This window comes from Cellulomonas sp. NPDC055163 (assembly GCF_053607065.1).
Map to the genome: position 1 here is coordinate 120,375 of NZ_JBSGSU010000007.1, position 55,352 is coordinate 175,726.

The 55,352-nt window shown below is 73.5% G+C and carries 55 protein-coding genes, 4 tRNA genes and 1 riboswitch (1 of these 60 only partly in view); of the genes, 20 read left to right on the forward strand and 39 right to left on the reverse strand.

All coding sequences use genetic code 11. The features are described from left to right. Positions 1-187: 187 nt before the first annotated feature. The 4 genes from ettA to ACWFNE_RS15000 all read right to left on the reverse strand — a co-directional run bounded on the left by ettA (position 188) and on the right by ACWFNE_RS15000 (position 6,003). Positions 188-1,870, reverse strand: a complete 1,683-nt coding sequence (gene ettA / locus ACWFNE_RS14985) for an energy-dependent translational throttle protein EttA (protein WP_452123224.1) — start codon at positions 1,868-1,870, stop codon at positions 188-190. Between the two features lie 133 nt (positions 1,871-2,003). Continuing rightward, positions 2,004-2,627: a single-stranded DNA-binding protein gene (locus tag ACWFNE_RS14990; RefSeq protein WP_452123225.1), complete on the reverse strand. Its 624-nt coding sequence runs from the start codon at positions 2,625-2,627 to the stop codon at positions 2,004-2,006. Positions 2,628-2,767: 140 nt separating this feature from the next. After that, positions 2,768-4,300, reverse strand: coding sequence for a GTPase (locus tag ACWFNE_RS14995; protein WP_452123226.1), 1,533 nt, complete (start codon positions 4,298-4,300; stop codon positions 2,768-2,770). Beyond that, positions 4,297-6,003, reverse strand: a complete 1,707-nt coding sequence (locus tag ACWFNE_RS15000) for a dynamin family protein (RefSeq protein ID WP_452123227.1) — start codon at positions 6,001-6,003, stop codon at positions 4,297-4,299. Before ACWFNE_RS15000 ends, ACWFNE_RS14995 begins: the two co-directional genes overlap by 4 nt. Positions 6,004-6,222: 219 nt before the next feature. On the opposite strand from ACWFNE_RS15000, the gene ACWFNE_RS15005 reads away from it, so the two are divergent. Then, positions 6,223-6,295 (forward strand) — tRNA-Arg (locus ACWFNE_RS15005). A 54-nt stretch (positions 6,296-6,349) separates the two neighbouring features. Here the strand turns inward: ACWFNE_RS15005 and ACWFNE_RS15010 are convergent. The 12 genes from ACWFNE_RS15010 to ACWFNE_RS15065 form a co-directional block, all read right to left on the reverse strand. Beyond that, the gene (locus ACWFNE_RS15010) at positions 6,350-6,904 is read right to left on the reverse strand and encodes a hypothetical protein (protein ID WP_452123228.1); all 555 of its coding nucleotides are present in this window, start codon (positions 6,902-6,904) and stop codon (positions 6,350-6,352) included. A gap of 66 nt (positions 6,905-6,970) precedes the next feature. Continuing rightward, the gene (locus tag ACWFNE_RS15015; RefSeq protein WP_452123229.1) at positions 6,971-8,041 is read right to left on the reverse strand and encodes a tyrosine-type recombinase/integrase; all 1,071 of its coding nucleotides are present in this window, start codon (positions 8,039-8,041) and stop codon (positions 6,971-6,973) included. 281 nt (positions 8,042-8,322) lie between these two features. Then, a complete protein-coding gene (locus tag ACWFNE_RS15020) occupies positions 8,323-10,236 on the reverse strand; it encodes a DUF4365 domain-containing protein (protein ID WP_452123230.1) in 1,914 nt (637 codons plus the stop codon). 1,016 nt (positions 10,237-11,252) lie between these two features. After that, positions 11,253-11,543, reverse strand: coding sequence for a hypothetical protein (locus tag ACWFNE_RS15025; RefSeq protein ID WP_452123231.1), 291 nt, complete (start codon positions 11,541-11,543; stop codon positions 11,253-11,255). A 228-nt stretch (positions 11,544-11,771) separates the two neighbouring features. Next, positions 11,772-12,539 carry a hypothetical protein gene (locus ACWFNE_RS15030; protein ID WP_452123232.1) on the reverse strand — a complete coding sequence of 256 codons (768 nt, stop codon included), beginning with the start codon at positions 12,537-12,539 and terminating at the stop codon, positions 11,772-11,774. Next, positions 12,536-13,159 carry a hypothetical protein gene (locus tag ACWFNE_RS15035; RefSeq protein WP_452123233.1) on the reverse strand — a complete coding sequence of 208 codons (624 nt, stop codon included), beginning with the start codon at positions 13,157-13,159 and terminating at the stop codon, positions 12,536-12,538. The genes ACWFNE_RS15030 and ACWFNE_RS15035 overlap by 4 nt, the downstream gene beginning before the upstream one ends. A 472-nt stretch (positions 13,160-13,631) precedes the next feature. Further along, positions 13,632-14,030, reverse strand: coding sequence for a hypothetical protein (locus tag ACWFNE_RS15040; RefSeq protein ID WP_452123234.1), 399 nt, complete (start codon positions 14,028-14,030; stop codon positions 13,632-13,634). Next, positions 14,027-14,446, reverse strand: coding sequence for a hypothetical protein (locus tag ACWFNE_RS15045; protein ID WP_452123235.1), 420 nt, complete (start codon positions 14,444-14,446; stop codon positions 14,027-14,029). Before ACWFNE_RS15045 ends, ACWFNE_RS15040 begins: the two co-directional genes overlap by 4 nt. Before the next feature lie 420 nt (positions 14,447-14,866). Then, positions 14,867-15,076, reverse strand: a complete 210-nt coding sequence (locus tag ACWFNE_RS15050) for a helix-turn-helix transcriptional regulator (RefSeq protein ID WP_452123236.1) — start codon at positions 15,074-15,076, stop codon at positions 14,867-14,869. 256 nt (positions 15,077-15,332) lie between these two features. Beyond that, positions 15,333-16,208, reverse strand: a complete 876-nt coding sequence (locus ACWFNE_RS15055; RefSeq protein WP_452123237.1) for a sigma factor-like helix-turn-helix DNA-binding protein — start codon at positions 16,206-16,208, stop codon at positions 15,333-15,335. A 56-nt stretch (positions 16,209-16,264) separates the two neighbouring features. After that, a complete protein-coding gene (locus ACWFNE_RS15060; protein WP_452123238.1) occupies positions 16,265-16,609 on the reverse strand; it encodes a hypothetical protein in 345 nt (114 codons plus the stop codon). Positions 16,610-17,048: 439 nt separating this feature from the next. Continuing rightward, entirely contained in the window at positions 17,049-17,819 is a 771-nt protein-coding gene (locus tag ACWFNE_RS15065) for a phosphatase PAP2 family protein (protein WP_452123239.1), read from the reverse strand. 221 nt (positions 17,820-18,040) lie between these two features. Between ACWFNE_RS15065 and ACWFNE_RS15070 the strand changes: the two genes are divergently transcribed. The 4 genes from ACWFNE_RS15070 (at position 18,041) to ACWFNE_RS15085 (ending at position 19,656) form a co-directional block, all read left to right on the forward strand. Then, complete coding sequence (locus tag ACWFNE_RS15070) at positions 18,041-18,238, forward strand: hypothetical protein (protein ID WP_452123240.1); 198 nt, start codon at positions 18,041-18,043, stop codon at positions 18,236-18,238. Positions 18,239-18,430: 192 nt separating this feature from the next. Next, complete coding sequence (locus ACWFNE_RS15075; RefSeq protein WP_452123241.1) at positions 18,431-18,805, forward strand: hypothetical protein; 375 nt, start codon at positions 18,431-18,433, stop codon at positions 18,803-18,805. Between the two features lie 9 nt (positions 18,806-18,814). Then, positions 18,815-19,504 (forward strand): oligoribonuclease, encoded by a 690-nt coding sequence (gene orn / locus ACWFNE_RS15080; RefSeq protein WP_452123242.1) that lies wholly within the window; start codon positions 18,815-18,817, stop codon positions 19,502-19,504. Between the two features lie 76 nt (positions 19,505-19,580). Then, positions 19,581-19,656: transfer RNA gene (locus ACWFNE_RS15085), tRNA-His, on the forward strand. Positions 19,657-19,852: 196 nt separating this feature from the next. Here the strand turns inward: ACWFNE_RS15085 and ACWFNE_RS15090 are convergent. Then, positions 19,853-20,773 carry an ATP-grasp domain-containing protein gene (locus ACWFNE_RS15090; protein ID WP_452123243.1) on the reverse strand — a complete coding sequence of 307 codons (921 nt, stop codon included), beginning with the start codon at positions 20,771-20,773 and terminating at the stop codon, positions 19,853-19,855. Between the two features lie 56 nt (positions 20,774-20,829). Then, positions 20,830-21,861 (reverse strand): ABC transporter ATP-binding protein, encoded by a 1,032-nt coding sequence (locus tag ACWFNE_RS15095; protein WP_452123244.1) that lies wholly within the window; start codon positions 21,859-21,861, stop codon positions 20,830-20,832. Between the two features lie 99 nt (positions 21,862-21,960). Between ACWFNE_RS15095 and ACWFNE_RS15100 the strand changes: the two genes are divergently transcribed. From ACWFNE_RS15100 to ACWFNE_RS15110, 3 genes are all read left to right on the forward strand, one after another. Further along, the gene (locus ACWFNE_RS15100; protein WP_452123245.1) at positions 21,961-22,650 is read left to right on the forward strand and encodes an ABC transporter permease; all 690 of its coding nucleotides are present in this window, start codon (positions 21,961-21,963) and stop codon (positions 22,648-22,650) included. 175 nt (positions 22,651-22,825) lie between these two features. After that, a complete protein-coding gene (locus tag ACWFNE_RS15105) occupies positions 22,826-23,509 on the forward strand; it encodes an ABC transporter permease (protein WP_452123246.1) in 684 nt (227 codons plus the stop codon). Positions 23,510-23,666: 157 nt separating this feature from the next. Next, the gene (locus tag ACWFNE_RS15110; protein WP_452123247.1) at positions 23,667-24,665 is read left to right on the forward strand and encodes a glycine betaine ABC transporter substrate-binding protein; all 999 of its coding nucleotides are present in this window, start codon (positions 23,667-23,669) and stop codon (positions 24,663-24,665) included. 59 nt (positions 24,666-24,724) lie between these two features. On the opposite strand, the gene ACWFNE_RS15115 is transcribed toward ACWFNE_RS15110, so the two are convergent. The 4 genes from ACWFNE_RS15115 to ACWFNE_RS15130 form a co-directional block, all read right to left on the reverse strand. Beyond that, positions 24,725-26,176, reverse strand: a complete 1,452-nt coding sequence (locus ACWFNE_RS15115) for a dihydrolipoyl dehydrogenase family protein (protein WP_452123248.1) — start codon at positions 26,174-26,176, stop codon at positions 24,725-24,727. Positions 26,177-26,370: 194 nt separating this feature from the next. Next, positions 26,371-26,446, reverse strand: a tRNA-Lys gene (locus ACWFNE_RS15120). 76 nt (positions 26,447-26,522) lie between these two features. Beyond that, the gene (locus ACWFNE_RS15125) at positions 26,523-26,825 is read right to left on the reverse strand and encodes a hypothetical protein (RefSeq protein WP_452123249.1); all 303 of its coding nucleotides are present in this window, start codon (positions 26,823-26,825) and stop codon (positions 26,523-26,525) included. Between the two features lie 198 nt (positions 26,826-27,023). Further along, complete coding sequence (locus ACWFNE_RS15130; protein WP_452123447.1) at positions 27,024-27,320, reverse strand: GroES family chaperonin; 297 nt, start codon at positions 27,318-27,320, stop codon at positions 27,024-27,026. Between the two features lie 149 nt (positions 27,321-27,469). Between ACWFNE_RS15130 and bcp the strand changes: the two genes are divergently transcribed. After that, entirely contained in the window at positions 27,470-27,937 is a 468-nt protein-coding gene (gene bcp / locus ACWFNE_RS15135) for a thioredoxin-dependent thiol peroxidase (protein WP_452123250.1), read from the forward strand. A gap of 57 nt (positions 27,938-27,994) precedes the next feature. Then, positions 27,995-28,077 (forward strand) — tRNA-Leu (locus ACWFNE_RS15140). A 180-nt stretch (positions 28,078-28,257) separates the two neighbouring features. Here the strand turns inward: ACWFNE_RS15140 and ACWFNE_RS15145 are convergent. Together ACWFNE_RS15145 and trxA are read right to left on the reverse strand one after the other, a co-directional pair. Further along, a complete protein-coding gene (locus tag ACWFNE_RS15145) occupies positions 28,258-31,302 on the reverse strand; it encodes a glycosyl hydrolase (protein WP_452123251.1) in 3,045 nt (1,014 codons plus the stop codon). A gap of 264 nt (positions 31,303-31,566) precedes the next feature. Continuing rightward, positions 31,567-31,944, reverse strand: coding sequence for a thioredoxin (gene trxA, locus ACWFNE_RS15150; RefSeq protein ID WP_452123252.1), 378 nt, complete (start codon positions 31,942-31,944; stop codon positions 31,567-31,569). Positions 31,945-32,105: 161 nt separating this feature from the next. Here trxA and ACWFNE_RS15155 point away from each other — a divergent pair, with 161 nt between their 5' ends. Continuing rightward, positions 32,106-32,660 carry an NUDIX hydrolase family protein gene (locus tag ACWFNE_RS15155; protein WP_258726567.1) on the forward strand — a complete coding sequence of 185 codons (555 nt, stop codon included), beginning with the start codon at positions 32,106-32,108 and terminating at the stop codon, positions 32,658-32,660. Between the two features lie 66 nt (positions 32,661-32,726). Here ACWFNE_RS15155 and ACWFNE_RS15160 read toward each other — a convergent pair whose 3' ends face one another. The 7 genes from ACWFNE_RS15160 to clpS all read right to left on the reverse strand — a co-directional run bounded on the left by ACWFNE_RS15160 (position 32,727) and on the right by clpS (position 38,732). Continuing rightward, positions 32,727-34,415 carry an ABC-F family ATP-binding cassette domain-containing protein gene (locus ACWFNE_RS15160; RefSeq protein WP_452123448.1) on the reverse strand — a complete coding sequence of 563 codons (1,689 nt, stop codon included), beginning with the start codon at positions 34,413-34,415 and terminating at the stop codon, positions 32,727-32,729. An 80-nt stretch (positions 34,416-34,495) separates the two neighbouring features. Continuing rightward, the gene (gene rdgB, locus ACWFNE_RS15165) at positions 34,496-35,122 is read right to left on the reverse strand and encodes an RdgB/HAM1 family non-canonical purine NTP pyrophosphatase (RefSeq protein WP_452123253.1); all 627 of its coding nucleotides are present in this window, start codon (positions 35,120-35,122) and stop codon (positions 34,496-34,498) included. Beyond that, positions 35,119-35,988 carry a ribonuclease PH gene (gene rph, locus ACWFNE_RS15170; RefSeq protein WP_452123254.1) on the reverse strand — a complete coding sequence of 290 codons (870 nt, stop codon included), beginning with the start codon at positions 35,986-35,988 and terminating at the stop codon, positions 35,119-35,121. Before rph ends, rdgB begins: the two co-directional genes overlap by 4 nt. Positions 35,989-36,065: 77 nt before the next feature. Continuing rightward, the gene (locus tag ACWFNE_RS15175; protein WP_452123255.1) at positions 36,066-36,869 is read right to left on the reverse strand and encodes an MBL fold metallo-hydrolase; all 804 of its coding nucleotides are present in this window, start codon (positions 36,867-36,869) and stop codon (positions 36,066-36,068) included. A gap of 22 nt (positions 36,870-36,891) precedes the next feature. Beyond that, a complete protein-coding gene (gene murI, locus ACWFNE_RS15180) occupies positions 36,892-37,722 on the reverse strand; it encodes a glutamate racemase (RefSeq protein WP_452123256.1) in 831 nt (276 codons plus the stop codon). 102 nt (positions 37,723-37,824) lie between these two features. Further along, positions 37,825-38,439 carry a DUF2017 family protein gene (locus ACWFNE_RS15185; protein WP_452123257.1) on the reverse strand — a complete coding sequence of 205 codons (615 nt, stop codon included), beginning with the start codon at positions 38,437-38,439 and terminating at the stop codon, positions 37,825-37,827. Continuing rightward, positions 38,439-38,732: an ATP-dependent Clp protease adapter ClpS gene (clpS, locus tag ACWFNE_RS15190; protein WP_452123258.1), complete on the reverse strand. Its 294-nt coding sequence runs from the start codon at positions 38,730-38,732 to the stop codon at positions 38,439-38,441. Before clpS ends, ACWFNE_RS15185 begins: the two co-directional genes overlap by 1 nt. A 49-nt stretch (positions 38,733-38,781) precedes the next feature. Here clpS and ACWFNE_RS15195 point away from each other — a divergent pair, with 49 nt between their 5' ends. Next, entirely contained in the window at positions 38,782-40,215 is a 1,434-nt protein-coding gene (locus tag ACWFNE_RS15195; RefSeq protein ID WP_452123259.1) for a nicotinate phosphoribosyltransferase, read from the forward strand. Positions 40,216-40,218: 3 nt separating this feature from the next. Here ACWFNE_RS15195 and ACWFNE_RS15200 read toward each other — a convergent pair whose 3' ends face one another. The 3 genes from ACWFNE_RS15200 to ACWFNE_RS15210 all read right to left on the reverse strand — a co-directional run bounded on the left by ACWFNE_RS15200 (position 40,219) and on the right by ACWFNE_RS15210 (position 42,799). Beyond that, entirely contained in the window at positions 40,219-40,377 is a 159-nt protein-coding gene (locus tag ACWFNE_RS15200; RefSeq protein ID WP_258726559.1) for a hypothetical protein, read from the reverse strand. A 260-nt stretch (positions 40,378-40,637) separates the two neighbouring features. Continuing rightward, positions 40,638-42,470, reverse strand: coding sequence for a DEAD/DEAH box helicase (locus ACWFNE_RS15205; RefSeq protein ID WP_452123260.1), 1,833 nt, complete (start codon positions 42,468-42,470; stop codon positions 40,638-40,640). Continuing rightward, on the reverse strand, positions 42,467-42,799 hold the full coding sequence (locus tag ACWFNE_RS15210) for a DUF3039 domain-containing protein (protein WP_452123261.1): 333 nt from the start codon (positions 42,797-42,799) through the stop codon (positions 42,467-42,469). Before ACWFNE_RS15210 ends, ACWFNE_RS15205 begins: the two co-directional genes overlap by 4 nt. A gap of 117 nt (positions 42,800-42,916) precedes the next feature. Here ACWFNE_RS15210 and ACWFNE_RS15215 point away from each other — a divergent pair, with 117 nt between their 5' ends. The 4 genes from ACWFNE_RS15215 to ACWFNE_RS15230 all read left to right on the forward strand — a co-directional run bounded on the left by ACWFNE_RS15215 (position 42,917) and on the right by ACWFNE_RS15230 (position 46,910). Beyond that, on the forward strand, positions 42,917-43,348 hold the full coding sequence (locus ACWFNE_RS15215) for a PadR family transcriptional regulator (protein WP_452123262.1): 432 nt from the start codon (positions 42,917-42,919) through the stop codon (positions 43,346-43,348). A gap of 9 nt (positions 43,349-43,357) precedes the next feature. Beyond that, entirely contained in the window at positions 43,358-44,113 is a 756-nt protein-coding gene (locus ACWFNE_RS15220) for a hypothetical protein (protein WP_452123263.1), read from the forward strand. A 45-nt stretch (positions 44,114-44,158) separates the two neighbouring features. Next, the gene (locus ACWFNE_RS15225; RefSeq protein ID WP_452123264.1) at positions 44,159-45,208 is read left to right on the forward strand and encodes an LLM class flavin-dependent oxidoreductase; all 1,050 of its coding nucleotides are present in this window, start codon (positions 44,159-44,161) and stop codon (positions 45,206-45,208) included. Between the two features lie 331 nt (positions 45,209-45,539). Next, positions 45,540-46,910 (forward strand): pectate lyase, encoded by a 1,371-nt coding sequence (locus tag ACWFNE_RS15230; RefSeq protein WP_452123265.1) that lies wholly within the window; start codon positions 45,540-45,542, stop codon positions 46,908-46,910. Positions 46,911-47,033: 123 nt separating this feature from the next. On the opposite strand, the gene ACWFNE_RS15235 is transcribed toward ACWFNE_RS15230, so the two are convergent. The 3 genes from ACWFNE_RS15235 to ACWFNE_RS15245 form a co-directional block, all read right to left on the reverse strand. Then, a complete protein-coding gene (locus ACWFNE_RS15235) occupies positions 47,034-47,882 on the reverse strand; it encodes an oxygenase MpaB family protein (protein ID WP_452123266.1) in 849 nt (282 codons plus the stop codon). Positions 47,883-47,982: 100 nt separating this feature from the next. After that, positions 47,983-48,939, reverse strand: a complete 957-nt coding sequence (locus ACWFNE_RS15240) for a PfkB family carbohydrate kinase (RefSeq protein WP_452123267.1) — start codon at positions 48,937-48,939, stop codon at positions 47,983-47,985. A gap of 44 nt (positions 48,940-48,983) precedes the next feature. Further along, complete coding sequence (locus ACWFNE_RS15245) at positions 48,984-49,319, reverse strand: hypothetical protein (protein WP_452123268.1); 336 nt, start codon at positions 49,317-49,319, stop codon at positions 48,984-48,986. A 115-nt stretch (positions 49,320-49,434) separates the two neighbouring features. Between ACWFNE_RS15245 and pgi the strand changes: the two genes are divergently transcribed. Further along, positions 49,435-51,120, forward strand: coding sequence for a glucose-6-phosphate isomerase (pgi, locus tag ACWFNE_RS15250; protein WP_452123269.1), 1,686 nt, complete (start codon positions 49,435-49,437; stop codon positions 51,118-51,120). 158 nt (positions 51,121-51,278) lie between these two features. On the opposite strand, the gene ACWFNE_RS15255 is transcribed toward pgi, so the two are convergent. Then, on the reverse strand, positions 51,279-51,551 hold the full coding sequence (locus tag ACWFNE_RS15255; protein ID WP_452123270.1) for a DUF2277 domain-containing protein: 273 nt from the start codon (positions 51,549-51,551) through the stop codon (positions 51,279-51,281). A 376-nt stretch (positions 51,552-51,927) separates the two neighbouring features. Between ACWFNE_RS15255 and cspE the strand changes: the two genes are divergently transcribed. Continuing rightward, a complete protein-coding gene (cspE, locus tag ACWFNE_RS15260; RefSeq protein WP_452123271.1) occupies positions 51,928-52,131 on the forward strand; it encodes a transcription antiterminator/RNA stability regulator CspE in 204 nt (67 codons plus the stop codon). A gap of 220 nt (positions 52,132-52,351) precedes the next feature. Here cspE and ACWFNE_RS15265 read toward each other — a convergent pair whose 3' ends face one another. Then, entirely contained in the window at positions 52,352-53,467 is a 1,116-nt protein-coding gene (locus tag ACWFNE_RS15265; RefSeq protein WP_452123272.1) for a GDSL-type esterase/lipase family protein, read from the reverse strand. 195 nt (positions 53,468-53,662) lie between these two features. Beyond that, positions 53,663-53,727, forward strand: a riboswitch (guanidine-III (ykkC-III) riboswitch). Positions 53,728-53,736: 9 nt separating this feature from the next. Here ACWFNE_RS15265 and ACWFNE_RS15270 point away from each other — a divergent pair. Continuing rightward, the gene (locus ACWFNE_RS15270; protein ID WP_452123273.1) at positions 53,737-54,051 is read left to right on the forward strand and encodes a DMT family transporter; all 315 of its coding nucleotides are present in this window, start codon (positions 53,737-53,739) and stop codon (positions 54,049-54,051) included. Positions 54,052-54,248: 197 nt separating this feature from the next. Beyond that, positions 54,249-55,352: the 5' portion of a putative bifunctional diguanylate cyclase/phosphodiesterase gene (locus ACWFNE_RS15275; RefSeq protein WP_452123274.1), read on the forward strand. The gene runs 1,209 nt beyond the window's last position; only the first 1,104 of its 2,313 coding nucleotides appear in the window; the start codon lies at positions 54,249-54,251; the stop codon falls past the right edge of the window.

Genomic DNA, 55,352 nt, shown 5'->3' on the forward strand with positions numbered 1-55,352 from the left:
CTCGGCCGGGAGCGGGGGAGGGGGGGGGGGGGGGGGGGGGGAAAGCGCGGGCGGGAGCGAGAGGCACCCGGGACTGAGAGGGGCAACGCCAACCCCGAGCCGGGTCTCGGCGACGCGCGAACGCAGCACCGTGAGGGCGTCGACCAGCTCCGTGTGCACGCTCGATGCCACCGCGCCGCCCTCCGGCTCAGTCCCGCGTCAGCTTGCGGTACGTCACGCGGTGCGGCCGGGCCGCGTCGGCGCCCAGGCGGGCGACCTTGTTCTCCTCGTAGGACGCGAAGTTCCCCTCGAACCAGTACCAGTTCGACGGGTTCTCCGCGGTGCCCTCGTAGGCCAGGATGTGCGTCGCGACCCGGTCGAGGAACCACCGGTCGTGCGAGACCACCACGGCGCAGCCGGGGAACTCGAGCAGCGCGTTCTCGAGCGAGCCGAGCGTCTCGACGTCGAGGTCGTTGGTGGGCTCGTCGAGCAGGAGCAGGTTGCCGCCCTGCTTGAGCGTGAGCGCGAGGTTGAGACGGTTGCGCTCACCGCCCGAGAGCACGCCCGCCGGCTTCTGCTGGTCGGGGCCCTTGAACCCGAACGCCGCGACGTACGCCCGCGAGGGCATCTCGACGTTGCCGACCTTGAGGAAGTCGAGACCGTCGGAGACGACCTCGAACAGCGTCTTCTTGGGGTCGATGCCGCCGCGCGACTGGTCGACGTAGGAGATCTTGACGGTCTCGCCGACCTTGAGCTCGCCGCCGTCGAGCGGCTCCAGCCCCACGATCGTCTTGAACAACGTCGTCTTGCCGACGCCGTTCGGGCCGATGACACCCACGATGCCGTTGCGCGGGAGCGTGAAGCTCAGGCCGTCGATGAGGACGCGGCCGTCGAAGCCCTTCTCGAGCTTCTGCGCGTCGAGCACGAGGCTGCCGAGGCGCGGGCCCGGCGGGATCTGGATCTCCTCGAAGTCGAGCTTGCGCGTGCGGTCCGCCTCGGCGGCCATCTCCTCGTAGCGGGCGAGGCGCGACTTGGACTTGGTCTGGCGGCCCTTGGCGTTCTGCCGGACCCACGCGAGCTCCTCGGCGAGGCGCTTGGCGAGCTTGGCGTCCTTCTTGCCCTGCACCTCGAGGCGCTGCTGCTTCTTCTCGAGGTACGTCGAGTAGTTGCCCTCGTACGGGTAGAGGCGGCCGCGGTCGACCTCGCAGATCCACTCCGCGACGTGGTCGAGGAAGTACCGGTCGTGGGTGACCGCGAGGATGGCCCCGTGGTACTGGGACAGGTGCTGCTCGAGCCAGAGCACGCTCTCGGCGTCGAGGTGGTTGGTGGGCTCGTCGAGCAGCAGCAGGTCGGGCTTCTCGAGGAGGAGCTTGCACAGCGCGACGCGACGGCGCTCACCACCGGAGAGCACCGAGACGTCGGCGTCCGGCGGCGGGCAGCGCAGCGCGTCCATCGCCTGCTCGAGCTGCGCGTCGAGGTCCCACGCCTCCGCGGCGTCGATGGCCTCCTGGAGCTGGCCCATCTCGGCGAGCAGCGCGTCGAAGTCGGCGTCGGGCTCGGACATGAGGTTCGAGATCTCGTTGAACCGGTCGAGCTTGCCCTTGATCTCGGCGACGCCCTCCTCGACGTTGCCGAGCACCGTCTTGCTCTCGTTGAGCGACGGCTCCTGCATGAGGATGCCCACGGTGTAGCCGGGCGAGAGCCGCGCCTCGCCGTTCGACGGCTGCTCGAGGCCGGCCATGATCTTGAGGATCGTGGACTTGCCGGCACCGTTGGGGCCGACGACGCCGATCTTGGCGCCGGGCAGGAAGTTCAGGGTGACGTCGTCGAGGATGACCTTGTCGCCGTGCGCCTTGCGCGCCTTGTACATGGAGTAGATGAACTCAGCCACTGGCTCTTCGTCCGCCTCGGTGCTCGGGGGTGTGTCGAGGGAGTGCACGGAACGGGCCTCCCGGCCGCGCGCGGTGTCGCGTCGGCAGCCGGAAGGCCCGGGCCCTGCGGTCCGGTGGCCCCAGCCTAGGCGATCACCTCGTACCGGTCAGTGCGAGATCCTCGTCGGCGCGCACGTCCGCGAGCGCGTAGAGGGCCGCGTCGCTCCCTCGCGCGCCGTCGAGCGCGTCGAAGCCGTCGCCGTCGCCCGCCTCGCCGTCCGCGGCGTCGGCCGGGGCCGCGTCGCCCGGGCTCGAGCGGACCGTGCGCATGTAGCGGGCGGTACCGAACGCGAGGTCGGGGCCGATCGCGATCGCGTCGAGCACGAGCGACGTCCGGGGCTCGCCGTCGGCGGTGCTCCACTCGTCGGTCGAGAGCCGGCCGTGCACGAGCACCGGGTCCCCCTTGCGCAGCGACTCCGCGACGTTGCGCGCGGCCCCGCGCCACGCCTTGACCGTGAACCACTCGGTGCGCCCGTCGACCCAGGTGCCGCGCTCGCGGTCGAACCACCGACGGGTCGACGCCATACGGAACGTCGTGAACGGGGTCGACGTGCCGCCGGCGCCCGACGACGCGCCCGGCGCCGCACCGCCCGCGGTCCCCGCCGGGGTCGCGCCCGGACCCGGGGCGGGCGTGGTGCCGGTGCTCGTGCCGGGGTAGTGCTTCGGGTCGGTGCCCAGCCACCCGACCAGCGTCAGGGTCAGCTCGTTGGTGCTCATGCGTCCTCCTCGGTGAGGGGCCGGCGAGCGCCGACCCTGTGGAGGCAGCGTGGCTCGCGGACTCGACCGGGTCGGCGGGCGACGACGCGGACGGTGAGCGCGGCGACGCGGGAGCGGACTGTGGGTGGGTGACGCCGCGATCAGCGCACGGTCGCCAGGGCCACGAGCTCGCGCACCCGGCGGTGCTCCGCCACGACCTCGGCGGCGGGCTCCGCGAGCCGCGTCCGCGCGACGGCCTCGAGCTCGGCGCGCCCCTCACGCAGCACACGCTCAGAGCGGCGGCGCGCGAGGGTCCGGCGCAGCAACCACGTGGCGAGGGCGAGCCCGAGCGCCAGCACCGCGAGCCCGGCCGCGACGGGCAGCGCCCAGTCCTGCGGCCCCTGCCCCACGGACCCCAGCTCGAGGCCGAGCCCGATCGACGCCGCGGCGACGGCCCCGACGCCCGCGAGCACCGCGAGCACGAACCCCGCGACGGCGACCCGCGAGCGCCGCGCCGCGACCGTCACCCGTGCGAGCGCGTCGTCGATCTCGAGCCGCAGGCGCTCCGCGGGAGTCACGCGCGCGACGACGTCGTCGGCCCACCGGACGGGGACCGTGCGGGTCACGCCCGCGAGCCAGCCGGCCCGCGCGAGCACCACGGTGTCGGCCTGCACGGCGCCGAACGACGGCACGGTCCGCGAACCGCCGCGCACGACGGCGCCGACGGCGTCCGCGATCGCCGGGAGCCCCGCACCCTCGGCGAGGACGTCGACGAGCTCGACCACGCCCAGCCGGCTCGGCGCGGGCTCGCGGTCCGCGACCTGGCTCGCGAGCAGCGTCGCCGCGTCGTTGAGCTCGGCGCCCGCACGCTCGGCGGCGACGCTGCGACGCCGGACCACCGCGGCGAGCCCGTCCCGCAGCTCGGGGACGCCCTCGCCGGTGTGCGCCGACGCGGTGCGCACGTGCACGCCGGTCAGGCCGTCCTCGACGAGGAGCCCCTCGACGTCACGGACCAGCTCGTCGTGCATGTCGGCGGCGACCGTGTCGATCTGGTTCAGCACGACCGTCATGGCCGCCTCGTGACCCACGAGCCGGCGCAGGTACCCCGAGTGCAGCGCGTCGTCCGCGTACTTCTGCGGGTCCACGACCCACACGAGCAGGTCCGCCATGGGCAGCAGCAGGTCGACGACCGCACGGTGCGCCGGCTCGATCGAGTCGTGGTCCGGGAGGTCGAGCAGCACGAGCCCGCGCAGCGGCGCCTCCGTGTCGCCGTCGAGGAGGCTCTCGCGCTCGATGCGGCGTTCGCCCTCGACCCCGAGCCAGTCGAGCAGCGCACCGCCGCCCTCGCCCCACACGCACGCCGTGACCTTGGACGTCGTCGGACGCTTGACCCCGACGTCCGCGAAGTCGAGCCCGCAGATCGCGTTGAACAGGCTCGACTTGCCGGAGCCCGTGCCGCCGACGAGCGCGACGATCGTGTGGTCAACGCCGAGCGCGAGCCGCTCGCGCACGCGCCCGACCGACGCCGCGACACGCGCCGACACCTCGGGGTCCAGCCGGTCGGCCCCGACCTCGAGCGCCTCCTCGAGCTGCTCGACACGGAGCGTCAGCGCCTCCGTCTCGGCACCGTGCAGCGTCCCGTGCACGGTCGCCCACCCCGGCAGCGTGCGGACCGTCTCGGTCCTCTCGGTCATGTGAGCCCCTTCAGGACGGCGAGGCGCAGGCGCAAGAGCGACGACGCGTCCTCCGCGAGGTCGGGCTGGTCGAGCAGCGCGGCGGCGGCGGCACGCTCGAGCTCGACCTGCCCCGCGGCGCGGTCCGCGAGCTCGTCACGCAGCACGTCGCGCGCCCACGTGCCCGCGTCGCCCAGCAGGTCCTCGAGCAGGAAGCGCGCGGGCTCGAGCCCGGCGGCGGCGGCGAGCGCGACCGCCGCGATGCCCTGCTCCCCCAGGGCGCGCTCCGCGAGCTCGGCGCGCCGGGCCGCACGCGCGACCTCCTTGGCGCTGCGCGGGTCCGCCGGGTCCCGTCCCTCGCCGCGTGCACGTGCGAGCGCCGCGCGCACGACCACGGGCGCCTCGTCGACCCAGTCGCGCGCGGAGCGCTCCGCGGCGGCGACGCGGGCGTCCTTGCGCTCCTGGGCCGGCCACAGCGCCTCGATCGACGGTCCGCCCACCGGGGCACCGGCGCCGGTCAGGCGCGTGCGGACGAGCCGCTCGGCCTGCGCGCCGGCCGCCGTCAGGTTCGCGGCGGCCGACCGGGTCAGGTCGCGGCCGAGCGGGCCGACGGCCTCCTCCCGGCGCCGGCCCGCGCGCCGCGAGCGGTGCACGCGGCCGGACGAGCGCACGACGTCGGCCAGCGGGCCGCCCGCCGCGGTCAGCTCGGCCCACCGGGCGCGCACCGCACCGTCGGCGACGACCCCGCCGTGCACCGCGGCGCGCGCGGCGTCGGAGGGGCCTGCCGCGGCCAGGTCGAGCTCGGCGGCGATCGCCTCGGCGGCGTCGGCCTGGGCCTGCACGGCCTCGGCGAGCTCGTCGACCCACGGGCGCAGGGCCGCGAGCGAGCCGCGGAGCGTGCGCCCGATCACGGTGCGGGCGCGGTCGGGGCCGGCGAGCATCGTGAGCCAGCGGTTGATCGGCGCGACGACCGCAGAGCCCAGCAGGCCCTCGTGCGGCCCGACGTCCGGCACCACGAACAGCGGCGCGCCCTGCATGCCGTGCGCGCGCAGGCGCTCGAGCAGGTCACCGCGCACGGTGGGCAGGGACGCCGGGGTCACGCGGTTGAGCACCATCGCGATCGACGCGCCGCGCGCGACGGCACCCCGCAGCACCTGCCACGGCAGCGCGTCGCCGTAGCGCGCCGCCGTCGTGACGAACAACCAGAGGTCCGCGGCCTCGAGGAGCCGGTGCGCGGACGCCCGGTTCGACTCGAGCACCGAGTCGAGGTCCGGGGCGTCGAGCAGCGCGACCCCGCGCGGGACGTTCGCGTTCGCCACGACCTCGACGGCCTCGAGGACCGGGTGGTGCGCCAGGAGGTCCTCGTCGTCCGGGTGGTGCACCAGCACGGGGCGGCGCGTCGTCGGCCGCAGCACGCCGGCCGCGGTCACCTCGGCGCCGAGGAGGGAGTTCACGAGCGTCGACTTGCCCGCACCGGTCGAGCCGGCCACGACGACGACCGCGGGCGCGGAGAGCTCCTCGAGGCGCGGGACGAGGTGGTCGGCGAGCTGGTCGAGCAGACGGGCCCGGGACGCGCGTGCCTCGGGGACGCCGGGGATGTCGAGGGGGAACCCCGTCCGCTCGACGTCCCGGTGCAGCACGCGCACGGCGTCGAGCAGCGACATCTGCGCCAGGGGCCGGACGAGCAGCTCCTCAGCGACTGCGGTCCCCGCGTGCGCACTCACGTCCCTATAGTCGCGTGCCGACGTGAACAGGCCAAACGCACGCGCCGCAGCGACGGCGGCAGCTCCGCCGGGGCGCGTGTCGACCGTCACAGGACCGAGCGCGTGCTGCGGACCCGGCCCGGACGCACCGGTCGCGGGCGGGCGCGGGCCGAGCCGATACGGTAGGCGCGAGAGGCCCGGCGGCCCGACGTTCCGCGTGAGCACCGACGGCCGGGCCCCGCCCTCATAGCTCAATGGATAGAGCAACGGCCTTCTAATCCGTAGGTTGCAGGTTCGAGTCCTGCTGGGGGCACCTGACCTGGACTAACGCTCTGCGTGCTCCCCTCGACAGTCGTCGAACCCCCGGTTACCCCCCTGATTGCTCGGCGACCCGGTACCACGGCGCTTCTCCGCGCGAGGCTTGACTCTCCGCCAAGCGTCGCTTCGCCAAGTGCACGACCTCCGGGCTGGGCTGACCGCCGTATCCGGAAGCCGTGATGTCGATACCGCCGTCCGAGCGTCGCGTGAACTTCACGATCCCGCCAGCAACGGGCACCTCGTAGCGCTTGATCGACTGCGCGGCAGCCCTGTGCGGCGCCGTGGACCGCGACGATAGAGGCCGCCCCGCTCCCGATCGATCCCTGCCGGCGATGCTCGACGCAAGCCCGAGAGGGAGAGTAAGGACGAGGACCAGCAGGGCGCAGACCCAGTAGGCGACCGTGTCGAGGATCGGTATCCCAACGAACAACATCAGGAGACCGAAGCCCACCGATCCCGTCGTCCAGTAGTCGCCGGGGACAGGCAGACGACCCCCGGTAAAGGCGACAACGGTGAACCACAGTCCCCAGAGCGTCGCCAGGCCGACGCCCACCACGGCCACAGTCCCACCGATGCCTCGTGCGATAGATTCCGACCGGCTCATAGCGCCAAAGGTAGTGACGCGACCCGGCGAGATCGGTCAAACCAGGATAACTACACCCTTTCGGCCCTAGAGGACGGCGGCAGCTCGCCCGTCTGCGAAATCCGATGCCATGTACACGTCCTGCGTCATCGAAGGCTGCGAGTGACCGAGCACCGTCGCGACGGCCCGCGCCGAGAGCCCGCTCTGATCGAGCATCGTTGCAGCGGTGCGCCGGAACGTGTGAGAGGTCGCCCACTCCAACCCCGCGCCGTCGAGCACGCGACGGATCGCACTGCTCGTGTTGCTCTGGTCCCGCACCTTCCCGCGCGGCGACGCGAAGACGACCCCGGCAGCGCTGGACTCGCGCGCTAGCCGCTCGATCAGTAGCGCGACCACCCAACCCGGCAGGTGCACGACGCGAACGCCCGCAGCGGTCTTCGTCCGCTCCTGCACCTTCATGCCGCCGCCTTTGGCGACTCCCCCAGCCTTGCGCACTAGCGTCGCCTCGATGCGCGCAGTGCCGTTCGCGAGGTCAACGCGGTCCCAGCGAAGCGCAGTCGCCTCACCGACGCGCACACCGGTGCCGAGCATGAAGGCGATGAGGTCGGCAACGTCAGCACCCTGGGCGTAGTCGTCCGCCGCTACGTAAGCGAGCAGGGCATCCCGCTCCGCCCGCGTAAGCGCCCGCCGGTGGTCGCGTTCGCCGGGAACGCGCTCGACATAGGGAACCTCAGTCTCTGCAACCGGGTTGGCGACGATCGCACCGTGACGGACCGCCGTGCGGAAGATGCCTCGGTAGATCGAGCGCACGGTCTTTGCAGCACCCGCACCGGACGACTGTGCGACGGCTGCCAGTGCGCGTTCAACGGCTGGGATGTTGACCTCGCGGACGGCAAGCGCGGCCAGCGCGCCGGGCTTGTGCTTGTCGTTGCCGATGACATGGCGGTGCAGCGCGTTGCGGTAGGTCGTCTTACTGGTCTCCGCCAGTCGTCCAGCCTCGACGTACTCAGCGAGCCACAGGCGCGCCACGTCCGCAACGCTGGTTTCGGGCGTCACCGTCGCCCCCTTGACCGGCGCTACGCGGTCCCGCACCGCCGCCTTGAGCGCAGTCTCGGCCTTGCCCTTGGTCGTGCCGTACCGCTCGATGTCGCGCAGCACCCCGTCCGCGTCGCGGATCTTGGTACGCGCACGCCATCGCTCAGCACGGACGCCAGTACCCGCTTGCGTCCACCTGCCAGCTTCGTCGCGCACCTGCGCCGTAAGGGCGATGCTTCCGGTCGTACCGAGCGCCAGTCGAGGGCGTGCCATGCGTCAGCTCCAGTGGGTCGAGCGAAGAAGCTTCACCGTAACCGATATCAGGGGAGCAGGTTGCAGGTTCTCGAGCCCCAGTTCCGGGCCACGGGTTCGATGCATCGCTCCCGGGTAGGGATAGCCCCGCCTCAGCGCTTCCATGAAACGCGTTCGTACTTCGCGGATCCGAACGTCGTGATTCGAGCTTCGGAGTCGCCCACCGGCGCATCCGGCATAGATTCGAACGTCAGTTGAATATGCTGCGCGGCTTCGGGGTCCATCTCCCAGGCCAGATCGACGACGCCATCGCCTGCGAACTTCCGCGCGCAATAAGCAACGTCCGCCCACCATTCAGGGGCGTCGCCGGCGACTACAGCCAACGCACTCACCCAGGCAACGGCGTTACTCGGTTCCGAGAACACCGCTGCTAGGAAGTACTCAACGCTCCGAGCTCCGGCGCTTTCGCGCTCAGCCGCCAGGCGCCATAGCGCCATAGGGCAAAGCAAGTCGTACTGCAACGCCTCGCCCGCGACCGTGACGCTCAGATCATCCACATCGCACATGCGCTCTGCCACAAAGTCGTCCCGCGACTGACGCGTTATCCCGGTCGAATCCACTAGGAACTGCACATAGCGCGCTTTGAGCCGGTACTCGGAATCCTCCAAGTCGTCAGACGAAAGAGTTTTCTGCAGAAGGTCGAGCGACTCCGTATAACGACCCGCGAAGAGCAACGCGTCCGCGTATAGAAGTTCTGCCGATTGGTCACCCAGCGCGACTGCCCTGGCATACTCGTCCGCTGACTTCGCATACTCGCCTGACAGGAACAACGCCCCACCAAGGTCCCGGCGCCAGTAGTCCCTGTCGCGATACGAGGGGTCGATCATAGCCGCTTGCTCGAACATTTTGACCGCGAATTCGGGTGCGCTTCCCAACGAACGTCGCGCAAGGTTATACGTGAGAATTGCGGCGGATGACAGATCGCCCTGCGCCAAATCTGACGTCGCCCACTCCCGCATGACGTCCACCACCAGGTCCCCCTCTGCCGAGTCGAGAGGTCGATCCAGGAGCATCGCGATCATCCCCGCGTGATCCCTTGTCGCTTCGTAGCGCCTCGCCCGATCGAGCACGCCTATCGCAGCTTCGCGCTTACCTCCACGCGCCAAGATGGTGACGCCATGCGCGAGGCCAGCACCGTGCAGGGACGGCGAGGTCTCTGCAACTGATTCGAGTACCGCTGCACCCTCTGCGGTAAGTCGTGCTTGATGTAGTTGCGTAGCAACTACGAAGAGAATGTCTGCCGCTAAGCCCTCAACCCGCTCCATCTGTCCGCGCGAATCAGACGGATCGCGCTCTCCGGAATAATCCAGCGTTTTCGGAGAACCCCCGGAGAGCTCCACCATGGTTCGCTGGGAAGACATCTTAATATTGATAGCCAAGACTGACGGCCTCGGCGAGGTGCGGAAGATCCCCGAGAATCTCCTGAGCGCCTCGCGTACGCGGACGACAACAAGCCCGGCGGGCACCCCCGCGATCGTGCCAGTGCCGACGCAATTAACTTGAATTGGTAACTTGTCGCGCTGATCCCGAATCGCTCGCGCCGCGAGCACTTCGCGCTCTAACGAAGCACTGAGCCCATCCGTCCATTCCTCCTCCGGGACAAATCTAACACCCACGCTCTTTGCGCCGTCGCGAATCGGAGTCGGGTCGATATGGTGAGCCCAACGCACCCACATCTGATTCGACCCGCTATCCCAAAGGCACAGCAACACCGGCACGTCCTGCGCCAGCCAGTAGCGCAACTTCTCTGCCTTGACACTGACACTCGGCTTGCCTTTGAAATCCCCAACACTCTTTAGCTGCACGGCGAAGCGCAGACCCGTAGCTTGGTCTCCTTCAAAAATCTCCACGTCGAGATCAATCCCGTAATCCCGATTTCGATCTTCGACCGACCAAGTCTCTGGCGCATGCGCGGAGAAGGCCACGCGCGATCGGGCCTCAAGTCGATGCTGCACCGGCCGACTGGGCATCTTGGCGTCGGCGCTGCGATCTGTGCTCTTCGGCATGGCCCTAGTGTGCCGCAGACCTCGGGGGTATGACCTCTGTCGGGTGACCGTACGCACCGCAAGGTGATAGCAGCGCGCTGTCTGCCACCTTCACCAAGTGCGCAGTAACGCAGAATGGACCCCCACCTCGGCGGCTCGATTGCCTATGAGGTGGGGGTCTGGTACCGCATCATTGCTGCTCAGGCGGGCTTTCTGACCCCTGCCGGTGACGGCGGCGGTAGTCACGTTGCTTGCAAGCGCTGCCGCAGAACACCCGGGAAACGGTCTGCGTCGGGTTCTCCCGTCCGCACTCGATGCACCGCCCGGCGTACCAGCGTTCGCGCTGCTCGGCGCTCCACGAGCTCATGCGGCCTCGCCCGGGTGCGTGACATGCCAGAAGGCCACGTGTACGAGCGAGAGTCCGCGCCCGTGCCCCTGCATGAGTCGCCGCTCGGCGGCGTCCCAACGGGCGTGGCAGGTGCGGCAGCGAGGGTCGTAGTGCTCCGGCTTGGCGCTGTACGGCCTGCCCGCCTCTCTGCCGGTGCTGTCGGCCTGCTCGTCAGGGTCAGCGTGGGCATAGGCCCAGTGGTCGGCGGGCTGTCCGCAGGAGACGCAGGGGTAGCCGCGTGCGCTGCCCCGGACGCGCTTGACCCTGCTGTGTGCGCCGTCGTAGGTGACGGCCTCGCCCCGGTAGCGGGGGTCGGGGTGTGAGCCGCGATCGGCACAGCGCGCAGTCGCGCCGCTGAGCAGGTTCGGCGTGCCGTAGGTCCGGACGGTTCCGCAGTCGCAGCGGCAGAGCACACGAGCTGAGCCCTTGAGCGTGCCCAGGTGCTCCACGACGACGAGAGAGCCGAACCGCTCCCCCGGCTGCACTCTCCCCGACGACGCCCGTGCCGGAGCCGTTGGAGGGTTCGCCTGCCGATGAGCTACGGCACGGCATCTGCTCTTGCAGAACTTTGCTAGGCGCGACCTCCCCGCGAGGCTCGCACCACAGTGCGCGCAGGTGCGCTTGTCAGGTGCATGAGCCACGGCCGGGCTCATCGCTGGCCCGCGTACGCGGTGAGGGTCATGCCCTGCTCAGCGGCGAACCGGTCGGCCCGCTCTACGAGGTTGACGGCGCGCTGCCGCTGACGCTCGGCGTAGGCGTGCGGGTCAGCCTGCACGGCGTCAGCACGGGCGCGGTGCTCTGCCGCCTGCACGAGCAGCCGGGTGACGTACCCGTGAGGGTCTGCCTCGCGGCGTGCCGTGCGCCGCTCGTGGCTGCTGCGCTTCGCGCGCTCTGTGGGCAGCGTCTGCGTGCGGGACGGGCATCCCGTCGCGCTCGCCATCACGGCAGGTGTGATCGTTCGGGGGTTCACTTGGGATGGGTCTCCGTTGTCTTGGTCTGGCGGTCGGCTGGGTCGTGCCCTGTAGCCGATCTGATGTGCGCGAGGGCGCACCTGCGGTGATGGGACCTGGGGAGGCTGAGGCGCACATCAGATCGGCACCTCGCGCCGCTAAGGGCCACGCCCACCCCCGCCCCGGTGGTAGGCGAGGCAGGGGCGGGTGTGGGTCGGTCAGGCGGGCTGGTGGTGGGCGACGACCTCAACGCCAGCGAGGACACCTGCCGAGCGGCCGTCCTGCTGGCCGTTCACGGAGACGACACGAGCCGTCGCGATGCGCCCAAGCCCACACGGGGTGCCGACGAGCGCCGCTATGGCAGCGGTGACCATGCCCTGCACGTCGTAGTCACCGATGCGCCGACCGCTGACGGGGAACGCGGCGACCTCTCCGGTGACCACGACGCGCCCCGGCTCGCTCATCGTGGCGTTGGCGCGCTGGGCTGTCGCCGTGCCGAACTGGACGCGGCCCGCGCCGAACCGCTCCGTGACGCCGCGCGCGATGCCAGAGAGCACCCCGTGCGCCTCCATCGGCAGCGCGTCCGGAGTGAGCGTCAGTGCGGGCAGCGGCGCGTACCCCGTCACGTGGAGCACCTGACTTGCCACCTCGGCGCCCGTGGGCAGCGTCGTCACGTCCGGGTCGCCAGCACCGATCTGCACGAGCGTGCCGCTGGGGGTCTCGCGGTGCTCGGGCTTGACCCAGCCTCGCCCGTCCTCGACGAGCTGGGCAACGTCGAGCGTGCCTCCGTAGACCGCGACGGCGACTCGTCCCGAGACGGTGCCCTCGACGTGATCGACCTGCTGCGCTCCGACCGCCCGCACGAGCACGGCCGGTGCTGCGGGTGGACCCGAGTACACCGCTGCGGCGACGGTAGCCGGCAGACCCGTGAGCACGCCGAGAGCATCAGCCACGATGGGCGCGAGGACACTCGCTGCGCCGCTCACGCGGACACCCCGGCCAGCACCGCAGCGACCGTCGCATCGGCGTCAACCGCCGAGTACGTCTCACCGTTGACGATCAGCGCCGCGACCGGGTTGCCGAACACACCCCGCGTCTTCGGCCGGACGAGAACCGGGCTGAGCGGATCAGCCTCCCCCACCATCAGCCCCGCATCGGACGCGACCGCGAGAGCGTCGGCCAGGCGCACGTTCCGCTCCTCGACCTGCGAGCGCAGCGTGACCAGCGCCGCCGTGATCGTGGCTCGCGCCTCCGCGACGTCCCCGGCCACCTCAAAACCCTGGCCCGCCGCGAGGGTGCTCGCAGTATCCGTAGCGACGACCACCGCATACGCGGCCTTAGCGTCAGCGAGCGCCTGGGTTGCGTGGTCGAGCAGCGCCGCAGCACGACCTGCCTCCGCCTGCGCCGACATCAGCTCGGCGGCGGACACTGACTCGTCCCCTGTTCGCAGTCGCTCGGACAGGTCAGCGCTCGTCGTCAGTGCCGCACTCGCGGCGCGCTCTGCGTCGGCGTGCCGCGACGTGGTTCGTGCCACGGTCTCTCGTGCTTCGTCCACGGCGCTGGGCTTGGTCGTTGCCGTGCTGGCCTTGCGTGTTGCTGTCGCCACTGGGCGACCTCCTTCGGTGATGTGCCCGCCGATGGCAGGGCTCGGCAGCGGCGACCGGTATTGGTCCCGCTGTAGTGCTGTGCTGGTGGGGCGCTCCGCGCCCCTCTGGTGCTGCCCGCTGGCGCCTGCTTCCTGAGGGCGCTCCGCGCCCCCCGGTCCTGCTCGCTGGCGTCTGCTTCGTGTGGGCGCTCCGCGCCCCTCGGAGGCAGGCACCCATCTACGCTCGCCGCTGCTCTTGGCTCTACGGCCTGGCGCAGGCACCCGGTGCGCGTACCGCGCCCGGTGCCCTGGCGCAGACGCTCGGGCCGCTGGCAGGCCCGGTGCTGTGTCTTGGGAGAGAGAGGAGAGACCGGATGGTGTTTGCGCAGGTCACGGCGTCGGACTTGCGCGTGGGACGCCCGGGTTTCGGAACTATCCCGAGCGTGGGACGCCCGGGTTTGAGGGCTATCCCGAGCGTGGGACGCCCGGGATTTCAGGCCGCGACTTGCCCGAAGCCGCCCTGAGGCCGTGTCGGACAGGGCGACTTGGCGTCCTTGCGGCCGGTCTGAACGGCGAAGATCGGGTGCACCAGGCACTCCGACCACGACCCGGCTTGCAGCATCCCCGCCTCGACCATGCGGCCGATGGCCCGCTTCAGCGCGGACGCGGACAGCGGGGTCAGTTCCCCTGTGGTCATGTTCGCCTTGGACAGTAGGAGACGAAGCTCGCCCCGACGCCAGTGCGAGTGCCCGGACAGCTCGATCCTCGACCGCGCGGCGCTCATCAGTCGCAGGTCCGTGGACAGGGCCGGGTTCCGGGCTGCCGCATCGTCGTAGACGGTAGCGACGGCTGCCCAGGTCTCCGGAATCGACAGGCTCCGGCGACGGCTCACGCGAACACCTCCGTCAGACGCTCGCGCGACAGCTCGGCGTACGACCCGCTGGGCGCCTCGTCCTCGCGGTGCTCGGCGCTCAGGCCGTACTCGGCAAGGTCGAAGTACGCCAGCAGGTCGGGCGTCATCAGGTCCAGCCGGGTGGAGGTGGACCCGGGAGCTAGCAACCCGTGGGTGACGGCCTCCCTGACACTGGCTTCCGCCTCTGCGAGGGACACCCCCAGGTGATCCGAGAGGTAGCCGCCTCGCACGATGGCCGGGCTCGTCTTGGCGACGGCGTAGAGCAGCGTGCGGAGCATGGGGTCGAGCGGGTGCGCCTTGCTGCTGCGCCGCGATGTCCGCGTGGTGGTGATGAGTCGCTGGTCTCGGGCTCCGGCCCAGCCGCTCCGGGTCGGAAGCGTGGTGGTGATGGTCACTGCTACGTGCCTCGTCTCTGTGTAGTTGTGGTGCCGCGTCGGCCACGGCTGTAGTGCCCCGGAGCACCGCGAGGTGCCGATCTGATGTGCGCCTGAGCGCTCCCGGGTGTGCCGGTGAGGGTCAAGCCGTGGCGCACAGCAGATCGCCCCGGAGCGCCTGCCACGAGGGCAGTCGGTCGGCCTGTCCAGTGACCGATCGCCAGCCGTTCGGGTGCGCGATGGGCAGAGCCCCGACGAGCGCGGCGCACGGGGGACACGGCGGACGCTCGACACGAGCAAAACCCTGCTGATGACCCCAAGCGGCTTGGGCGGCGCAGGTCGAGCAGAGGCCGAACGCGGAGTACCGCGTCTTGGTCCGCTCCCAGCGCAGCGCCTGACCGAGCGTCTCAGGCGCGTCGCGAGCGACGAGCTGGCGTGGCATCAGTGCGCCGGTGTCACGAGCGAGGCCGCCTCGTACGCCTCAATGTCGGCCAGCCGGTAGCGGACCCGGAACCCGATCTTGACGTACGGCACGCCACGCCCCGCGCTGCGAGCGTCAGCGAGGTTGCTGCGGGAGACCTGCCAGCGAGCGGCGAGGTCGGTCTCACTGAGGAGCGTCTGACGCTGGGTAGCGGTGAGGGTTGCGGACATCGGGGTGTGCCTCCTGGGCATTAAGAAAGCCCCATGCCGGGCGGCATGAGGCTGGGGGTGCCCGCGTGAGCGGGTGCTGTCTTGGACGACCGGCAGGGGTTCGCCGGGCGGGGAGCGTTGAGCGCTCCGGGGGCGCGGTTCTTGGCGGGTTTCGCGCCCCCGGAGCGGGTGCACCGCGAGCAGGGGTCGCCCCCACGGTGCCTCTACTTGTAGGAGCCACGCCGTACTGGTGTCTCCCAGGGCGTCCCACAGATATTCACCCGTTCGGAGTAGTGCGGAACGCTTCGCCGCTGTTCAGGCCCTTGACGAGTCGCTGGACCGCCAACTTGACCGACTGCCGCACGGACTCCTCGCTCACATCGTCGTGCTGCGCGATCTCCGCGTGCGTCCAGCCGAGTCCGAAGCAGAGAAGCAGTCGGCGCCTCTGAAGGTCGCTCAGCGCGTTCCAGGCAGTCCGCAGGTCGGCGGCATTCGCGATACGGCCACCCGTTCGCGAGGGGTCGCCGGGAGGTGGCGGCATCCCCGGCTCATACGAGCCGAGTGAACCCAACGCAAAGCTCTCATCCCAGATGAGCGGGATGCTCGCCTCGACCTCGCCAACTGTGTAGTCGTCTGGCGTCTCACGCAGTGACCCGCCGATTGGCCGGTCCCGCCTTTGGACGATGACCTCTGCATCCCGGACCGCCTCTGCCTCCCGAGCCACGGCGGCATCCGATGCGTTGTCCTCCTTCACGCCGGGCAGGTCGCGGAGCACCCGAGACCGGAGCTCGGCTCGGTGGACGCCCCCGCCCGACTCCCGGAACCGATCGCTGGCGGTCGCGATGTACAGCCGTGCCGCCTGCCGAACGTCGTCCGCGTCTGCCTGCGGGTTGTCGCGCGTGTTGACCGTCCGGACTGTCGAGTCGATGACTGCCACGCGCGGACCGGCCTCGCGCCAACGGGCGACGGTGTAACGCCCGAGCGAGTCCTCTACCCACTCGCCCCCGAAGTCCACGTAGTTGTACTCGGGAAGGGCAACAAACGTGACCGATCCGATGGTCTCCTGCTGCACCTGGGCGTGAGTCATGAGCCGAGCGACACCAAGGTCCTCGTACCGCTCCACCTCGCGCTGTTCCCTCGGGATCGTTCCCATCCGCCCTACTCTCCGCGTGTCCTGGTGTGCACGGTACGGCTCCGCAGCGGTCGCCCTCACGCCTCGACACCCGCAAGGACGCAGAGCGCCGCCCGCGCCTCGCTCAGCTCTGCGGGCGTCGGCCGACCGATGACCGGTGTACGCCCGTACAGGGCCACCACCTCCCGCCCGTCCGCCGTGGAGCCCTCCCAAGTGGGCACGTCCCACTCGTCGCCCAGCGGCTCCCAGCCGAGAGCATCCAGGCGCAGCAAGGCGGCATCCCAGTCCGCCGAGTGCAGCGACAGCCCGGGGCGCATGGGGTCGGCAAGGTCGCGAGACGGGTCGGGACGCACAAGCACGCCGTACCCGGTCATCGGGTCGAGGTGTGCAACGTGGCTCGCGAACGTGACGGACTGAGGCATCGGTCGGGCTCCGGGAGGTAGTGAGCGGCGAGCACTCCCGCTCACGCGGGGCACTCGTAGGCCCGGATCGGCGGCGCAACCGTGACCGTGGGCATAGGCCTCAGCGTAGATGAGCGCTCCCCCTGAAACCCCCCTGATACAGGGGGACACGCCGGGAACCCTCAGGCGTCCGGCGTAGCGTATGTACCTGATGACCTGCGCGTTCGTGACAGCATGCGACGCGTCAAGACACAGATGACGGATCACCCTTGGATTCCGTAGGTTGCAGGTTCGAGTCCTGCTGGGGGCACACCGGCGGTGCCGGCTCCCCGCCGGGGGCGCGCTCGTCCGCGGACGAGAGGCTCACGAGCCGGGACGCGGCTGCGCGCCGGCCGCGCGCACCGCGGAGGTCCGCCTCCACCACGTCGTCGGACCGCCCGGCGCGCCGCAGCCGTGACGCTCAGTCCACCGGGCGCAGGGGTTCGTCGGGTTGCAGGTCGCCTGCGTGCCCCCGCGCCGACTTCCACGCGCGCCACCGGTCCACGATCGTCACGATCCCCGTGATCGCCACCGCGAGCGCGATCGCCGCGAGCACGTCCGTGAGGAAGTGGTACCCGAGGTAGAGCCGGCTCAGCCCGACCACGGCGATGCCGGCCGCTCCCCCGATCGTCCACGTCACGATGCGCGCCGCGGTCGGTCGCCGCCGGCACGCGAGGTAGCCCGCGACGAGCAGGAACGTCGCCGTGCCGATCGTGTGCCCCGACGGGAACGACGCCGTGGTCTCCGCACCCGGGATGTCCATCGTCTCCATCGGCGGCCGGGGGCGCGCGACCAGCCCCTTGATCGCGAGCGAGAGCAGCGTCGAGCCGGCCATCGCCCCCGCGAGGAGCAGCGGCCGCCACCACTCCCTCCGCACGAGGCCCCACACCGCGCACGCCACGACGACGACCGCCGGGAGCACGGAGGGCCCGGTGACGAACGTGATCGCCGCGAGCACCGCGGTCACGGCGTCGCCCCGCTGCTCGACGAGCCACGTCAGCAGCGGGCGGTCGAGCACCGTGAGGTCGTCCTGCTCCCGCACGCCGTCGAGCAGCCCCGCGAACACGACCAGGCCGAGCGCGACGAGCAGCAGGCCGGGGACCGTCGCGCGCACGAGCGCGTCGCCGGTGACCCGCGACCACGCGCGTCGCAGCGACGAGGTGCCACCCGGGGCCGTGCGCTCGTGGGACATGCAGCGACGCTACCCAGGCGCGTCCCGACCGGCGCGCCGAGCCGCGGCGACCGGGCGCGCCGACCCGGCTCGGACGAGCACGGGTGCACGCGACCCGTCGGCGGACCTGCCGCGGGAAAAAGGGATGACCCGGGCACGTCCGCAGTGGTTCCGTGGACCTACCGCGGTGACCTCCCGGGCCAGGCCAGGCCCACTCGCACGACCCCACGGAGACCACCACCATGCACCCCACCACGACCTACGACCTCGTCCGCAGCGCCCACGAGGAGCGCCTCGCCGCCGCGCGTGCGGAGCGGGAGCGCCGCACAGCCCTCGACCACCGAGATCCCCCGTCCGACGCCTCCGGTCGACCGCCGGAACAGCGGCGCCGCCCGTGGCTGATCCTCGCGGTGCCGGCCCTCGCCGGCGCCGCACGCTGAGCCCGGCGGCAGGCGCCGAGCCCGGCGCCGCACGCGAGCACGGCACGACCGACGACGCGGACCCCCGAGGGCCCGCGTCGTCGGTCTGCGCGGACGCACCGGTCCACGCCCGCGCGTCGGGGACGCGTGGAACGATGGCGGCATGACTCCCCCGGTGACGCCGCCGACCGGCGCGCGCGCCCTGCCCGCGCCGTGAGCTCCGGCGACGACGCCGCGCCAGGCCGTCCCGCTGCACGGGCGGGCCGGGGCCAGCGCCTCCGGACCGGCCTGCGCGCGCTCGGCGAACGGCTCGTGCTGGGGGTGGTCGCCGGCGGGGCCACCACGCTCGTGCTCGCGTGGGCCGGCCTGCCGTGGCGCACGGCTCTCGGGGCGGGCGGCGTCGCCGCGGTCGTCGTGGTGCTCGCGGCCTGGGTCGCCTCGACCGTGCCCGCTGCGCCACCGGTGCCCCCTGCGCCGCCCGTGCCCCCGGGTCCGGACTCGTCCGGGACGCCGCGCACCCGCGACGGGAGCGGCGGCGGCGCGCCAGGCGAACCGGGCAGGTCCGGCCCGCGCCGGCCGGCGCCGTAGGCTGGCGGGGTGACGACGACGGGTAACGGACACACGAGCAACGACCGCATCGTGTGGATCGACTGCGAGATGACGGGCTTGGACCTCGCGGCGGACGCGCTGATCGAGGTCGCCGCGGTCGTGACGGACTCCGAGCTCAACGTGCTCGGCGAGGGCGTCGAGGTGGTCGTCGCGCCGCCACCCGCCGCGCTCGAGCAGATGAACGACTTCGTGCGGGACATGCACACGACGTCCGGGCTGCTGGTCGACCTGCCCGGCGGCACGACGCTCGCCCAGGCGCAGGAGCAGGTGCTCGACTACATCCGGCAGTGGGTCCCCGAGCCCGGGCGCGCGCCGCTCGCGGGCAACTCGGTGGGGACGGACAAGACGTTCCTCGACCGTGACATGCCCGAGCTCGTCGGCTACCTGCACTACCGGGTCATCGACGTGTCCTCGATCAAGGAGCTCGCCCGGCGCTGGTACCCGCGCGTGTACTTCGCGTCGCCCAAGAAGAACGGCGGGCACCGCGCGCTCGCGGACATCCTCGAGAGCATCGACGAGCTGCGGTACTACCGTGCGGCGCTGCTCGTGCCGCAGCCGGGCCCCGACTCCAAGACCGCGAAGGCCTTCGCCGCCGAGGTCGTCGCGACCTCCGTCGCGGGCGGCGGGACGGGTGACGCGGCCGGCGCTGCGGTATCCGGTGCACCGCACCCCGCCTGACCTTGTACACTTCTTCTCGCGCCGTCCGCGGCGCAGGCTGGCCGGTTCCCGCAGCGACGGGTCCCGCGCAGGCATGGTGGGTATAGCTCAGCTGGTAGAGCACCTGGTTGTGGTCCAGGGGGTCGCGGGTTCAAGTCCCGTTACTCACCCCATACGAAGGCCCCGCACTCGTCGAGTGCGGGGCCTTCGTCGTACTGGCGGGCGCCTCGCCGCCGAGCCGGGCAGGCCGAGCGAGCCGGGCCCGGACCGAGCCGGTGTCGCGGACCGAGCCTCGCGCTCCGGCCGAGCCCGGCGCCCGGACCGGACCGGCTCGCGGACCGGACTCGGCAGGGCGTGCCGGCTGTGCGCTCAGAGCCTCGCGGCGAGGGCGTTCGCGAAGCGCTCGAGCGACCCGTCGCCCAGCGAGAAGAACAGCGACGGCTCGGTCAGCGCGAGCTCGAGCACGACGGGACGACCGGCGTCGTCCGGGACGAGGTCGACGCGGGCGTACAGGAGGGGGCCGTCGACGCCGTCCACGAGCTGCGGGAGCGCCGCGACGACGCGCTCGGCGACCGCGATCTCGTCGGCGCTCGCCTCGCGCGCCGTCATGACCTCGCGCTTGACCGTGTCGCCCTCGGCGTCCTCGGCGCGGAACGGGCCCTCGAGCTGCGGGGCCTTGCGGACCGCGTGGCTGAACCGGCCGTCGATGAACACGAGCGCGCTCTCGCCGACGGTGTCGACCTGCCGGAGGTAGCGCTGGACCATGACGTGCCGGCCCGCGGTGAGCAGGTTCTTCGCGTGCGTGATGGCCAGGGCTCGCGACGGGGTCTCGCCGGCGTTGTAGCGGCCGGTGTCCCGCGAACCCGTCGAGATCGTCGGCTTGATGACGAAGTCGCCGAAGGCCGGGAAGCGCGTGTGGATCGCGCGCGAGTCGAAGTTGCGCTCGGGGTCGAGCCAGATGGTCGGGATGATCGGCAGGCCGGCACTCTCGAGCGCGCGCTGGTACTGCTTGTCGACGTTCCACGCGACGGCCGGCGCCGGGTTGACGACGCGCGAGACCTCCTGGACCTTCCGGGTCCACGCCAGGAAGGCGTCGGGGTGCTGGCTGTAGTCCCACGTCGAGCGGATCAGCACGAGGTCGTAGGACGACCAGTCGACCGCCGGGTCGTCCCAGACGACGGGCTCGGCGGTGATGCCGCGCTCCGCCAGAGCCGGGACCAGCGGGCGGTCGTCGGCCTCGAGCTCGGGGAGGGCGGACGAGGTCGCGAGGGCGATGCGGGGCTGGGTCACCCGTGCAGCGTAGCGATCCGCCGTCCGGGCCACAGCGCGGCTGCGACCCCGGCAGGTCAGGCGGTGCGACCCGCTGGTGCCTCGCCGTCCTGCGCCGCGCGGGTCACCCGGTGGAGAGCCGCGAGCAGCGACGCGCCGTCGACCGAGCCGACGACCCTGGCCCCGTCCGTGACCGGCACGTGCCCGTCGGGGGCGGCCGCCAACCGGGCGAAGGCGGTGTCGAGCGACGCACCCAGCGGGATCGGGTCGGCGGGCGGGGCGGCTGACCCGGGCACCTCACCCGCACCGGGTGCGCTCGGCACGGGACCCAGGTCCCCGCGCTCGACGCGGCCGAGCGCGAGCAGCCGGACCGCCGCGCCCTGCCCGACGAGGTCCGCGACGGCGGCGCTCGCGGGCGACGCGAGCACCTGCACCGGGTCGGCGAGCTGCTCCAGGTGCCCGCCCCTGCTCAGGACGGCGATGCGGTCCCCGAGGCGGACGGCCTCGTCGACGTCGTGCGTGACCAGCATCACGGTCGTCCCGAGCTCGCGCCGGATCCGACCGAACTCGGTCTGGAGGCGCCGGCGCCCCACCGGGTCCACCGCGCCGAACGGCTCGTCCATGAGCAGCACCGGCGGGTCCGACGCGAGGGCGCGCGCGACCCCGACGCGCTGACGCTCGCCGCCCGAGAGCTCGTGCGGGTAGCGCCGGGCGTACACCGCGGGGTCGAGGCCGACGAGGTCGAGCAGCTCCTCGACGCGGGCGGTGGTCCGGCGACGGTCCCAGCGGAGCAGCACGGGCACCGTCGCGACGTTCTGCGCGACCGTGCGGTGCGGGAACAGGCCGACGTGCTGGATCACGTAGCCCATGCGCCGGCGGAGCTCGACCGCGTCGGCATGCGTGACGTCCTCGCCGCCGAGCAGGATGCGGCCCGACGTCGGCTCGACGAGGCGGTTCGCCATGCGCAGCGTCGTCGACTTGCCGCAGCCCGACGGGCCGACGAGGGCGAGCAGCTCGTGCTCGCGGACCTCGAGCGAAAGGTCCTCGACCGCGACGGAGCCGTCCACGTAGACCTTGCGCACGTGCTCGAACGCGATCGCGGTTCCCATCCCGGGGACGCTACCGGGCCGGACCGACAACGGCCCTCCCGAGCGACGTGCGCCGCGTCCCCTGTGCGGCTGTCGGTGGACGCCGGTACGTTCGCCCGGATGATCCCCACCCGTGCGCTGAGCGCCGCGACCGAGCCAGCGAACCCGTGGCTGTCGTGGGACTACGTCACGCGCAACCAGGAGGACCTCGTGCGCGCGTTCTCCCAGCACACGACACTGACCTTCCAGGCGGTGGCGATCGCTCTCGTGCTGGCCCTGCCGCTCGGCGCGCTCGCGCACGTCCGGCCGCGGCTCGCCGGTCCCCTGGTCGGGACCGCGGGCGTGCTCTACACGGTGCCGTCGGTCGCGCTGTTCGCGATCCTCGCCCCGTGGACGGGGATCGGGCGCACGACGGTGCTGATCGGCCTGGTCACCTACGCGCTGCTCGTGCTGCTGCGCAACATCGTCGTCGGGCTCGCCGGGGTGGATCCCGCGGTGCGCGACGCCGCCCGGGGCCTCGGGTACGGCCGGCTGCGGCTCCTGCTGACGGTGGAGCTCCCGAACGCGCTCCCCGCGATCGTCGCGGGCGTCCGGCTCGCGACCGTGACCACGGTCGCGCTCGTGACTGTCGGGGTCGTGGTCGGGTACGGGGGGCTCGGGCAGCTGATGTTCCGGGGCTTCCGCAGCCGGTACCACGCCGAGATCATGACCGCGACACTCCTGTGCCTCGCGCTCGCGCTCGTGTGCGACCTCGTGCTGTACGCGGCGGGACGCGCCGTGACGCCGTGGTCGCGGGTGCGGACCTCATGACGCCGGACCGGGCGATGATCGGCGGGGTCGTGACGGGCGGGGTCGTGACGGACGGCGTCGTGGAGGAGCGCGTCGCGCCGGACGGCGTGGCACCGAGCAGCGGCGGGCCCGACAGCGTCCCGCCGGGACCCGTGCGTCCGGCGCCCCTGCCGCCGGCGCCCTCGAGGGAGGCGTGATGGGCGTCGTCTCCGAGGCGCTGCTCTGGCTCAACGACCCGCTCAACTGGACGGGCCCCGGTGGCGTGCTGGCGCTCACCCGCGAGCACCTGCTGATCTCCGTCTCGGCGGTCGCGCTCGCGGCGCTCGTCGCCCTGCCGCTCGGGGTGTGGCTCGGCCACCGGCGCCGGGGCGGCACGGTCACGGTCGTCGTCGCGAACACGTCGCGCGCGCTGCCCACGTTCGCACTGCTCACGATCTTCGCGTCCGCCGGGCTGTTCGGGGCCTCGGCGACGACCCTCGCGGTCGCGATCTTCGCGGTCCCGCCCATGCTCACGAACGCCTACACGGGCGTCCTCGAGGTCGACGCGGACGTGCGCGACGCCGCCCGCGGCATGGGGATGTCCGCCTGGACCTCGCTGCGACGCGTCGAGCTCCCGCTCGCGCTCCCCCTCATCGGCGCGGGGCTGCGGACGGCCGCGGTGCAGGTCGTCGCGACGGTGCCGCTCGCCGCGTTCGTCGGCGGGACCTCGCTCGGCTCGATCATCGCGTCGGGCCTGGCCCTGCAGCGGTACGGCGAGGTGCTCGCGGGCGGCGTGCTCGTCGCCGGCCTGTGCCTGCTCGTCGAGGGCGTGCTGGCCGGCGGGCAGCGCGCGCTGACGCCCCGACCGATGCGTCGTCGCGAGGCGCGAGAGAGCTCGTGAACCCGCCGGGTCCCGACCTCGCCGGAGCACGGAGACGCATGGTGCGCCCGATCGTGACCCGATGGTGACGCGGCCCACGGCGCGTGCTGTTGCCGACGCACGCCAGGACCGGTCGAATTGTCCCACCACCCCGCCAGGCCTTCGCGAGGAGAACGTCATGCCCGCACGTCGCCCGATCCTGACTGCCGGCGCCGCCGGACTCCTGCTCCTCGTCGCCGCGTGCGGCTCCCCGGGCTCCGGCGGGGGCGAGGAGCAGACCACCGCGTCGACCGCCGGCGGGACCACCTGCGAGCCCGTCGCGGGCGACGAGCTCGTCGTGCTCGAGGACGACAAGGGCCTGCAGAACGCCGACAACGTCATCCCCGCGGTCAACGCCGCAGCGGCGACGGCGGACCCGGCACTGGTCCCGCTGCTCGACTCGGTCTCCGAGTCGCTCGACACCGACGACCTCATCGAGCTGAACCGCTCGGTCGACATCGACCGGCGCACGTCGAGCGAGGTCGCCGCCGAGTACGTCGCCGACGAGGGACTCGCCGCGGTGGACGCGAGCGCGGGTGCCGGCACGAAGGTCGTCATCGGTGCCGCCAACTTCTCCGAGAGCGCGACGCTCTCCGAGGTCTACGGCGAGGTGCTCCGCTCCGCGGGCTACGAGGTCGAGGTCCAGACGATCGGCAACCGCGAGACGTACCTGCCGGCGCTCGAGGGCGGTCAGCTCACGCTGACGCCCGAGTACGCAGCGACGCTCGCCGAGTTCCTCAACACGAAGGTCAACGGCGACGGCGCGGAGCCGGTCGCGAGCGCCGACCCCGCGGCGACCGTCACGGCGCTGACGTCCCTCGGCGAGGAGGTCGGGCTGACGTTCGGCGCGGTCGCCGAGGCGCAGGACCAGAACGCGTTCGCGGTGACGTCCGCGTTCGCCGAGGAGCACGACGTCGAGACGCTCAGCGAGCTCGCGGAGGCGTGCGGCGGTCTGGTGCTCGCCGGTCCGGCGGAGTGCCCCGAGCGCCCGTTCTGCCAGCCCGGGCTCGAGGAGACCTACGGGCTCGACTTCGCGGAGTTCACGTCCTACGACTTCGGGCTGATCGGCGAGGCCGTCCGCCAGGGCGAGGCGGCGATCGGCCTGGTGCTGTCGAGCGACGGCTCGCTCGCGAGCTGACCCGCGACGACGCCCCGCTCCCCCGGCACGTCCGGGCGGGCGGGGCGTCGTGCTGCGCGTCAGAGGCCTGCGGTCTCCAGCAGCCGGAGCCACACCTCGCTCACCGTCGGGTAGGCCGGCACCGCGTGCCAGAGCCGCTCGAGCGGCACCTCGCCCACCACGGCGACCGTCGCGGCCTGCAGCAGCTCGGCCGCGTCGGGGCCGGTGAACGTCGCACCGACGACCGTGCCGCGCGCGTCGTCGAGCACGAGCTGGGCCGTGCCCGCGTACCCGTCGGCCGCCACCGCCGCCCCGGCGACCGACCCGATCGCGTAGTGGACCGTGCGCACGTCGAGCCCGGCGTCGCGGGCCTCGCGCTCGGTGCGCCCGACCCACGCGACCTCGGGTCGGGCGAACACGACCTGAGGCACCGCCGCGTGGTCGGCGGTCGCGCGGTAGCGGCTCCACGGTCCCGCCGAGCGCTCACGCCCGGCCGCTGCGTCGTCGCCGCTGAACCGCGCCGCGACGACGTCGCCCACGACCCGGGCGTCGTACTTGCCCTGGTGCGTCGTGGCGGTCCGTCCGGTCACGTCGCCCGCGGCGAACAGCCAGCCGCCCTCGACGCCGGTGACCTGGAGCGCGTCGTCGACGGCGAGCGGCTTCCCCGGCACGAGGCCCAGCACGTCGACCCCGAGGTCGGCGGTGCGCGGTGTGCGGCCCGTGGCGACGAGCAGCTCGTCGGCGTCGACGTGCGACCCGTCGGCCAGCGTCAGGTGGACCCCGTGCTCGTCGCGCGCCGCGGCCGTGGCCTCGGCCCGGTAGCGCACGTCGACGCCGCGGCGGGTCAGCGACTCCCCGACCTCGTCGCTCGCGAACGGCTCGGCCCGCGGCAGCACGCGCTCGCCGCGGACGAGCAGCGTGACCCGTGAGCCCAGGTCGGTGTACGCGACGGCCATCTCGACCGCGACGACTCCCCCGCCGACGACCACGAGCGTCGCGGGCACCTGCTCCGCGGACGTCACCTCGCGGCTCGTCCAGGGCCGGACCCCCGCGAGGGCGTCGGGGACGACCGGCTCGCTGCCCGTCGCGACGACGACCGCGTGCCGCGCCCGCACGGCCTGCTCCGCGCCGTCGGCGCCGGTCAGCGCGAGCTCGCGCGGCCCGGTGAACCGGGCGCGCCCGCGCAGCAGTGCGAGACCTGCACCCTCGAGCCACTCGACCTGGCCGTGGTCGTCCCAGTGCGACGTGAACTCGTCGCGCCGGGCCAGCGTCGCGGCGACGTCGACCGTCCCCGTGACGGCCTGGGCGGCGCCAGGGACCGCCCGGGCGGCCTCGAGCACCGCGCCCGGGCGCAGCAGCGCCTTGGACGGCATGCACGCCCAGTAGGAGCACTCCCCGCCGACGAGCTCCTCCTCGAGCACGACGACGCTCAGCCCGTCCCGGTGCGCGCGGTCGGCCGCGTTCTCCCCGACTGCCCCGGCCCCGATCACCACGACGTCGTACTCGTGCACCTGCCGGTCGTCCTGCGCCATGTCCGCTCCCTCGTGAGGTGATGCCTCATCGTCGCGGCGGACGTCCCGGCGCACCAGCATGGGCGGAGGTCGGCGCGTCACCCGACGGCGACCTGACGGGTGCGGGGCGCCGGACGGCCCGTTGTACAGCGGCCCTGTCGGTCGCGCCCGGGAACGGCGAAGGCCCCCGACCATCCAGGTCAGGGGCCTCGCGGTGGTGCGCCATCAGGGACTCGAACCCCGAACCCGCTGATTAAGAGTCAGCTGCTCTGCCAATTGAGCTAATGGCGCGCGGGGCGAAACGTTACCAGGGGTCAGGCCGTGCTTGCGAACCGGATTCGGCGCGCGGGCGGCAGTGTGACGCGGTTCACCCCGCGGCGGCGTCGGGGTCGACCGGGAGCTCGTCCCCGGTGCCCTCGGCGGCGGCGGCGGCGGAGGCGGGCTGGTCGTCGTCCTCCCACCAGGCGTCCTCGGGGATGCCCTCGGTCTCGAGGATCGCCTGCGACACCGGGCCGTCCGGCGCGGCGAGGTCGGCGAGCAGCGCCAGCGGCACGTGCTCGGCCAGCAGGTCCATCACGGACGGGGGCGTGACGGCAGGCGTCACCGCGGGCGGCTCGACGGACGCGTCGGCAGCAGCGTCGTCGGCCGGGTTCTCGAGGTTGTCAGTCATCCGTTCATCTCCCTGGTCGACCGTCATCGCAGCACCCGGGGTGCCGTGCGCGCAAGCAGGAGGGCCACCCGTGCCCCGTGCGGCGGCATCCGCCCGACCTGCGTGGGGCCGCGCGGGCGTCGCGCGACCTCGACGTCCCGCGGTCCGGAGGGGTCAGCGGCCGAGCACCCCCGGAGCCGGGCGGCGCGGAGCCGGACGTCACAGGTAGAGCCCCGTGCCCTCGCGGCCGGCGTGCGGCTGGGCGACGGCGTGGACGTCCTTCTCGCGCAGGAGCAGGTACGTGCGCGCCTCGAGCTCGACCTCGGCGCGCTCGTCGGGGTCGAACAGCACGCGGTCGCCGAGCTCGACCTGGCGGACGTGCTGGCCCGCGGCGACAACCACCGCCCATGCGAGCCGCTTGCCGACGACGGCGGTGGCCGGGATGACGATGCCGGCCGACGACCGGCGCTCGGACGCCTCGTCGTCGAGCTCGACGAGCAGGCGGTCGTTCAGCATCCGGATGGGGAGCTCGGGATGCGAGGCGGGGACGGGCTGGCTCACGGGCCGACGCTACCCGCACGCGCGGCGGCCGTGCGCCGCGCCCCGCCGTCCCTCCGACGTAGGCTTGCGGGCGCCGACCACCCGCACGAGCCCCTCGGAGACCCATGCCTCGCCTCACCGTCGGAGACACCGCGCCGGACTTCACGCTGCCGACGGCCGACGGCCGCAGCGTGACCCTCTCGGAGCTGCGCGGCCAGCACGTCGTCGTGTACTTCTACCCGGCGGCGATGACGCCGGGCTGCACCACGCAGGCGTGCGACTTCCGCGACTCGCTCTCGGCGCTGCAGGGCGCCGGGTACGCGGTGGTCGGGGTCTCCCCGGACCCGGTCGACAAGCTCGCGCAGTTCGCCGAGCAGGACGGCCTGACGTTCCCGCTCGCGTCGGACACCGAGCGCTCGGTGCTCGAGGCGTGGGGCGCGTTCGGGGAGAAGAAGCTGTACGGGAAGACCGTCACGGGCGTGATCCGCTCGACCGTCGTCGTCGACCCCGACGGGAAGGTCGAGCTCGCGCAGTACAACGTCAAGGCCACCGGGCACGTCGCGAAGCTGCGGCGCGACCTCGCGATCGACTGACGCACACCCGCCCGCCGGACGCGCACCTCCGGCGGGCGGCGCCAGCCGGGTGCGCACGCGGGAGTGGTGAAACGGCAGCCACGCCAGGTTTAGGTCCTGGTGCCCTCACGGGCGTGCGGGTTCGACTCCCGTCTCCCGCACCCCGGTCCGGAGCACCGCTGCGCGCACCGCCTCGGACGGGCGTCGGCCGGAGCCGCGTCCTCCGCGCTCGTCGCGGAGCTGCGGGCCTGCCCCCGGGCGCAGAGCGGTGGCCGCCCCCGCGTCGTCGTGACGCAGGGACGGCCACCGGTCCCGTCAGCGGGTGTGCTCGCCGGTCAGCCTCAGCTGAACGGCAGGCTCACCTTCGAGGTGGTCAGGCCGACCGTGCTCGTCGCACCGCCGAACACGTTCCAGACCTCCACCCGCACGGACCCCTTCGCGAGGTCGCCCAGCGTGCCGGACTGGCTCTCCAGACCCGCGGCCTGCGTGTACCGCTCCCAGCCGGTCACCGGGTCGGTCGCGAAGTACCGGTAGGTCTCCACACGGTCCCAGCTGCCGTTCCCGGTCAGGTCGTACGAGACCCGCACGCGGGTCGCCTGCCCGACCTTGGTGCCGGCGTCGAGCGCGACGTCGAACGACGTCGTCCCGCCGCCGAGCTTCCCGGTCAGACCCGTCGCCGTGTAGACGAGGCCCTTGCCGGGCTCACCGACGGCGTCGACACCGGTGGCGACGGGCACGGTCGCGGTGGGCGTCGTGCCCGCCGTGGAGCCGAGCGAGCCGTCCGCCTGGAGGTACAGCGTGAAGCCGGTCGGGGTGGTCGACGTCGGGGTCGGCGTCGGCGTGACGGTCGGCTTCGGCGTCGCCGTGGGCTTCGGCGTCGCGGTGGGCGTGGGCGTCACCGTCGGCTTCGGGGTGGCCGTCGGCTTCGGGGTGGCCGAGGCCGTGGGGCTCGGCGTCGGCTCGCCGCCGCCGGGTCCGCCCGTGCCGGAGCCGCCGCTCCACGTGTACTTCCCCGTCGTGGCCGTCGTGCCCGCGGCGACCGCGAGCTTCGTGCCGTCCGAGAACGTCACGGTGACGTCCTTCGCGGTGACGTTCGCCGCGACGTACGTGCGGTCGCCGTTCTTGCTGAACACCGCCGAGAGCGGGTGGTCGCCGTGGACGCCGGTGTCGAGCGTGCCGAGCGCCGCCAGGTTGGCGACCCAGTGGTACGTGTGCGCCCGGCTCTCGCCCTCCTCGACGGTGTAGCCCGGGTTGGCGTCGAGCCCCTTGAGCGCGGCCGGCGCGTCACCGAGTGCGAGGTACTCCCACAGGATGTCCTGCCACACGGTCGGCTCGCCCGCGTTGGCCTTGACCAGCTCGGCGTAGTTGGACCGCACGTCCTCGGGACGGATGCCGAGGTACAGGTGCCCACCGGTGATCGGGAGGGTGTTGATGCCCTGGATCATCTCCGGCTCGGCGCTGAACCACGTCGTGTACGTGGCGCCGTCGCCCCACACCATGCCGACCGTCGTGTGCCCGAACTTCTCCGGGAGGTTGTCCGCGCCGTTGAACCAGTACGCCTGGATCGCGGCGGCCTGCGTCGCGTACATGAACACGCCCGCGTCGCGGACCTCGGTGTCACCGGTCGCCTGGCCCCACTGGATGAGGGCGTTCGCGAAGTTCATGCCCTCGGAGCTCGACTCCTGGTTGTTGCCCGCGGCGAACGCGCCGTGACCCGACGCCCAGTCGTGACCCGCGTAGATGTCGAAGTCGCGCAGGTACGGGAAGCGGGTCTCGTCACGGTCGTAGTTGTTCGCGTCGCGGATGAGGAGGTCGACCATGCCGCCGTACTGCTCGTCGGAGGCCCACTCGGGGTCGAACCGGGCGAGCGTCGCCGCCGCCACGATGTAGTAGCCGTAGTGGAAGTGGTGGTCGTTGAGCTCCTTGTCGGAGCCGTACGAGGCCGGGAAGCCGACGAGCGTGCCCCAGTTCTCGTTGTACGCGAAGACCTTCTCGGCCTTGCCGGGCGTCGCGGTGAACCACTCGGTCAGCGTCGCCTTGATCTGGGACAGCGCCTTGTCGCGCACGTCGTCCCGGCCGACCTGGTCGGCGATCTCGGCGATGCGGGTCGCGCGGCCGAGGGCCTTGCCCGTCCAGTAGGTGTCGCCGTTGATGATGCCCATCGGGTCGTTCTTGACCTGGTCGAGCAGGCCGTCGAGGCGCGTGTTCGCGGCGCCCTCGCCGGTCGCGACGGCCGGGATCTCCGGCAGCACGCCGGTGAACGGAGTCTCGGTGGTGAAGGAGGTCGCGCCGACGTAGGTCGTCATGTCGCCGCGGGGCGAGAAGTACTCCTGCTCGAGCTCGGTCGCGGAACCGTCGCCGGCGGCGGCCTCCGTCACGAACTGCGACTGGTGCGGGTACAGCGAGACGACGGTGCCGGACTGCTTGCCCTCGAGCGCCGTGGTCTCGAGCGCGTAGGTGGTGCGCACGGCGCCCGCCGACTCGTCGTACTCGTAGGCGACCGTGGTGCCGGTGACCTCGGCGTAGGCGTGCTTCGCGTACTGCTCCGCGAGGGCCTTGCGCTCGGCGTTCGTGTCGTCGGCCGTGGTCGGCAGCGAGGCGACGCTCAGGTAGCCCTTCCCACCGAGGGTGCTGCGCAGCGACGAGCCGGAGACGGTCCAGGTCGATCCGGTTGGGGCGTACGCGACGTAGTCGGTGCCGCCCGCGGTGAACCCGATGGTCTCGCCGTCGTCGAGCCAGACCGTCTGCTTCTCCGCGGAGCTGAGCACCGCGTCGCCGCCGGTCACGTGGTACCAGCTGAACGGCAGACCGTGGCCGATCGTCGCGCGCAGCGACTGGTCGGAGTCGGCCCAGGACGCGGTCACGGTCCAGTCGGTCCAGTCCGCGACCTCGACGACGCCGGCGGACAGGCCCGCGACCCCGACCACGACGTCCTCCGCGTAGGAGTAGTGGAACTCCCCGACCCCGCCCGGGCGCCCGCTGATCACCGGCGTGGTGGTGTACGACAGGCCGAGCCCGGTGGCGCTGGGCTGGTAGGCCAGCGGGTGCGCGTGCAGCGGCTCGCTGGCCGTGCAGTTCCACTTCTTGAAGAGCAGCGACGACCACCAGTCGTTCGTCGGGACCGGGCCCTCCGGCGCGTCGTCCGTCACGTAGGCGCGCGCGTCGGTCGCCAGGGCGGCGCAGCCCTCGGGCGCGGGTCCGACCTGGTCGGTCGTGTACCCGCCGGCCCCGACGTCGCGCACGGCGGCGTCGGCGGACGACGCCACGGTGCCGACGGTCGCTGCGGCGATCAGCGCGGCGAGCGCAGCCGACGTGACCCGCGTCCGGGCGCTGCCGAGCGAGCCCGTGGATCGTTGAGGTGAGTGGTTCTCTGTGCGTGAGTGCATTTCTGGAGCCCCCGCGGGACCGGCGCGTCGACCTGACGCCGTGCCCCGTGTGTCGGACGTCCACGCATCGTTGCGTGACGCCGAGACGCGCTCCCCGTCCGGCCCCCGTTTGGTCAGACTATGAGAGCGATCTCATGAACACGGTATGTCGCGTGTAGGCGGAGAGCAAACCGAAGGACAAGGAGGCACAAACTTCACGCCAACGGACCAAAGGATGCAAAAAGGCCCGCCTGCCGGACGGCAGGCGGGCCTCTCGGGTGCAGGTCAGGCCTCGGCGGGCTCCCCGGCCTGGGCCGCGATCAGCTGGCGGACCTCGTCCATGTCGAGCTCCTTGACCTTCTGGAGCACGCTCTCGAGCGCCGGGCCCGGCAGCGCGCCGGCCTGGTTGAACACCAGGATGCCGTCACGGAAGGCCATGAGCGTCGGGATCGACGTGATCGCGAGCTCCTGCGCGAGGAGCTGCTCCGCCTCGGTGTCGACCTTGGCGTGCACGACGTCGGGGTGCTGCTCCGACGACTGCTCGAAGACCGGGCCGAAGCGCTTGCACGGCCCGCACCACTCCGCCCAGAAGTCGATGAGCACGATCTCGTTGCTCGTGATGGTCTGCTGGATCGTGTCGTGGGTCAGCTCGGTGGTGGCCATGCGGTGCCTCCTCGGGGTCGTGGGTTCCGCCCGGTAGAGCACACGGGGGCGGTCAGGTATTCCCCGGCGGGCGCGCCCCGAGGCACGCGGGGAGCACGCGGGCGGCACGCTCCGGAGCGTGCCGCGAGCGGCACGAGGGCCGGGCAGGGTAGAACAGCACGGTGACCGACACCGCCGACTTCCCCCGCGAGCCCGAGCGACCCGCCGGCTGGCTCAGCCCCGACGCCATCCAGAACGCGCGCGCGACCCTCCCGCTGCTGTACGTGGACGCCGTGCCCGTCCGCGTCGACGAGTCGGGCGACGTGGTCGCCGTGGGGCTGCTGCTCCGCGTGACACCCGAGGGCGTCATGTCCCGCGCGCTCGTCTCCGGACGGGTGATGTACCACGAGCGCGTGCGCGACGCGCTGCTGCGGCACATCGAGAAGGACCTCGGCCCGGTCGCGCTCCCCCAGATCCCCGCGTCGCCGCAGCCGTTCACGGTCGCCGAGTACTTCCCCACGCCCGGGGTCACCCCGTACCACGACCCGCGCCAGCACGCGGTCTCCCTGGCGTACGTCGTGCCGGTCTCGGGCGACTGCCGGCCGCAGCAGGACGCGCTCGACCTCGCGTGGCTCACGCCCGAGCAGGCCGCCGACCACCAGGTCCAGCTCGAGATGACCGGCGGCCAGGGACTCCTGCTGCGGCAGGCGATGGCGCACGTGGGCCGCCTGCCCTGACCCGGAGCCCGTCCGACCCACGCCGCACCGCGTGCTCGCCGAGGCCGTCGCCGCCCGACGACGGCCTCAGCCGAGGACGAGCTCCGGCCAGTCCGCCAGGTCGGCGCGCATCTTCCGGTCGTGCGTCGCCACGACGACGGCCGCCGAGGTCGCACGCAGCGCCTCGGTGAGCTCGTCGACGAGCCCGATCGACAGGTGGTTGGTCGGCTCGTCGAGGAGGAGGACGTGCGGCGCGGCGAGCAGCGCGCACGCGAGGTCGAACCGCCGTCGCTGGCCGACCGAGAGCTCCTCGAGAGGCCGGTCGAGGTCCTCCTCGCTCAGCAGGCCGAGCGAGGCGACGGGCACGAGCCGCGTCGTGTCGAGCGCGCCCGCCTCGAGCAGCTCGAGCGCACGGCGCGCGTAGGCGTCGAAGCCGCTCTCGCGCTCGGGGGCGCCCGCCCATGACGACCCTGCGGCGGGGGGCCCCGCCCCCCGAGGTCCCCCGCCCGGCACGGCCTCGTCGAGACCTTCCTGGCCGAGGACACCCAGGCGCAGGCCCCCTGCGACGGCGCGAGCACCGCGGTCGAGCACGAGCGTCCCCGCGAGCGCGGCGAGCAGCGTCGACTTGCCGGCACCGTTCGCCCCGGTCACGAGCAGGCGCCCGCACGGTGGCAGGTCGATGCGGGTCCCCCCGAGGTCGAGCCGGTCCCGCCCGCCGGCGCCCGCGACCCGGGGCGCGCGGACGTCGAGCAGCGGCCCGCCGGGATAGCCGTCGGGGACCGACGGCAGGTCGGGGAACGTGAGCTCGAGCGGCGGGACCGGGACCTCGACCGCCTCGGCCTCGAGCCGCTGCACGAGCCGGTCCGCGGCCTTGACGTGCTGGCGGGCGCGCGTGCCGCGGCGGTGCTTGTCGGAGCCCTTGGGCGGGCGCCACTCGTCGGACAGCCCCTCGTACGACGCGTCGAGCCGCTCCGCGAGCCGCACCGCGCGCTTGCGCTCGGCGGTGTACCGCGCGCGCCAGCGCCGCAGCGCCTGCGTCTTGGCGAAGCGGTAGGTCGCGTACCGCGTCGCGCCGTAGAGGACAGGGCGCCCGTCCATCGACGGGTCCAGGTCGAGGATCGCGGTCATCACGTCGTCGAGCAGCTGCCGGTCGTGCGTGACGATGACGACGACACCCGGCCAGCCGCGCAGCTGCGCTGTCAGGTACTCGATGCCGGCGACGTCGAGGTGGTTGGTGGGCTCGTCGAGCAGCAGGATGTCCGCCCGCTCAGCCAGGCGGCAGCCGAGGCGCACCCGGTACCGCTCCCCCACGCTCAGCTCGTCGAGGCGCCGGTCGAGGTCGCGCGGTGCTCCGAGGCGGCTCAGGGCCTCGTCGACCCGGCGGTCCGCGTCCCACGCCGCGAGGTGCTCGACGCGCCCGATCGCCTCGGTCAGCGCCGCGAGGTCGCCGGTCTCGTGGTCGAACCTGTCGACGACGTCCTCGAGACGGGCGGCCGCGGCACGGACACCGGCGAGCGACTCCCCGACCAGCGTCCCCACGGTCGCGGACGCGGCGACGTCGAGCTCCTGCGCGACGACGGCCACGGTCCCCGCGCGCCGGACGGTGCCGTCCTGCGCGGCGAGCTCGCCCGCGAGGACCCGCAGCAGCGTCGACTTGCCGGCGCCATTCTCGCCGACGACGCCGAGCCGCGTGCCCGCGGGCGCCGCGACGTCGACGCGGTCGAGCACCGCGCGCCCGGGGTAGCCGAACGTCACGGCGTCGGCCACGAGGTGCACGGCACCCAGCGCGACGGGGGCGGCATCCGGGCCGGCCCCCGCGCCGAGCGGCTGCCCGCGGGCACCCTCGCGCGCCGCACTCACCGCCTGTCGCCCAGGACCCGGACCAGCACCGGGACCAGCGCGCGGAACGCCTGCCCGCGGTGGCTGATCGCGTTCTTCTCCGCGGGCGTGAGCTCGGCACACGTGCGCGTCTCGCCGTCGGGCACGAGGACGGGGTCGTAGCCGAACCCGCCGGCGCCGCGCGGCCCGTCCGTGAGCCGGCCGGGGAGGTGCCCGGTCTCGACGTGCTCGAACCCGTCCGGGGTCACGAGCGCGGCGGCGCACGTGAAGCGTGCGCCGCGGTGCTCGGCGCCGATGTCCGCGAGCTGCGCGAGCAGCAGGGCGAGGTTCGCCGCGTCGTCGCCGTGCCGGCCGGCCCAGCGTGCCGAGAAGATGCCGGGCGCCCCGCCCAGCACGTCGACCGCGAGCCCGGAGTCGTCGGCCACCGCGGGCAGCCCGGTGAAGCGCGCGAGGGCCCGCGCCTTGAGCAGCGCGTTGGCCTCGAACGTCACACCGTCCTCGACCGGCTCCGGCGCGCCGACGTCGCGCGCGCCCACGACGCTCGCGGGGTCGAGGCCGGGCAGCGCGGGGCCGAGGATCGCGCGGAGCTCGTCGAGCTTGTGCGCGTTGTGCGTGGCGAGGACCAGCCGGGGAGCGGCCGTCATGCGGTCACCCCGCCGGTCACCTCGCCGACGGGCGCGGCGTCGGCCGGCGCGGTCCCGGCAGCCGCGTGCACGAGCGTGGACCGCGACGCGCTGCCGTCCGAGGCGGGCGCGTCGAGCGTCGCGCGCTGCAGGCGGGTGAGCTCGGCGGTCCCCGCGAGGGCCAGGTCGAGCAGCGCGTCGAGCTCCGCGCGGTCGAACGGCGCGTGCTCGGCGGTGCCCTGCACCTCGACGAACGTGCCCGAGCCGGTCACGACGACGTTCATGTCGGTCTCCGCGCGCACGTCCTCGACGTACGGCAGGTCGAGCACCGGGACGCCGTCGACGATGCCGACGCTCACCGCGGCGACCGAGTCGCGCAGCACGGGCTTCTTGCGGCTGATCGCGCCCTTCTTCAGGCCCCACGCGACCGCGTCGGCGAGCGCGACGTACGCGCCCGTGATGGCGGCGGTGCGCGTGCCGCCGTCCGCCTGCAGGACGTCGCAGTCGAGCACGATCGTGTTCTCCCCGAGCGCGCTGACGTCGATGACCGCCCGCAGCGAGCGCCCGACCAGCCGCGAGATCTCGTGCGTCCGGCCGCCGACCCGGCCCTTGACGGACTCGCGGTCGGAGCGCGTGCTCGTCGCGCGCGGCAGCATCGAGTACTCCGCCGTGACCCAGCCCTCGCCCGAGCCCTTGCGCCAGCGCGGCACCCCCTCGGTGAACGACGCGACGCACAGCACCTTGGTGCCGCCGAACTCCACGAGCACGCTGCCCTCGCCCGCCTCGAGGAACCGGCGGGTGATCGTCACGGGGCGGAGCTGGTCGGGGCGGCGGCCGTCGGGGCGCGTCGCGGGCGTGCCGGAGGTCACGGGAGTCGTGGGGGTCATGCGGACGAGCCTAACGGCGGGCCCGGGCGGTCCCGCGGGAGCGTCGTCGAGGCGCGGGCCCGGGGACGAGGCTCGCGTCAGAGGACGTGCACGTCGCCGGTCCGCGCGAGGTCGAGCGGGCCGGCGTACACCGCGCGCGCCTCGGCGACGGCGTCGGCGGGGTCGTTCCACGCGGGGATGTGCGTCAGCACGAGGCGCCCGGCCCGGCCCGCGGTCGCGGCGAGACCGGCACGGCGACCGGTGAGGTGCACGCCGCGCAGCCCGTCGTCCCGGCCCTCGACGTACGCGGCCTCCGCCAGCAGGAGGTTGACGCCGTCCGCGAGCTCGGTGAGCCCCGCGCACTCGTCGGTGTCGCCCGTGTACGCGAGCGTCACGGTGCGCGCGGCGTCGTGGTCCGACGGCCCGGTGACCCGGAAGCCGAACGCCGGCACCGGGTGCTCGACGACCACGGGCACGAACGTCAGCGGGCCCACGACGACGGGCACGCCCGGCTCCCACGTGCGGAACGCGAACTGCCCGGACACCTCGGTCGCGGGGTCCTTGCCGGCCATGAGCGCGAGGCGCTCGGACGCACCCTCGGGGGCGTGCACCGCGACCGGCGGGCAGGGCCCACCGGGCCGGTACCGGCGCAGCACGTTGAGCACGATGAGGTCTGCGACGTGGTCGGAGTGCAGGTGGGAGACGGCGATCGCGTCGAGCGCGGTCGGGTCCGCGAGGCGCTGCAGCGGGCCCAGCGCGCCGTTGCCGAGGTCCATGAGGACCGTCCAGGTGCGCACCGCCCCGGTGCGCTCGTCGGGCCCCTCCGCCTGCACGAGGTACGCGGACGCGGCGGCGTCCGGCCCCGGGAACGACCCGGCGCAACCCACGACCACGAGCCTCATCGTGCGCCCCCCGCGCGGTGACTCACCGGTGCGCCTGCCACCGCAGCGCGAGCCGGTCCTCGACCGCCCCGACCTCGGGACCGAGGAAGCGGCGCGCGAGCACGTGGAACGACGCGGGGTCGCCGGTCGCCAGGAACCGGTGCTCGGGCGGGCCGGCCGCGGGGTCCCGCTCGAGGTCGTGCGCGACGAGCGTGCGGTACACGTCCTTCGCGGTCTCCTCGGCGCTCGAGACGAGCGTCACGCCCTCGCCCATGACGTAGGAGATGACGCCCGTGAGCAGCGGGTAGTGCGTGCAGCCGAGCACGAGGGTGTCGACGCCCGCGTCACGCACCGGGTCGAGGTACTCGTGCGCGGCGGCAAGGATGTCGGGGCCCGAGGTGATCCCCGCCTCGACGAAGCCGACGAACCGCGGGCACGCGCGCGTCACGAGCTCGATGCCGGGGGCGACGGCGAACGCGTCGTCGTACGCGCGGGACTCGACCGTCGACCGGGTCGCGATCACGCCGATGTGCCCGGTCCGGGTGGCGGCGACGGCACGGCGGGCAGCGGGCAGGACCACCTCGACGACGGGGATGCCGCGGCGCTGGGTGTACCGCTCGCGGGCGTCGCGCAGGACCGCCGACGACGCGGTGTTGCACGCGATGACCAGCATCTTCACACCGGCGTCGACGAGGTCGTCCATGACCTCGAGCGCGTGCGCCCGGACCGCGGCGAGCGGCTTCTCGCCGTACGGGGTGTTGAGCGTGTCGCCGATGTAGAGCGTCGACTCCTGCGGGAGCTGGTCGAGGATCGACCGCGCGACGGTGAGCCCTCCGACACCGGAGTCGAAGATGCCGATCGGGGCGTCGTTCACGCCGCCGAGCCTAACCGCTCCGCTGCGGCGGACCGGTCCCCCGCCGGTGTGACACGCCTCGCGTGCGTACCGGCAGCGCCCCGGGGCGAACCCGGGCGGGCGTCAGCGGGAGCGGCGCAGGTCCTCGAGCATCACCGCGAGCAGCGACTCCTGGAGCCAGCTCAGCGCCGCGTACACCGACCCCAGGTACAGCCGGGCCTGGCCGGCGGCGTCCTCCTCCGCGACCTCCGCCTCGAGCACCTCGTAGAGCGAGTCGGCCGCCTCCTCGTCGACGATCCCGAGCCGGTCGGCGAGCACGAGGCGCAGGTCGGTGAGCGTCGCGGCGAGCGCCTGCGCGTCGCCGGGCTGCACCACGAGCGCCCCGCCGCGCCCGTCCGCGGCCGTGAGCTGCTGCCAGACCGCGCCGAGGCGCGCGATCTTGGTGCGGCGCAGGTCGGCCTCGGTGAGCCGTCGGAACTCGGCGGCGACCGCGGGGTCCTCGCGCGACGCGTCCGGGAGCAGGCGGCGCACGGCGGCGTCCTCGGGCGGGGCGACCCACGCCTCGTCCACGCGCAGGCCGAGCGGGTCGGGGTGGGCGGTCGAGGGCGGCGGGCTGTCCTCGAAGCGCGCGGCGCCGAGAAGCTCGGCGACGTCGGCGACGACCGACGCGACGACCTCGCGCTCCTGCGCGTCGAGCTCGGCGACGAACGCCCCGCGCTCTCGCCGGAAGCCGCGCATCACTGCCCCCCGCGCTGCATCGTCGCCCAGAGGCCGAAGCCGTGCATCGCCTGCACGTCGACCTCCATCGTCTCGCGGTTGCCGGTCGAGACGACCGCGCGCCCCTGCTCGTGCACCTGCCGCATGAGCTTCTCGGCCTTGGCGCGCGGGTAGCCGAAGTAGGACTGGAACACGTAGCTCACGTAGCTCATGAGGTTGACGGGGTCGTTCCAGACGATCGTGACCCACGCATCACCGAGCCCCGACTGCTCCTCGGCGGCGACGGTCTCCTCGGGAGCGAGCTGGGCGACCACGCGCCCACTCTAGGTGCGGGCGCGACACCCGTCCGCCTACGTTGGCGCCATGAGCGTTCCGCAGACCGCCGCCGCCCTGCCCGGCGCCACCCGGCCCGACGCCGTGACGGACCGCCGCGCCGCGCGTCACCGCAGCACGGCGCTGCTGACCGACCGCTACGAGCTCACGATGCTCGACGCGGCCCTCGCCGACGGCACGGCGTCGCGGCACTGCGTGTTCGAGGTCTTCACGCGGCGCCTGCCCGCCGGGCGCCGGTACGGAGTCCTCGCGGGCACGGGCCGCGTGCTGGAGGCGCTGCACGACTTCCGCTTCGAGGGGACCGAGCTCGAGTGGCTCGCCCAGGCGGGGGTCGTGAGCGCGTCGACGCTCGACTTCCTCGCCGGCTACCGCTTCACGGGGTCGATCAGCGGCTACGCCGAGGGCGAGATGTTCTTCCCCCAGTCCCCCGTGATGGTCGTCGAGGGCACGTTCGCCGAGGCGGTGCTGCTCGAGACGTTCGTGCTCTCGGTGCTCAACTACGACTCAGCCGTCGCGTCCGCCGCGTCGCGCATGACGAGCGCGGCCATCGGGCGGCCGTGCCTGGAGATGGGGTCGCGGCGCGCGCACGAGGAGGCGGCGGTCGCGGCGGCCCGGGCGACCGCGGTCGCGGGTTTCGCGGCGACCTCGAACCTCGAGGCGGGCCGCCGGTACGGGATCCCGACGATCGGCACGGCGGCTCACGCGTTCACCCTGCTGCACGACGACGAGGAGTCGGCGTTCCGCGCGCAGGTCGGCACGCTCGGGCCCGGCACGACGCTGCTCGTCGACACCTACGACGTCCGCCGGGGTGTCGAGACCGCGGTGCGGGTGGCCGGCCCGGGGCTCGGCGCCGTCCGGCTCGACTCGGGTGACCTCGGGGTGCTCGCGCACGAGGTGCGTGCGCAGCTCGACGCGCTCGGCGCGACGGGGACGCGGATCGTCGTGACCTCGGACCTCGACGAGCACGCGATCGCGTCGCTCGCGGTCGCGCCGGTCGACTCCTACGGCGTGGGGACCTCGGTCGTGACCGGGTCCGGCGCACCGACGTGCGGGATGGTCTACAAGCTGGTCGCGCGCGAGGGGCGGGACGGGACGCTGGAGCCGGTCGCGAAGGCGACGCGGCTCAAGTCGAGCGTCGGGGGTCGCAAGGGTGCGGCGCGCCGGCTCGACGAGGAGGGCCGGGCGGTCGAGGAGGTGCTCGTCACGGGGGCCGACTCGGACGTCACGTCGTGGAGCCCCGAGGACCAGACGCTGCGGCCGCTGCACGTGCCGCTCGTGGTGCACGGCGCCGTCGACACGCGCTGGACGGGCGCCGCGGGTGTCCGGACGGCGGCAGAACGGCACCGGGCCTCCCGAGACGAGCTGCCTCGGGGGGCCCGGCGCCTGTCCGCGGACGAGGCCGCGGTTCCGACGGTGACGCTGCGGCTGGGTGGGGGGACCGCCGCCGCGGACGTCGCGTCGTAGGTGTTAGATGCGTGCGCCGCGGCCACGGCCGACGAGGCCGAGGATCAGGCTGACCACGAGGACCGCGACACCGATCCAGAGCAGGAACTGACCGATCTCGGTCGCGACCCCGAGGACGATGAGGACGACACCGACGAGGATGAGCAGGAGCCAGGACGGCATGATGCGCCCCTTCCGTTCAGACGGCCCGCAGGCCGTTCGCTTCAGCTGACCGGGGGTACCCGGTGCTGGGTGATGCCTCTACCGTGGCACTGCCCTTTCGGGTCGGCATCCGCTGCGTTGCGGTTGCATCCGGGCGCGACGCTGGTAAGTGGTCGCGCGTCCAGGGCTCTGACCTGCGCAAACACGTCGATGAGAGATCGGTGAGAACGCACAAGCCCCTGTCCACATTTTGAGACAGGGTCGACGCGACGCCCCGACGCTCAGCGCTTCCCGACGAACCAGCCCCGGAGCATCTCCACGCGCGCCGCGAGCTGGTCCGGGTCTGCGAGCGCGACCTCCGGGCCGCCGCAGCGGCGACGCAGCTCGGTGTGCACCGCGCCGTGCGGCTGGCCGCTGCGCCGCGACCACGCGCCGACGAGCTGCGCGAGCTCCTTGCGCAGCTCCGCCTGCTTGCGGTGGTCCATCTCCGCGAGGCGCTCGGCCTCCTGCTGCGCACTGGCCTTCGGGCGCCGCTTGCCGCTGAGCTGGTCCGCCTGGCGCTGCCGCAGCAGCGTCGTCACCTGGTCCGCGTCCAGCAGCCCCGGCAGCCCGAGGAAGTCGAGCTCCTCCTCCGAGCCCACGTCCGCGCCCGTGCCGAACTCGCCGCCGTCGAACAGCACGCGGTCGAACGACGCCTGCGCCTCGAGCGCCTCGAATGACCCCTGCAGCCCGTCGGGGCCGACGGCGTCCGCGCCGCCGCGCGCCGAGTTCGCCGCCGCGAGCAGGGCGTCCTCGGGGTTGTAGTCGTCGCCCTGCTCCTCCGCGGTCAGCGGTCGGTCGAGGGCGTGGTCGCGCTCGGCCTCGAGCGCGTTCGCGAGGACGAGCAGCTGCGGCACGCTCGGCAGGAACACCGACGCGGTCTCGCCGCGCCGCCGGGCCCGCACGAAGCGCCCGACCGCCTGGGCGAAGAACAGCGGCGTCGCGGTGCTCGTGGCGTAGACGCCGACCGCGAGCCGCGGGACGTCGACCCCCTCCGAGACCATGCGCACCGCGACGAGCCAGCGCGAGTCGGACGCGGAGAACTCGTCGATCCGGTCGCTCGCCCCGTCGTCGTCCGACAGCACGACCGTCGGCGAGGTGCCCGTGATGCGCGCGAGGTGCCCCGCGTACGCGCGCGCGTCGGTCTGGTCGGTCGCGATCACCATGGCGCCCGCGTCGGGGACCGAGCGCCGGACCTCCGTGAGCCGGCGGTCCGCGGCGGCGAGCACCGACGGGATCCACTCGCCGTTCGGGTTGAGCGCCGTGCGCCACGCCTGCGCGGTCATGTCCTTGGTCAGCGCCTCGCCGAGGCGTGCGCTGACCTCGTCGCCCGCCTTCGTGCGCCAGCGCATCGCGCCCGAGTACGAGAGGAAGATGACCGGCCGGACGACGTGGTCGCGCAGCGCGTCGCCGTAGCCGTAGGTGTAGTCGGCGGCGCTGCGCCGGATGCCGTCCTCGCCGCGCTCGTACGTGACGAACGGGATCGCCGCGGTGTCCGAGCGGAACGGCGTGCCGGTCAGCGACAGCCGCCGCGTCGCACCCTCGAAGGCCTCCCGGACCGCGTCTCCCCACGAGAGCGCGTCGCCGCCGTGGTGCACCTCGTCGAGGATCACCAGGGTCGGCGCGGCGCCGGTGCGCGCGGCGTGCAACGCCGGCTTGCTCGCGACCTGCGCGTAGGTCACGGCGACGCCGTCGAACCCGTGGCCGTGCCGGCCCTGGGCGTTCTTGAAGTTCGGGTCGAGCGTGATCCCGACGCGCGCGGCGGCGTCCGCCCACTGGCGCTTGAGGTGCTCGGTGGGCGCGACCACGGTGACGCGGCGCACCGCACCCGCCTCGAGCAGCTCCGTCGCGATCCGCAGCGCGAACGTCGTCTTGCCCGCGCCGGGCGTCGCGACCGCGAGGAAGTCACGCGGGTTGCGCGTGCGGTACTCCTCGATGGCCTCGGCCTGCCAGGCACGGAGCTTGCCCGCGGTCCCCCACGGCGCGCGCGACGGGAACGCCGGCGGCAGGTGCTGCGCGGCCGACGTGGACGCGTGCGTCGAGGGGACGGAGGGCAGGCGCTGGGGCGCGCTCACTTCCCGCCGGAGGAGTCGCCGGGGCCCTTGTCGTCCTGCGGCGGGCGCAGGCCGTCGTAGATCTCCTTGCACACCGGGCAGACCGGGAACTTCTTGGGGTCGCGCCCGGGGACCCAGACCTTGCCGCACAGGGCGATCACGGGGTTCCCCGAGAGCGCGGAGGCCATGATCTTGTCCTTGCGGACGTAGTGGGCGAAGCGCTCGTGGTCGCCCGGCTCGACCTGCTCGGTCGTCTCGGAACGCTCGAGGACGCTCGTCGAGGTGCCCGAGCCGGGGTCCGCCCCGAACGGGTCGTCAGGACCGGTGCTGGGGGGCAGGGGCTCGCTCATGGGGTCCGAGTCTACGGCGCCGCACCGACACCGCCGCGGTCCCCACCCGCGCGTCGACCGTGCACGGCGCGGCACAACTACATTGACACGCTGACTAGTCAGTCATACCTTCTAGTCGTGCCCGCCGACCCGACGACGACCCCGCCGCCGTCCCCCACGCCCGCCGGGGAGCCGTGGCCGGGCGAGTGGCTCCGCGGCGCGCTCGAGGTGTGCGTCCTCGCCGTCCTCGACGAGGGACCGACCTACGGCTACGCGATCACCACGCGCCTCGAGGAGCTCGGGCTCGGGGCAGTCAAGGGCGGGACGCTCTACCCCCTGCTCGCACGCCTCGAGGAGTCCGGGTCGGTGACCGTCGAGTGGCGACCCGGCGAGGGCGGGCCCGGCCGCAAGTACTTCACCCTGACCGCCCTCGGCCGGGCCGCGCTCGCGGCGAAGGCGACGGCCTGGACGCGGTTCGCCGCGACGACCTCCGCCGTGGTCGCCCGGTCCGCCGGGCACGGCTCCCCCGTACGGCTGCCACCCGGCGCCCGCCCCGACTCCCCCCGCTGAGAGGCCACCATGACGACGACCCAGAGGGTCCCCCGAGCCTGGCGCGACGAGCTCGTCCTCGCGCTGCGGGAGCGTGACGTCTCCGGCGCCGACATCGGCGACGCGCTCGCCCACGTCGAGTCCTTCTGCGCCGACGCGGACCAGGGCGCCGTCGAGGCCTTCGGACCGGCACGGGAGTACGCCGCGAGCCTCCGGCTGCCGAGCGGCTCGCCCACCCCGACGACCGGGCTCGCGCTGAGCCGGTCGACGCTGCTGCGTTACGCCGCGGGGATGCTCGCCGTCGCGCTCGTCGGGATGTCGGCCGCCTCCTGGGCACGCGACGAGCCGCTCCGGCTCGGCGCCCCGCACCTCGCCGTCGCGCTCGTGGCGCTCGCCTCGCTCGGGCTGCTCGTCCGGCACCTCGGTGCGTTCGTCCGCTGGTGCACCGAGCGCACGTGGCTCGCCTGGGTCGCCGTGCAGGTCGGGGCCTGGCTCGCGGTCGGTCTCGGCTTCCTCGCCGCGCACGGGCTGCCCGCGGTCGCCGTCGCCGTCCCGGCCGCCCCGCTGACGGTCGTCGCCGCGGCGGTGCTCGTCGTGCCCGCGCTCGTCGCCCAGCTCCGGGGCTCGCTCGACGACGCCGACGTCCTCACGAGCCCGCTCGAGGACCCCGCGGTGGTCCGGCGCCGGTCGCGCCGCGCGGACACCCTCCTGACGTGGGCGCTGCCGGTGTGCGGCGTGGTCTCGGTGGGCGTCACGCTCGCCCTGGACGGGCTGCTCCGCGGCTGACCGTGCACCGGGAAGCACCCGGCGCCCGCGCGCGTTGTCGCCCCCATGGAACTCGGCTTCTACACGTTCGGCGACATCCACCCCGACCCGGTGACCGGCGTCGTCACCGACCCGGCCCAGCGACTCGCCGACGTGCTCGAGCGCGTGCGGCTGGCCGAGCAGGTCGGGCTCGACTACGTGGGGATCGGCGAGCACCACCGGCCCGACTACGCGATCTCCTCCCCGTCGACCGTCATCGCGGCCGCGCTCGCGCAGACCGAGCGGATCACGGTCGGCAGCGCCGTCACGGTCCTGTCGACCGAGGACCCGGTGCGCGTGTTCCAGCAGTTCGCCACGATGGACCTGCTCTCGCGCGGGCGGGTCGAGCTGCTCGCCGGGCGCGGCTCGTTCATCGAGTCCTACCCGCTGTTCGGCGCGTCGCTCGACGACTACGACGCGCTGTACGACGAGAAGATCGTGCTCCTGCTCCGGCTCGACGCCGAGGAGCGCGTCACGTGGTCCGGCCGGTTCCGCGCGGCCCTCGACGACGCGCTCGTGCTCCCGCGTCCCTACGACCGCCCGGGCCGGGGGCGCCACCTCGACATCGCGGTCGCGACCGGCGGCAACCCGCAGTCGTCGGTCCGGGCGGGCGTGCTCGGCCTGCCGGTCAGCTACGCGATCATCGGCGGGCAGCCGGCCCAGTTCGCGCCGCTCGTCGACCTCTACCGCAGCGCGCACGAGCAGTCGGGGCACGACGCGTCGACGCGGAAGGTCTCGGTCGCGGGCATGGGCTTCCTCGCGGACGACGGGCGCGCCGCGCGCGACTTCTTCTACCCGTACTGGCACGACTCGATGCGCCGGATCGCCTCCGAGCGCGGGTTCCCGATGCCGAACCGCATCTCGTTCGAGTCCCAGGCCGCCCGGGGCGGCGCCTACTTCGTCGGCGGGCCGGAGGAGGTCGCCGAGCGGGTCGTGGCTCTGCACGAGGTGCTGGGCCACGACCGGCAGGCGTTCCAGATGGACCTCTCGGGCGTGCCGCAGAAGGAGTCGCTGCGGGCGATCGAGCTGCTCGGCACACGGGTCGCCCCGCTGGTGCGCGAGGCGCTCGGCGGCTGACCGGCGCGGCGCTCGGGGCCTCACCGCGGACCGGTGCGGGTCGACGTCGGCGCGGTCGCCGGGCGGCGGCGAGCGGCGGACGCGGGGGACGCGGTCGCCCCCACCGGGCGCCGCGACCGGACGGCCGGTGCGGGGCCGTGGACACGCTCTCGCAGGTCAGCGCGCTGCCGTGAGACATCTCTCACGTTGTACAACGGTCATTGACGGCATTTCGGACGCCCGTCTACCTTGACGACGCCGCGCGCAGCCGCCCCCTCCCCCGGGGTGCCGCTGCCCGAGCGCGGCCTCCCCCGCTGCGCCCCCGCGCGGCGGACGACGGAAGGTAGTGAGCGTGAACATCCAGCATCCCCGACACGCGCGAGGCGGCCGCTCGGCCTGGTCCCGCGCCGTCGCCACCCTCGTGGCCGGCGCGGTCGCCGCCCTCGGTGGCGTGGCCTTCGCCGGGTCCGCGCAGGCGGCGCCCAGCATCGACACCGGCACCTGGTACTCGCTCGTCAGCTGGCGCAGCAAGAAGGCGGTCGACGTCGCCGGGTCCTCGACCCTCCCCGGCACGGCCGTCACGCAGTGGACCGCCACGGGCGCAGCGAACCAGCAGTTCCGGTTCGTCGGCGTCGGCGGCGGGTTCTACGAGGTCCGCGCACGGCACTCGGGCCTCGCCCTGACGATCGCGACCGGCTCGGGCTCGCTCGCGACGCAGGCGACGAGCACGGGCACGGCGACGCAGCAGTTCGCGCTCGCCGCCGGCTCGTCGGGCCGTGTCAAGCTCGTCAACCGCGCGAGCGGCCTCGCGCTCCAGGTCGTCGGCGCGTCGAAGGAGAACGGCGCCCGCCTCGAGCAGGCCGCGGACGCGAACGCCAACCACCAGCAGTTCACGCTCGTCGCCCAGGGCAGCGCCCCGAGCCCGACGACGCCGGCGCCGACCGCGAGCGCCACCCCGAAGCCCAGCGCGAGCGCGACCCCGAAGCCGACCGCGAGCGCGACGCCGAAGCCGACGGCCACCACGCAGCCGACCACGCCGCCCCAGACGGGCGCCTGGCCCACGCCGACGTCGTCGCAGAAGGTCTCGGCGACCATCGAGATCAGCGGCACGAAGGACCTGGGCCTCGTCCGCTACTACGGCATCTCCTCGGGCGACCAGGGCGAGAGCCAGCCGCCCATGTTCACGCTCGCCGACGGCGCGGTGCTCCGCAACGTCATCCTCGGCACGGGCGCGGGCGACGGCATCCACTGCACCGGCACGTGCACGATCGAGAACGTCTGGTTCGAGGACGTCGGCGAGGACGCCGCGACGTTCAAGGGGACCTCGGCCTCGCAGACCATGACCATCAACGGCGGCGGCGCGCGCTCGGCGTCGGACAAGGTGTTCCAGCACAACGGCCCGGGGACCTTCGTCATCAAGAACTTCCAGGTCTCCGACATCGGCAAGCTGTACCGCTCGTGCGGCAACTGCTCGAAGCAGCACGCCCGCACCGTCGTCGTCCAGAACGTGACCGTCACCGCGCCGGCCAAGTCCCTCGTCGGCATCAACCCGAACCTCGGCGACAAGGCCACCCTCTCGGGCATCACGATCGTCGGGGACTCCTCGAAGAAGATCGCGATCTGCGAGGAGTACAAGGGCGTGACCTCCGGCGAGCCCAGCAAGGTCTCGTCCGGACCGTCCGCCGCGTGCGGGTACACCCCGTCCGCGATCGTCTACCGGTGACGCCGGGGTCGCCCGCCGACCCCGACACCGCCGCACCTCCTCGGTGACCTCGGGTCACCCCAGGACCGCGCCCGGTCCGCCGCACCCCCCCTGCGGCGGGCCGGGCGTGCTGCGTCCGCGCCGTCAGAAGCCGGCGAGCGCCCACCGGATCGCGCGGACCATCGCGTGCCCCGACGCGCGCACCACCGTCGCCTCGACCGGAGGGGCGTACGGCAGACCGAGCGGACGGCGCGTCCACCGCGGCAGCATCGCGACGCCCGCCCCGGCGAGCGCCCCGTACGGCATGCGCGCGGCGAGCGGGAGCGGCGGGTGCACGAGCAGGAACCGCGCCGCGTCCCGGGCGGCCTGCGTCCCGCGCAGCTCCCCCCGGTACCGCGCGAGCGCGCGCTCGAGCGACGCGACGTCCGTCGGGACGTCCGCGCCGCCGAGCTTGCGGGCGACGACCGCCGCCTGCGCGACGTACTCGTCGCACCCGGCGGCGTCGAGCGGGTTCTGCCCGTAGAGCTGGTGCGCGCGCAGGAAGCTGTCGACCTCGGCGACGTGCACCCAGTCGAGCAGGTGCGGGTCGGAGGCCCGGTAGGGGACGCCGTCCTCGTCCTTGCCGCGCACCCGCTCGTGCACGTCGCGCACGTGCCCGACGACGCGCTCGGCGTCGGCGGCCGTGCCGAAGGTCGTGACCGCCAGGAACGTGCTCGTGCGCTGCAACCGCCCCCACGGGTCGCCGCGGTAGCCCGAGTGCCCGGCCACCGCGGCCATGGCCTGCGGGTGCAGCGACTGGAGCAGCAGAGCACGCAGGCCGCCGACGAACATCGAGGCGTCGCCGTGCACGCGCTGGATCGCGCTGCCGGGCTCGAACCAGCGGTCGCCGGGGCTGAAGTGGATGCGGTCGTGCTTGTCGCGGTGGTCGTCCCCGGCGACCCGGCCGAGCAGCGCGGTCGCGAGGCGGGTGCGGGCGGCTTCGGCGACGGACATGCCTCATGGTCACCGCCGGGCGGTCGGGCCGCGAACGGGCCTTCTCAGCGGGGTCTCAGGTCGGTGTGCGCGCCGCACGAGACCAGGGGCCGGCCGGCGCTCAGACCGTCTGCTCCGGGAGGCCCACGAGCCAGCCGCGAGCGCCCCGCGCCCGCACCGACAGGCTCGCGACGTGCGTCGCCGCGGTCAGCGCGGCCACGGGGTCGACGCCGTGCGCGAGCTGCTCCGCGAAGGCGCCGTGCAGCACGTCGCCCGCACCGAGGGTGTCGACGACGTCCTCCCGCGGGACGGCGAGCGGCTCGACCGCGCCGACCTCGGGACCGGGCGCACCCGCGACCCGGCGGCGGTACCGCACCGGGCCCGACCCCGCCGAGCGCGCGACGAACGCCGGGCCGAGCAGCGCGACGGCGGCGAGGTCGTGGTCGTCCGGCGCGCCGCCCGGCACGTCCTGCGCCGCGGCGCGGAGGTCCTCGGGCAGGCGGAAGTCCGCCGAGAGCACCGCGTGGTCCACGTGCGCGAGCAGCTCGTCGGTGCGGGGCTTCCAGCTGCCGCCGTCGAGCACGACCGGGACGCCGCGCGCTCGGGCGGCCGCCGCGAGCACGAGCGCCGCACCGAGGTGGTGACCGTCGAGCAGGAGCACGTCCGCACCGTCGAGCACGGCGTCGGTGCGGTCGCGGGCGACGGGCGCGAGGTCGCCGGACGCGCTCGCGTTGACCGACACGACGGCGCGCTCCCCCGTGCCGCGGGTCACGAGCACGGTCGAGACGGCCGGCGACGCGGGTGCGCCGTCGAGCAGGTCGACGACCTCGACCCCCGCAGCGTCGAGGTCCGCGCGCACGAGCGACGCGACCGGACCGGCCCCGAGCGCGGTCACGAGCCGGGCCCGCACACCGAGCGCGACGGCCGTCGCGGCGGCGTTCGCCGCCGGCCCCCCGGACGTGACGTCGAGCCCGGTCGCGACGAGCTTCTCGTCCGGCGCCGGCACGTGGTCGACGTCCTGGAGCACGTCGAGCGTCACGAGCCCGCAGGCGACGACGAGCGGCGGCGGGGACGTCATGCGCCCATCCTGCCGGGCCGGGCCCGACGCCGGCCCCGATCCCGTCAGGTGCGTGCCGTCGCGTCGACGGCACGCACCGGAGCGGTCCGGTCGACGAGGAGCCACACGCCCGCACCGGCGACGAGGGCCGCGAGCAGCACCGACAGCCAGGGCCCGAGCGCGTCCGCGGCCAGGTGCGACCCGACGAACGCCGCGAGCGCCACGACCCCGGCCGCACCCGTGCGCAGGAGCCCTGCGGGCCGGACGGAGCGGACCGCGCACCAGAGCAGCCCCGCCGCGAGCACGACCCCGCCGAGCCAGCGCACGCCCGTCCCCTGCGCCACGGCGAAGCCGGCGACGAGCGTCACGGCGGAGATCACGGCGGTCGGCAGGCGGCTCATGCGCGCCACTCTAGGCAGCGGCCCCCGCGCGCACGACGTCGTCCGGGCGGACGTCCCAGGACCGCCTCCGCGCACAGCAATACGGTGGTGCCACGACACCGCGAGAGGGAGCACCGTGACCACCACACCCACCGACGCCACCACCACGAGCGCCTGGAAGGACCTCACGGCCCACCGGTCGGCGCTCACGCCGGACCTGCGCGGCTGGTTCGCCGCCGACGCCGAGCGTGCGACGCGCCTGACCCGGACGGTCGGCGACCTGCACGTCGACCTGTCGAAGAACCTCGTGACCGACGAGACGCTCGAGCTCCTCGTGCGGCTCGCCGACGAGGTCGGCCTGCCGGGGCGCATCGAGGCGATGCTCTCGGGCGAGCACATCAACGTCACCGAGGACCGCGCGGTGCTGCACACGGCCCTGCGCCGTCCGGCGGGCGCGTCCCCGGCTCTGCACGTCGACGGCCAGGACGTCGACGCCGACGTCCAGGCGGAGCTCGCGAAGGTGTCCGCGTTCGCCGACAAGGTGCGCAGCGGCGAGTGGACGGGCGTCACCGGCGCCCGCGTCGCGACCGTCGTCAACATCGGCATCGGCGGCTCCGACCTGGGCCCGGTCATGGCGTACGAGGCGCTCAGGCCGTACGTCCACGACGGCCTCGAGGTGCGGTTCGTCTCGAACATCGACCCGACCGACCTCGCCGAGACGGTGCGGGGCCTCGACGCGACGACGACCCTGTTCATCGTCGCGTCCAAGACGTTCGGGACGCTCGAGACGCTGACGAACGCGCGACTCGCGCGCACGTGGCTCTGGGAGCAGCTCCTCGACGCCGGCGCGATCGAGGACACCGACGGCGCGCGCACGCAGGCCGTCGCGCAGCACTTCGTCGCGGTCTCGACCGCGCTCGACAAGGTCGCGGCGTTCGGCATCGACCCCGCGAACGCGTTCGGCTTCTGGGACTGGGTCGGCGGCCGGTACTCGCTCGACTCGGCGATCGGCACGTCGCTCGCGATCGCGATCGGCCCCGACGGCTTCCGGGACCTCCTGGCCGGCTTCCACGCGGTCGACGAGCACCTGCGCAGCACGCCGTTCGCGCAGAACGTGCCGGTGCTGATGGGCCTGCTCAACGTCTGGTACGTCAACTTCCTCGACGCCCACACGCACGCGGTGCTCCCGTACGCGCAGCACCTGCACCGCTTCCCGGCCTACCTCCAGCAGCTCACGATGGAGTCGAACGGCAAGTCCGTGCGCTGGGACGGCACGCCCGTCACGACGGACACCGGGGAGATCTTCTGGGGCGAGCCGGGCACGAACGGCCAGCACGCGTTCTACCAGCTCATCCACCAGGGCACGCGGCTCATCCCGGCGGACTTCATCGCCGTCGCGACGCCCGCGCACCCGCTGCGCGACGGCGACGCCGACGTGCACGAGCTGCTCCTGTCGAACTTCTTCGCGCAGACCAAGGCGCTCGCGTTCGGCAAGACGGCCGACGAGGTGCGCGCCGACGGCGTCGCGGAGGAGATCGTCCCCGCGCGGGTGTTCCCCGGCAACCGCCCCACGACGTCGATCATGGCGCCGTCGCTCACGCCGTCCGTGCTGGGCCAGCTCATCGCCCTCTACGAGCACATCACGTTCGTGCAGGGCGTCGTGTGGGGCATCGACAGCTTCGACCAGTGGGGCGTCGAGCTCGGCAAGGTCCTCGCGATGCAGATCTCCCCCGCGGTGTCCGGTGACACCGACGCGATCGCGGCGCAGGACCCGTCGACGCGCGGGCTCATCGAGTACTACCGGGCGCACCGCGACGCCTGAGCCGCGGTCAGGCCGGGTGGCGCGCGTCCGCCGCCCGGCCCCCCGGTCGCCCGTGCTGCTGCGGCGCGGCGCCCGTCCGCGACCCCCGTCGGCCGGCGCGCAGGAACGACCCCGTCCGCGTGACCGGCCGCGGCCTCGGGCCGTGGCGTACCGCTCGCTCAGGCCGTGGCGTAGCGCTCAGCCGACCGGGCCCGGCGCTTCTCGGCCTCGATCTCGCGGTCCTTGGGCGGGGCGGACGTGACGAGCGCGTCGAGCAGGTGGCGCGTCGCGTGCGCGATCTCCTCGACGGCCCGGTCGAACGCCTCGCGGTTCGCCTGCGACGGCGCGCTCGAGCCGCTCACCTTGCGCACGTACTGCAGGGCGGCGGCGTGCACCTCGTCCTGCGACGCGGGCGGCTCGAAGTTGTGGAGGGTGTGGATGTTCCGGCACATGCTCCCGACGGTACGGCGGACCCCGTCCGGGTGGAACCCCGCGCGGGGTGCCCGGGACCCTGCGGGGACCGCGCTGCGGCGTGCGGCGGGCCGAGAACCGCGGAACGGCGCGTGATCACCCGCTCCAGCAGTCGCGCCCGCCCGTCCCGGGAGCGGACACTGAGGAGCCCGGAGCCGTTCGCGACGAGCGGACACGCGAGCAGGTCTCGCATCCGGGCCGCACACCGGCTATTGTCGTGCCCGGAGTTACTGTGATTCGCACGTCCTTGACCGTCGAGGCTGAGCCTTGGCGTTGCGTTCTCTAGGGAGCGGACGACGACACCGTGATATCGCCCCCGACACCCGGGGTCGTCCCCTAACCCGCAAGGGAGCAACCATGACGACTGGAACCGTGAAGTGGTTCAACGCCGAAAAGGGCTTCGGCTTCATCGCGCCTGACGACGGCGGCGCCGACGTCTTCGCGCACTACTCGGCCATCCAGAGCAGCGGCTACCGCTCGCTCGAGGAGAACCAGAAGGTGCAGTTCGACGTCACGCAGGGCCCGAAGGGCCCGCAGGCGGAGAACATCCAGCCCATCTGATCCTCGGATCGGCTCGCTGACCTTCATCGGTCGGCACCCAGCACGCAGAACCGCCCCGGCCTCGCCGGGGCGGTTCTGCTGTCTGCGGACCCGGGACGCGAACGGTGCCCCGGCCCGTGAGGGCCGGGGCACCGCGGCTGACGCGGCCCTGCGCCGGGTCAGCCCACCGGCGTCCGCCCGCCGGTCGTCGGCGCACCCGGGGGTACGCCGGCGTTCGTGGTCAGCGCGCGGAGCAGCTGACGGTCGCACCCGCGCCCGAGCCGGTGCCCTGGAAGCCGACCTCGGCGCTGCGGCCTGCGGCGAGCGAGCCGTTCCAGGCGGCGTTCTGCACGGTCACCGAGCTCCCGGACGTGCTCGCCTGGCCGCCCCAGACGTTCGCGACCCCGCCGTTCGGGAGCGCGAGGGTCACCGCCCACCCGCTCACCGGCGCCGAGCCGGCGGTCACCGTGACGGCGCCGATGAAGCCGCCCTGCCAGCTGTTGGCGACCCGGTACACCGCCGTGCACCCGGCGCCCGCCGTCGGGGTCGGGGTCGGTGTGGCCGTCGGCGTGGGCGTGGGGGTCGCGGTGGGCGTGGGGGTCGTGGTGGGCGTAGGCGTCGGGGTCACGCCGTCGAGCACCCGCGCCAGCGCCGGGTACCACCGGTCGGCGAGCTTGACGATGCCCGCGTCGTTCGGGTGCACGCCGTCGGACGTGTCCGCAGCGGGGTTCCAGCCGGTCCACTGGTCGACGACGGTGACGGGCGACGCGCTCGTGCTGAGCGAGGCGGCCCAGGCCGGGATCGCGGCGTTGAGGGCGACGGTCCGCTGGGCGCACTCGCCGCACGTCGGCGGCGCGACCGGGATGATCTGGGCGACGAGCACCTTCATGCCCGGGTTGCTCGCCCGCATCTGGTTCACGAGCGTCGTGTAGGCCGCGAGGATCTGCGTCGTCGAGCGGTTGCTCCACACGTCGTTGGTGCCGAAGTGCATGAGCACGACGTCCGGTCGCGTCTGCGCGAGCCACCCGGTCAGGAGGCCCTCCGAGGCGACGTTCGTCGCGAGGAGCCCGCCGTGGCCCTCGTTGTCGCCGTCGTGCGCGATGCCGCAGCCCTGCGCGGGCAGCGTCCCGACCATGTCGACGTTCGTGTACCCGCCGTTCTGGAGCTTCTGCCACAGCAGCGCCCGCCAGCACCCCGGTGACCCGGTGATCGAGTCGCCGAGGGCCATGACCCGGACCGGCGCGGCCGCCGCACGGCTCGGGGCCGCCGCGGCGAGGACGCCCGTGAGGAGCAGCGCGACGACCGCGACGAGCGCGAGGAGCGGGCGGTGGTTCGGGCGTGCGGACGACGTCGTCATGGCGCAGTTCTCCCTCTCGAGGGGGCCGGGGACGGACGCGCGGGGACAGCGCGCGGCCGGACTGGCAGCCTGACGGGCCCGTCGAGGACCGCGCCAGGACGCGCGCGGGGTCGAATCGATTAGGGCGCGCCCGCCCGGTGACCGACCTCACCGCCCTCCTCCTGGGCCGGGGCGTGGGTGCGTGCGACCCTGGAGGCAGGGCCCCCGCGGGGTTCCCGGACGAGGTGCGCCGTACCCGGAGTGCGACAAGACGGCGCCGAGGAGATCACATGTCCTGGCTCGTGCTCGTGCTGTCCGGTGTTCTCGAGGCCGTCTGGGCGACTGCGCTCGGGCGGTCGGAGGGGCTGACCCGCTGGGTCCCCACGGTGGTGTTCGTCGTCGCGCTCGTGCTGAGCATGGGCGGGCTCGCGTACGCGATGCGCACGCTGCCGACCGGGACCGCGTACGCGGTGTGGGTCGGGGTCGGTGCGGCCCTGACCGTCGGCTATGCGATGGCGACCGGCGCCGAGCCGGTGTCGCTCGTGCGGGTCCTGCTGCTGCTGGGGATCGTCGGGTGCGTCGTCGGGCTCAAGGTCGTCGGCTAGCGCCCGGCACGGCCGGCCGCGGGCTCCTGGCGCCGGCACGGTCCACGCAGGGCCGGAGGTGGCACCTTTCACCCCGCGCACGCCTCGCACGCCGCCGCCCCCGGCCGATCACGTCCACGAAGGACCCCGCCCGGGTCCGGCCGCCGCGCGGCCGGCGTCCCGGCGACACGGGGCCTCGTCGTCGATGCGATTGGTGCGTGATCTGGGTGAGGAGCGCGTGGTCCCGCTGGCTCGCCGTCGCCGCGGCGGTCGCTCTCGTGCACCTGGTCCTCCCCACGGCGTCCGCGCGCGGCATCGTCTACCAGCTCGTCGCCTTCGGATCCGTCGCGGTCATGCTCGTCGGGATCCGCCGCAACCGGCCGTCGCGCAGGGTGCCGTGGTACCTGCTGACGGCCGGCATCGCGCTCATGACGGTCGGGGACCTCCTGTGGTCCTGGTACGAGCTCGTGCTCGGGACGGACCCGTACCCATCGGCCGCGGACGTCGTCTACCTCGCGGCGTACCCGTTCCTCGGTGCGGGGCTGCTCATGCTCGCCCGGGCACGCGGCAGCGAGCGGCACCCGACCGCGGCCATCGACAGCCTGCTCGTGTCGATCGGGCTCGGGCTCGTCGCGTGGGTCGCGCTGATCGCCCCCGCGCTCCGCGACCCCGAGCTGGACCTCGCCAGCACGGTCGTGGGCGCGGCGTACCCGATCGTCGACATCATCCTCATCGGGCTCCTGGTCCGGCTCCTGACCGCACCCGGTGCCCGGTCGACCGCGTCGGCCCTGCTCGTGAGCGCCACGGGCCTGCTGATGGCGGCCGACGCGCTGTTCCAGCTCTCCGCGATCGTGCCGGCCCTCGAGGCGCACGTGCTCCTGCTCGACGGGGGCTGGCTCGTCGCCTACGCGCTGTTCGGAGCGGCCGCCCTGGCTCCCGGCATGCGCCTGATGTCGGAGCGCGCGGTCGAGCCCGAGCAGCGCAAGGGCCGCCAGCGGCTCATGCTCGTCGGCCCCGCGGTGTTCATGGCACCGGCGGTGCTCGTGGTGCAGCTCGTGCTCGGCGGCACCGTCGACGTGTGGGCCGCCGCGGTCGCGGCCGTCGCCCTGACGGTGCTCTCGCTCATCCGGATGGCGCGCATGACCCGGTGGCTCGAGGAGCAGGCGCAGAGCCTGCGCGGAGCCGCCGACACCGACATCGTGACCGGGCTGGCGAACCGGCGGCTGCTCGTCCGGGAGATCCGGGACGCCCTCGCGGCCCCGCGCGCCCGCGTCGCGCTCGTGCTCGTGGACGTCGACCGCTTCAGCGAGATCAACGAGACG

Bases quoted from the DNA above. Each gene is read 5' to 3' on its own strand.
- ACWFNE_RS15100 (WP_452123245.1), top strand. From the start codon at position 21,961: ATGATCCCCACCCGTGCGCTGAGCGCCGCGACCGAGCCAGCGAACCCG.
- rph (WP_452123254.1), bottom strand. From the start codon at position 35,988: ATGACCCCCACGACTCCCGTGACCTCCGGCACGCCCGCGACGCGCCCC.
- ACWFNE_RS15125 (WP_452123249.1), bottom strand. From the start codon at position 26,825: ATGACTGACAACCTCGAGAACCCGGCCGACGACGCTGCTGCCGACGCG.
- ACWFNE_RS15210 (WP_452123261.1), bottom strand. From the start codon at position 42,799: ATGAGCGAGCCCCTGCCCCCCAGCACCGGTCCTGACGACCCGTTCGGG.
- ACWFNE_RS15235 (WP_452123266.1), bottom strand. From the start codon at position 47,882: ATGTCCGTCGCCGAAGCCGCCCGCACCCGCCTCGCGACCGCGCTGCTC.
- ACWFNE_RS15185 (WP_452123257.1), bottom strand. From the start codon at position 38,439: ATGCGCGGCTTCCGGCGAGAGCGCGGGGCGTTCGTCGCCGAGCTCGAC.
- ACWFNE_RS15010 (WP_452123228.1), bottom strand. From the start codon at position 6,904: ATGAGCCGGTCGGAATCTATCGCACGAGGCATCGGTGGGACTGTGGCC.
- ACWFNE_RS15175 (WP_452123255.1), bottom strand. From the start codon at position 36,869: ATGAGGCTCGTGGTCGTGGGTTGCGCCGGGTCGTTCCCGGGGCCGGAC.
- ACWFNE_RS15265 (WP_452123272.1), bottom strand. From the start codon at position 53,467: ATGACGACGTCGTCCGCACGCCCGAACCACCGCCCGCTCCTCGCGCTC.
- ACWFNE_RS15065 (WP_452123239.1), bottom strand. From the start codon at position 17,819: ATGTCCCACGAGCGCACGGCCCCGGGTGGCACCTCGTCGCTGCGACGC.
- rdgB (WP_452123253.1), bottom strand. From the start codon at position 35,122: ATGACGGCCGCTCCCCGGCTGGTCCTCGCCACGCACAACGCGCACAAG.
- ACWFNE_RS15245 (WP_452123268.1), bottom strand. From the start codon at position 49,319: ATGAGCCGCCTGCCGACCGCCGTGATCTCCGCCGTGACGCTCGTCGCC.
- ACWFNE_RS15105 (WP_452123246.1), top strand. From the start codon at position 22,826: ATGGGCGTCGTCTCCGAGGCGCTGCTCTGGCTCAACGACCCGCTCAAC.
- ACWFNE_RS15200 (WP_258726559.1), bottom strand. From the start codon at position 40,377: ATGCCGTCCTGGCTCCTGCTCATCCTCGTCGGTGTCGTCCTCATCGTC.
- ACWFNE_RS14990 (WP_452123225.1), bottom strand. From the start codon at position 2,627: ATGAGCACCAACGAGCTGACCCTGACGCTGGTCGGGTGGCTGGGCACC.
- ACWFNE_RS15070 (WP_452123240.1), top strand. From the start codon at position 18,041: ATGCACCCCACCACGACCTACGACCTCGTCCGCAGCGCCCACGAGGAG.
- ACWFNE_RS15145 (WP_452123251.1), bottom strand. From the start codon at position 31,302: ATGCACTCACGCACAGAGAACCACTCACCTCAACGATCCACGGGCTCG.
- ACWFNE_RS15025 (WP_452123231.1), bottom strand. From the start codon at position 11,543: ATGGCGAGCGCGACGGGATGCCCGTCCCGCACGCAGACGCTGCCCACA.
- bcp (WP_452123250.1), top strand. From the start codon at position 27,470: ATGCCTCGCCTCACCGTCGGAGACACCGCGCCGGACTTCACGCTGCCG.
- ACWFNE_RS15060 (WP_452123238.1), bottom strand. From the start codon at position 16,609: ATGCCTCAGTCCGTCACGTTCGCGAGCCACGTTGCACACCTCGACCCG.
- ACWFNE_RS14995 (WP_452123226.1), bottom strand. From the start codon at position 4,300: ATGACCGAGAGGACCGAGACGGTCCGCACGCTGCCGGGGTGGGCGACC.
- cspE (WP_452123271.1), top strand. From the start codon at position 51,928: ATGACGACTGGAACCGTGAAGTGGTTCAACGCCGAAAAGGGCTTCGGC.
- ACWFNE_RS15050 (WP_452123236.1), bottom strand. From the start codon at position 15,076: ATGTCCGCAACCCTCACCGCTACCCAGCGTCAGACGCTCCTCAGTGAG.
- ACWFNE_RS15020 (WP_452123230.1), bottom strand. From the start codon at position 10,236: ATGCCGAAGAGCACAGATCGCAGCGCCGACGCCAAGATGCCCAGTCGG.
- ACWFNE_RS15115 (WP_452123248.1), bottom strand. From the start codon at position 26,176: ATGGCGCAGGACGACCGGCAGGTGCACGAGTACGACGTCGTGGTGATC.
- ACWFNE_RS15270 (WP_452123273.1), top strand. From the start codon at position 53,737: ATGTCCTGGCTCGTGCTCGTGCTGTCCGGTGTTCTCGAGGCCGTCTGG.
- ACWFNE_RS15130 (WP_452123447.1), bottom strand. From the start codon at position 27,320: ATGCTGAACGACCGCCTGCTCGTCGAGCTCGACGACGAGGCGTCCGAG.
- ACWFNE_RS15195 (WP_452123259.1), top strand. From the start codon at position 38,782: ATGAGCGTTCCGCAGACCGCCGCCGCCCTGCCCGGCGCCACCCGGCCC.
- ACWFNE_RS15055 (WP_452123237.1), bottom strand. From the start codon at position 16,208: ATGGGAACGATCCCGAGGGAACAGCGCGAGGTGGAGCGGTACGAGGAC.
- ACWFNE_RS15240 (WP_452123267.1), bottom strand. From the start codon at position 48,939: ATGACGTCCCCGCCGCCGCTCGTCGTCGCCTGCGGGCTCGTGACGCTC.
- ACWFNE_RS15220 (WP_452123263.1), top strand. From the start codon at position 43,358: ATGACGACGACCCAGAGGGTCCCCCGAGCCTGGCGCGACGAGCTCGTC.
- ACWFNE_RS15255 (WP_452123270.1), bottom strand. From the start codon at position 51,551: ATGTGCCGGAACATCCACACCCTCCACAACTTCGAGCCGCCCGCGTCG.
- ACWFNE_RS15095 (WP_452123244.1), bottom strand. From the start codon at position 21,861: ATGGGAACCGCGATCGCGTTCGAGCACGTGCGCAAGGTCTACGTGGAC.
- trxA (WP_452123252.1), bottom strand. From the start codon at position 31,944: ATGGCCACCACCGAGCTGACCCACGACACGATCCAGCAGACCATCACG.
- ACWFNE_RS15225 (WP_452123264.1), top strand. From the start codon at position 44,159: ATGGAACTCGGCTTCTACACGTTCGGCGACATCCACCCCGACCCGGTG.
- ACWFNE_RS15110 (WP_452123247.1), top strand. From the start codon at position 23,667: ATGCCCGCACGTCGCCCGATCCTGACTGCCGGCGCCGCCGGACTCCTG.